Raw genomic sequence first — 46538 nt, 5'->3', positions numbered from 1 at the left:
TTCTCACAGCCGGACATTGACTAGAAAGACCAGCTTGCTTCGTAAGATCGTTCCGATAGCGAGGCGGTCAAGCTTCGCTAAAAGGATCATTTTACAACTCGCGTTCAGCCTCACGGCTGAAAGCGAGCGCCGAAAATGATCCGGAGATAATGAAGGATCCGCGCAACAATCTGCTGCACGACCCAACTCGGATCGATCTCCTCTTTACGATGTCAGAAAACACGCAGTTCACTGTCTATCCAGACTAGTGAATGCGAAGTGATGTTTCGCGGACGACGGTCAGTCGCAGGTGATCAAACCATCTGGTGGAGCCAGACGGGATCGAACCGACGACCTCATGCTTGCAAAGCACGCGCTCTCCCAGCTGAGCTATGGCCCCGTAACCAGAAGACGAATGCTCACTCGATGAAAGTGGTGGGCCTGGGAAGACTTGAACTTCCGACCTCACGCTTATCAAGCGCGCGCTCTAACCAACTGAGCTACAAGCCCCTAACGCACATCCCGTTAAGGACCCTGGATCCTGCCGTTGCAGGCCCAGCGCGTGTTCGTCCGCGAAGAAAGAGAAACGAAGACGGCGAAATCCCGCCAATGCAGCTCAACGATCTGGCGATCTGTTGGCCACTGATGTTTCTAAAACGATCCGATAGTGAGCGTGAGCTCGCTGAAGGATCATCCTTAGAAAGGAGGTGATCCAGCCGCAGGTTCCCCTACGGCTACCTTGTTACGACTTCACCCCAGTCGCTGACCCTACCGTGGCCGGCTGCCTCCCTTGCGGGTTAGCGCACCGTCTTCAGGTAAAGCCAACTCCCATGGTGTGACGGGCGGTGTGTACAAGGCCCGGGAACGTATTCACCGTGGCGTGCTGATCCACGATTACTAGCGATTCCAACTTCATGGGCTCGAGTTGCAGAGCCCAATCCGAACTGAGACGGCTTTTTGAGATTTGCTAGGACTTGCGTCTTCGCATCCCATTGTCACCGCCATTGTAGCACGTGTGTAGCCCAGCCCGTAAGGGCCATGAGGACTTGACGTCATCCCCACCTTCCTCGCGGCTTATCACCGGCAGTCTCCTTAGAGTGCTCAACTAAATGGTAGCAACTAAGGACGGGGGTTGCGCTCGTTGCGGGACTTAACCCAACATCTCACGACACGAGCTGACGACAGCCATGCAGCACCTGTGTTCCAGGCTCCGAAGAGAAGGTCACGTCTCTGCGACCGGTCCTGGACATGTCAAGGGCTGGTAAGGTTCTGCGCGTTGCGTCGAATTAAACCACATGCTCCACCGCTTGTGCGGGCCCCCGTCAATTCCTTTGAGTTTTAATCTTGCGACCGTACTCCCCAGGCGGAATGCTTAAAGCGTTAGCTGCGCCACTAGTGAGTAAACCCACTAACGGCTGGCATTCATCGTTTACGGCGTGGACTACCAGGGTATCTAATCCTGTTTGCTCCCCACGCTTTCGTGCCTCAGCGTCAGTACCGGGCCAGTGAGCCGCCTTCGCCACTGGTGTTCTTGCGAATATCTACGAATTTCACCTCTACACTCGCAGTTCCACTCACCTCTCCCGGACTCAAGATCTTCAGTATCAAAGGCAGTTCTGGAGTTGAGCTCCAGGATTTCACCCCTGACTTAAAGACCCGCCTACGCACCCTTTACGCCCAGTGATTCCGAGCAACGCTAGCCCCCTTCGTATTACCGCGGCTGCTGGCACGAAGTTAGCCGGGGCTTATTCTTGCGGTACCGTCATTATCTTCCCGCACAAAAGAGCTTTACAACCCTAGGGCCTTCATCACTCACGCGGCATGGCTGGATCAGGGTTGCCCCCATTGTCCAATATTCCCCACTGCTGCCTCCCGTAGGAGTTTGGGCCGTGTCTCAGTCCCAATGTGGCTGATCATCCTCTCAGACCAGCTACTGATCGTCGCCTTGGTAGGCCATTACCCTACCAACTAGCTAATCAGACGCGGGCCGATCTTTCGGCGATAAATCTTTCCCCGTAAGGGCTTATCCGGTATTAGCACAAGTTTCCCTGTGTTGTTCCGAACCAAAAGGTACGTTCCCACGCGTTACTCACCCGTCTGCCGCTGACGTATTGCTACGCCCGCTCGACTTGCATGTGTTAAGCCTGCCGCCAGCGTTCGCTCTGAGCCAGGATCAAACTCTCAAGTTGGACTTGAACTTTGAACCGGCTGATCACAACGTTTGACGAGGTCCCACCATACTCGCGAAGCGATTCACATCGCTTGCGAACTGACCTCAATGAAGAGGCCATGGTGTTACCTTTGAAACGTGTACCGCCGAAGTCTTTCGTCCGGTCTCGATCAGAAAAGCCGAAGCTTTTCAGAAGCGAGACCCGCAAGGACTCCGCCGTCCACGTTTCTCTTTCTTCATCTTCACTTGTCAAACAGCCCGGGACCGGAGAGGCCCCAACCTTCCTGAGAGGAAGGGTTCCGACACCCTTACCGACGATGGATGAACTCCAACCGACTGGTGTCGGCTGTTGTGTCACTCAACAAGGTGAGGAGCATCAGTGGCGCGTTCGCTCGCCTTGGTCAGTGACCCGGCGGCGCCGCGCTCAGTGGTTGGGGTTATAGGCCCCGCCTTCCGGGCTGTCAACGCCAATCGTCAACAAATCGTCGCACAGTGGATCACGGAAAAAAGTCAAGCGATTCCAGTCGATTAGGCGGCCAGGGGGCGATCGGATCGAAGCTGCAGGGCAAAAAATCTGAAAAAAAGTTTGCGCCCCTGGGGGCTCCTGAGGGGCTCCGAAGGGGGTCCTGGGCGGCCTGCCGGGTGGCCTCCCGCGCCCGCCCGTTCAGGAAACTTTTTCCATATTAGGCGCCGTACTTGAGCCACAATCCCGCGGCGTTCTGATAAGAGACAAGCTTGAATCGCGGGATGCCAGTGGGGGCTGCCGCGATTTTCGTGGGGTCAGAGGAAGGCAATCATACGATGAGGCGGCCTTCTTCCGACATTCGAGAGACTTCGAGAGACCTTCACCCGTCCAGCTGTTCGTAATTTCGGCCGGCCCTATCGCGGGGCTTTCTGAGCGCGGGCGCCTGTGCGGCTTGCCTTTTCCGGCGATCCCCCTGCAAGAGGGCAACCGGAACGGGGTTCGGAAACGGGCATCTTGGGTCGTTGATTGGGGGACTTGGGTTGAACCACAGGACGTCACGCGGCGCTTACGGGCGTGAGACCGGGATCATCGATCTCGGCCACGAGCCGCCGCTGTCCGTCGATGGTTCGGAAGCCGCCGTCATCGATCGTCGCCGCGTCTCGGTGCAGTGGTTCAGCGGCACAATTCTGACCGGACTCTGCGGCGCGGCCCTGATCGGCGGCGCCGTTTTCGCATCTCTCGACGGCGAGATGACCTTCGCCAAGGTGCCCGAACGCGTCGAAGGCGCGCTGCGCGGCGCCTTTGGCGCAGCCGATCGTGCCGCCACGCTGCACAAGAGCGACCGCCTGCCGCCGCCGAACGAATCCACGGCCTCGCGCAACATCGTGCGCGTCTCGACTGTGGCCCGTGTCGGCAACCGCGACGTGATGCGGGTGCGCCCCTTCGTCCGGATCGCCGGCAACCTGTCGATGACGACCAGCGAGCTGTCGGCGAAGATCCCGCCGTTCAACGCCCAGCGTCTGCTCACAGATGTCGGCTCCGATCCGAAGACCGCCTCCGACGATCCCAACAATCCCGAAGCCGTCGAGCCCGACGCCGAGGTCTCCTTCGTGACCAAGGACCTGTCGCCGGTGCTGCCGAAGGCGAAGATTTCCGCAGTGGTGGCGCTCGACGACATCCTGATGCGGGTGCGCGATGCCGCCAACTGGCGCGGCAATGGCGGCGTCCGCTACGCCTCGCTGGCCAATGCCACGGCCGATGTCTCCGGCGCGACCGGATCGTCCGACATCCGCAGCGCCTACGCGCCGGAAACCTCATCGTCCGATCCCTATGCCGGCTTCGAGACGCGCGTGGTGCCGGAAAACGTCACGCTGCTGCCGAAGACCAAGGAGCAGATCACCGGCGGCAATCCGAGCGGCGAACGCATCTACCTGGTCAAGAAGGGCGACAGCGTCGGCTCCGTGCTGCGCGATCTCGGCGCCAGCGCCGAGGAGATCAAGGCGATCACCGCAACGCTCGGCCCCCGCGGCCGCGACGGCGGCCTGAAGGAAGGCGAGAAGCTCCGCATCCTGATGGCGCCCGCAAGCCCCGGCGCCCGCCTCCAGCCCTATCGCGTCGTGGTTGCAAACGACACTATGGTCGAGGCGATCGCGGCGCTGTCCGATCTCGGCAAATATGTCGCTGTCGACGTCTCCAGCATGAACACCGTCGCCGACGCCACGGCCAACGCCAGCAGCGACGACGATGACGACGATGACGGCACCGGGGTGCGGCTCTACCAGAGCATCTACGAGACCGCGATGCGCAACAAGGTCCCGATGCCGGTCATCGAGGACATGATCAAGATCTACTCCTACGACGTCGATTTCCAGCGCAAGGTGCAGCCGGGCGATTCCTTCGACGTGTTCTACGCCGGCGAGGACGAGGGCGTGACGTCGAGCGAAAAGAACGACGTGCTGTTCGCCTCGCTCACGGTCGGCGGCGAGACCAAGAAATACTACCGCTATCAGAGCCCCGACGATGGTGTCGTCGACTACTACGACGAGACCGGCAAGAGCGCGAAGAAGTTCCTGGTCAGGAAACCCGTCAACAACGCCATCATGCGCTCCGGCTTCGGCGGCCGCCGCCATCCGATCCTCGGCTATGTGAAGATGCACACCGGCGTCGATTGGGCCACCGCCTACGGCACGCCGATCTTCGCCTCCGGCAACGGCGCGATCGAGAAGATCGGCCCCGAGGGCGGTTACGGCAAATATATCCGCATCAAGCACAATAACGGCTACGAAACCGCCTACGGCCACATGTCGGCTTTCGCCAAGGGCATGGAAGTCGGCAAGAAGGTGCGGCAGGGCCAGGTCATCGGCTTCGTCGGCTCGACTGGCGCGTCGACCGGCCCGCACGTCCACTACGAAATCCTGGTCAACGGCCGCTTCGTCGACCCGCTGCGCGTAAAACTGCCGCGCGGCCGTTCGCTGGAAGGCCCGATGCTGGCCGGCTTCGAGAAGGAGCGCGACCGGCTTGACGGCATGATGAGCGGCCGCGGCGGCGCCATCGCCCGCATGTCGGACGCGACCGGCGGTCCGCTCCAGGTCACCAACCGGTAGTAGAAACCGGTAACAGGCCGATATCGGCCGGACATTTTCAAACACGATCGGATTTCGACGTTGACCGCGTGAGACGGCCTCGCGGCGTCACAACGCCAAGTTTCGTTTGCCAAAGCAGCGCCAGGAGCGAATACTTTCCAAAAAACGGGAGGTCTCGCCATGAACAACAGGCTCGCCTGCGCAGCGCTCGTCGCTGCGCTTTTCGTCACCACGGGCGCATCCGCCGACGGCTGGGAGGTGACAAAGCTCGTGCCGGGCTCCGCATTCCATGGCGTGCACGGGCTCGGCATCGACAAGGCCGGCCACCTGTTCGCCGGCAGCGTCGCCGGCGCGGCGCTCTACGAAGTGGACATCGCCGGCGGTACCGCCAAGGTTGCAATTCCGTCTCCCGTCGGCATGGCCGACGACATCGCGTTCGCGCCCGATGGCACCATGGCCTGGACCGGATTCCTCGCCGGCGATCTCTATGCGCGCAAGGGCGACGGCCCCATCAAGAAGCTCGCATCCGGCCTTCCCGGCATCAACTCACTCGCCTTTCGCAAGGACGGCAGGCTCTATGCCACCACCGTTTTCCTCGGCGACACGCTCTATGAGATCGACGTCGAGGGCGTGAAGCCGCCGCGCCAGATCATGGAGAAAATGGGCGGCCTCAACGGCTTCGAGTTCGGTCCGGACGACAAGCTCTACGGTCCGCTCTGGTTCAAGGGCCAGGTCGTAAAGGTCGATGTCGACAAGGCCGAGCTCACCGTCGTCGCCGACGGTTTCAAGGTCCCGGCCGCGGTGAACTTCGATTCCAAGGGCAATCTCTTCGTGGTCGATACCGCGCTCGGCCAGCTCGTCCGGGTCGATCCCAAAACGGGCACCAAGACCACGGTCGCGCAATTGAAGCCGTCACTGGACAACCTCGCCATCGACGACAAGGACCGCATCTACGTCTCGAACATGGCCGACAACGGCATTCAGGAGGTCGATCCGGCGACCGGCCAGGCCAAGCAGATCATCATCGGCAAGCTGGCTTTGCCGGGCGGCATCGGCGTCACCTCGGAGAACGGAAAGGACACAATCCACGTCGCCGACGTGTTCGCCTATCGCACGGTGGACGGCACGACTGGCGAGGTCACCGAGAGGGCGCGCATGCACGCCGCCGGCACGACGCTCGAATATCCCATGAGCGCGACCGCGCAGGGCAACGATGTGGTGCTGTCGAGCTGGTTCACCGGCACGGTGCAGGTGATCGACGCCAAGACCGGCGCAACGCGCGACATGCTGCACGGCTTCAAGGCGCCGCACGATGCGATCGTACTCGCCGACGGCAGCATCCTGGTCGCCGAGCTCGGCACCAAGTCACTGGTCAAGGTGAGCGGCGAGCATGGCAAGGACCGCACCACGTTGATCGGCGGCCTCGAAGGCCCGGTGGGGCTCGTTCGCGGGAGGGCTGACGAGATCTACGTCACCGAAGCCTTTGCAGGCACCGTCTCACGGATCGATAGCAACGGCGAAAAGACCGTACTCGCCAGGGAGCTGAAAATGCCGGAAGGCATCGCGCGCGGTGGCGATGGTCAGCTGATCGTGGCGGAAGTCGGCGCCAAGCGCCTGATCGCGATCGAACCGGAGAGCGGCAAGGTCACCGAGATCGCGGCCAATCTTCCGATCGGCCTCGTGGGCGCGCCGGGAGGCCTGCCGACCCACATTCCGACCGGCGTCGCGGTGGGCGCGAGCGGGGTCATCTATGTCTCCTCCGACCTCGAGAACGCGATCTACAAGCTCGCGAAAAAGTAACCTCCGCCAGACCGGCCTCGACCGCGGAACCCACACGCTGGTTCCCGGTTAGACGCTGGCGGAAATTGATCAGCAGGAGGATCGCCCATGACGCGCCTCTCACGCGACGATGTCGTCAAGGCCGTGGATCGGGCCGACGACGTCACTATCGCCCAGATCATCGGGACGGGCGCAACCGTCGAGGAACTCGCCGAAGCTCAGGCCTGGCTCGCCAATGACGAGCCGATGATCAACGATTTGCGGCCGCTGGCACAGGGCCGCGTGCGCGAGCTGGTGGATATTCTCTCGGAACTCGACGAGGACGACGACGAGCAAGGTCCAGCCGATCCCGGCTCCGCATCTGCACTCGGCTAATTAACGAACTAACCGACAAAGCTAACGCCCCGGAGAGGCTGAACCCTCCGGGGCGGTTCGTCGTTTCAGCCGGCAGTGCCCGCACTCAATTCAGCTTGCGCTTCGACACTGGCGCCTCGAACTGGGCGATCTCCGCAGTCTGCGCTGCCCTGCCGTTGAAGGTCAGCACATTGCCTGCGGACGAGATCACAACGGTATCGCCGTCCCTGACGTCGCCGGCCAGGATCATCTCGGCGAGCGGATCCTGGAGGTAGCGCTGGATCACCCGCTTCAGCGGCCGGGCGCCGTAGGCGGGATCCCAACCCTTGGCGGCCAGCCAGTCGCGGCCGGCAGCATCGAGCGTCAGCACGATCTTGCGATCGGTCAGCAGCTTCTGCAGCCGCGCGAACTGGATCTCGACGATCCGGCCCATCTCGCTCCGCTGCAGGCGGTGGAACAGGATGATCTCGTCGACGCGGTTGAGGAATTCGGGGCGGAAATGCGCCCGCACCGTTCCCATCACCTGCTCACGCACGGCCGAGCTGTCTTCGCCCTCGGGTTGATTCACCAGAAATTCCGAACCGAGGTTCGAGGTCATGATGATCAGCGTATTGCGGAAATCGACGGTACGGCCCTGGCCATCGGTCAGGCGACCATCGTCGAGCACCTGCAACAGGACGTTGAAGACGTCGGGATGCGCTTTCTCGATCTCGTCGAACAGCACCACCTGATAAGGCCGGCGCCGCACCGCTTCGGTGAGCGCGCCGCCCTCGTCATAGCCGACATAGCCCGGAGGCGCGCCGATCAGCCGCGAGACCGAGTGCTTCTCCATGTACTCGGACATGTCGAGGCGGATCATCGCGGTCTCGTCGTTAAACAGGTACTCGGCGAGCGCCTTGGTCAGCTCGGTCTTGCCAACGCCGGTCGGCCCCAGGAACATGAACGAGCCGGTGGGCCGGTTCGGGTCCTGGAGGCCCGCACGCGAACGGCGCACGGCAGTGGCGACCGCACGCACGGCCTCGGCCTGGCCGACCACGCGCTGTCCGAGCTGCTCCTCCATCTTGAGGAGCTTCTCCTTCTCGCCTTCCAGCATCTTGTCGACGGGCACGCCAGTCCAGCGCGAAACCACCTGCGCGATGTGGTTGGCGGTGACCGCCTCCTCCATCATCTCGCCGGGGTTCTCCTTCGCCTCGATATCGGCGAGCTTCTTCTCCAGCTCCGGGATCCTTCCATAGGCTAGCTCGCCGGCCTTCTGGAATTCGCCGCGCCGCTGCGCGTTGGCGAGCTCGACGCGCAAGCCGTCGAGCTCCGCCTTCAGCTTCTGGGCGTTGGAGAGCTTGTTCTTCTCCGCGCTCCAGCGCGCGGTGAGCGCTGCCGACTTCTCCTCGAGCTCGACCAGCTCCTTCTCGAGCGCTTCGAGACGGGTCTTGGAGCCGGGATCACTTTCCTTCTTCAGGGCTTCCTGCTCGATCTTGAGCCGGATGATCTCGCGGTCCAGCGAATCCAGCTCCTCCGGCTTGGAATCGACCTGCATCTTCAGCCGCGCCGCGGCCTCGTCCATCAGGTCGATCGCCTTGTCGGGCAGGAAACGATCAGTGATGTAGCGGTTGGACAGCGTCGCAGAGGCGACAAGCGCGGAATCGGCGATCCGCACGCCATGGTGCTGCTCATACTTGTCCTTCAGCCCGCGCAGGATCGAGATGGTGTCCTCGACCGAGGGCTCGCTGACGAAGATCGGCTGGAACCGCCGCGCCAGCGCCGCGTCCTTCTCGACGTGCTTCTGGTACTCGTCGAGCGTGGTCGCGCCGATGCAGTGCAGCTCGCCACGGGCGAGTGCAGGCTTGAGCAGGTTGGAGGCGTCCATCGCGCCGTCACCCTTGCCGGCGCCGATCAGCGTGTGCATCTCGTCGATGAACAGGATGAAGGTGCCTTCGCTCCCGGTCACCTCCTGGAGCACCGCCTTCAGCCGCTCCTCGAACTCGCCGCGGTATTTTGCGCCTGCGATCAGCGCGCCCAGATCGAGCGCCAGCAGCTTCTTGTCCTTCAGGCTCTCCGGCACGTCGCCATTGACGATGCGCAGCGCGAGCCCTTCCGCGATCGCGGTCTTGCCGACGCCGGGTTCACCAATCAGGACAGGATTGTTCTTGGTCCGGCGCGACAGCACCTGGATGGTGCGGCGGATCTCCTCGTCGCGGCCGATGACCGGGTCGAGCTTGCCGTCGCGCGCAGCCTGGGTCAGGTCGCGGGCATATTTCTTCAGCGCGTCATAGGCGTTCTCGGCAGTCGCGGAGTCCGCGGTGCGGCCCTTGCGCAGTGCCTCGATCGCGGCGTTGAGATTTTGCGGGGTGACGCCACCCTTGGCGAGGATCGCTCCTGCCTCGCTGGTCTTCTCCACCGTGAGACCGAGCAGAAGCCGCTCGACGGTGACGAAGCTGTCGCCGGCCTTCTCGCCGGCCTTTTCGGCGGCATCAAAAGTGCGAGCGAGCTCGGGCGCGAGATAGATCTGGCCGGCGCCGCCGCCACTGACCTTCGGCACCTTGTTCAGGGCCTCCTCGGTCGCCTTCAGGATTGCACGGGAATTGCCGCCGGCACGGTCGATCAGACCGGCAGCGAGCCCCTCATTGTCGTCCAGCAGGACTTTCAGCACATGCAGGGTGGAAAACTGCTGGTGCCCCTCGCGCATCGCGAGCGACTGCGCGGACTGGATGAAGCCCCTGGAGCGTTCAGTATACTTCTCGACGTTCATTTCTTTTCTGTCCCTCGGCCTGCCCTTGGGGCCCGCTAAGGCACCCCAAACGGCATCTTCACTGGGTTTCCGCTGCCTGCGTTGACGTTCCTCAACCGGGCATCGGTCGTATCAGCCGGCGCTGGCGCCGGCCTGACCCAGATGTGGGAAGCGCGTCCCCGGATCGAAAGAGGCGAGTTCACAATTTCGTGCGCCGATCCGCCGGCTTGGCGGGACGCGGTCGAATCCCTTAAGTAGCGGCATGACAGCCAGCCAGACCGCCGAAATCACCGGCCTCTACCGCTATCCGATCAAGGGCCTGACGCCGGAGTCCCTGCCCCGCGTGCCCTTGCGGGTCGGCCAGACCTTGCCCGCCGACCGCCGCTACGCCATCGAGAACGGCCCAAGCGGGTTCGACCCTGAAGCCCCCGAATGGAAGCCGAAGATCCAGTTCCTGATGCTGGCGCGCCATGAGCGGCTGGCCTCCCTCGACAGTCGTTTCGAGGACGCAACCAACCGCCTGACCATCCGCAAGGACGGCCAGATCGTCGCCAGCGGCGATCTCGAGACCGCCGCCGGCCGCGCTGCCATCGAGAGCTACTTCACCGAGAATTTCCAGCCGGAGCTGAAGGGCCCGCCAAAGGTTCTGTCCGGACGCGACCACAGCTTTTCCGACGTCGCCCGCAAGGTCGTGTCCATCATCAATCTCGACAGCGTCCGCGCCATCGAGATCATGCTCGGCGGCATCGCCGTGCACCCGCTGCGCTTCCGCGCCAATCTCTACGTGAAGGGCTGGCCGGCATGGTCCGAGCTCGACCTCGTCGGCCAGACGCTCGCGATCGGGCCCGCCCGGCTGAAGGTGGTCAAACGCATCGTCCGCTGCCCGGCGACCAATGTCGACCCGGTGACCGCCGCGCGCGACCTCGAAATCCCGCCGACGCTCTCGCGCCATCTCGGCCATATGGATTGCGGCATCTATGCCGAGGTGATCGAAGGTGGCGAGATCGGCGTTGGGGATGCGGTCGCGGTGGAAGAGCCGAAGCTGGTGTGAGTTAGCACCGCTGCCGGAGGGTGGGCAAAGGCGCTCTGGCGCCGTGCCCACCATTTTATTGAACGGACGGAGGTGGTGGGCTCGCTTCGCTTTGCCCATCCTACGGCCCGTGGCTCCGTTAATTCGGCATCACATACGCATAGATCCGGCCGCGCGAGACCGGGGCCTCGCGGACGCGGTTGCCGTTGTTGCCGGAAATCATGATCGGATTGCCCTGCGCGTCGATGCCGGTGATGATGCCGACATGGCCGCCGCGGCGGCCGCGCGACATCACCGCGATGGCGCCGACCTGCGGACCGGAGACGCGGGTGCCGTAACGCGCGAACGAGCTCGCCATGTCGGAGCCGGTGCCGCGATGGCCGGTATGCTCCAGCACCATGTTCATGAAGCGCGCGCACCATAGGCTGCCGCGTCCCGTCGGATTGCCGCCGAGATAGCGGCGCGCCTCGGACACGAGGCCCGATCCGCCGCCCAAGCTGCCACCGCTCATGGCGTTGCTGGCCATGCCGCCGCCGTTGGCGTTCGGATCATAGCTGGCCTGGGTGTCAGCAAAGCCGCTCGCCTGCAACTGCGCCGCGCTGCGCTCGAAGCGCGAGCCACGGGCATGATGGCGATCATGATGATGTCTGGCATGGTGCACGTAAGCGTGCCGCTCTGCGCTATGACGATGATGCGGCCGCGCTGAGGCCGGAGAAACGAACGCGGCAGCCGCCGCGAAGAAGAACGCCAGCGCGACAATACAACGCGACAGGCGGTACGCAAACAACTCAACCATTCTTCATCCTTAGTTACACCCCCACTTCCCGTCGGCAAGTGCCGTGGCCGACATCCGCCGGGGCGTAAAGCGTCCGGATGTGGCGAGAAAAAGACTGCCATGTCGGCGAATGGCTGCGATGATTTTGCATTGGAGCTGGCCTGATGCTGCCGCATTGCGGACAACACCTTTAACTGCGATCCTCCGTTTGCGGCCTGAACAGAGGGAAACGGTTAATGCCCCATGCCACGACCAGGGACGGCGTCCGCATCTATTTCGAAGAGGCGGGCCAGGGAACGCCAATTATTTTCCTGCACGAGTTCGCGGCTGACTACACCAATTGGGAGCCGCAGATGCGCTACTTCTCGCGCGGCCACCGCTGCATCACCTATTCCGCGCGCGGCTACACGCCATCGGACGTGCCCGATGGCGAGGTCTACACCTACACGCATTTCTACACCGACGCGCTCGCGGTGCTCGATCATCTCGGAATCGAGCGCGCACATCTCGTGGGGCTCTCGATGGGCGCCTATTCGTCGCTCCAGATCGGATTGAACGCGCCGCATCGCGCGCTGTCGATGACGCTCGCCGGCGTCGGCTCCGGCTCCGAGCTCGAAAATCTCGACGCCTGGCGCAAGCAGTGCCGCGCCAATGCCGAACAGTTCGAGACGCTGGGCTCTGCCGAAGTCGCAAAGGTCACGCGCGAGGCGCCGAGCCGGATTCCCTTCCTGGTGAAGGACCCGCGCGGCCACGCCGATTTCTACGCCGCGCTCGCGCGTCACGATGCCAAGGGATCAGCCCGCACGATGCGCGGCTTTCAGGGCGGCCGCCCCTCGATCTACGCCATGACGGATGCGATCAGAGCCGTGGCAACGCCGGCGCTGATCATCTGCGGCGACGAGGACGATCCGTGCGTCGGTGCGAGTCTCTTTCTGAAGAAGCATCTGCCGGCTGCGGGCCTGGCGATGTTTCCCTAGTCCGGCCACGTGCTCAATCTCGAGGAGCCCGCGCTGTTCAACGAGAGCGTGGAGCGGTTCGTAACACTGGTGGAAGCGGGACGCTGGCCGGCGCGGGACCCGAGGTCGCTGGCGGCAGGTTAGCATGGCAGTCGTTCCGGGGCGCGCGAAGAGCGAACCCGGAACCTCGAGATTCCGGGCTCGATGCTATCGCATCGCCCCGGAATGACGGAGAACCTACTTCCCCCCGCCGCGGCTCAGCAGGAACACGCCCTGCTCGCCGAACATGTTCCATACCCACCACGGCAATCGCAGCCGGAGCGGACGACCGTAGAGGTCGAGCGCCTCGGCGCGCTCCATCTTGACGCCGATCGCGTCGCAGAGCTCGACGAAATCTTTGATGGTGCAGAAATGGATGTTGGCGGTGTCGTACCAGGTCGCCGGCAGGTTCTCCGTGCGCGGCATGTGGCCGCCGATCAGGAGCTGGAGCCGCATCTTCCAGAAGCCGAAATTCGGGAACGACACGATGGCGCGGCGGCCGATGCGCAGCAAGTTCTCCAGCACCACGCGCGGCTGCCGCGTCGCCTGCAGCGTCTGCGACAGGATCACATAGTCAAAGGCGTCGTCGGGATAGTTGACGAGGTCGGTGTCGGCGTCGCCCTGCACCACGGCAAGACCCTTGGCGACGCAGCGGTTGACGCCCTCGCGCGACAACTCGATGCCGCGGCCGTCGATGCCGCGCGTCTCCAGCAGCTGAAGCAGATCGCCGTCGCCGCAGCCGACGTCGAGCACCTTGGAGCCCGGCTTGACCATCTCGGCGACCAGCAGATGGTCGGCGCGGAAATGAGCGGACTGCTCCACGGTGAGACCGTTCAGCGGCAGCACTTCCTGTACAGACATCGCGAGCGGTCCTTGTCAGTCATTCTTGCCGGTGAGGCCGCGCGCCTTGCCCGCCGATTGCAGGAAGGCGCGGGAGATGTCGAAGAATTCGGGCACGTCGAGCAGGAAGGCGTCGTGGCCGCGATCGGTCTCGATCTCGGCGAACGACACCCGTGCGCTCGACGCGTTCAGCGCATGCACCAGCGCGCGCGATTCCGAGGTCGGAAACAGCCAGTCGCTGGTGAAGGACACCACGCAGAAGCGGGTCTGGATGCCCGCAAACGCCTTCGCCAGTACGCCGCCGTGATCGGCCGCGATGTCGAAATAGTCCATCGCGCGGGTGAGATAGAGATAGGAGTTGGCGTCGAAGCGCTCGACGAAGGAGGAGCCCTGGTAGCGCAGATAGGACTCGACCTGGAAGTCGGCGTCGAACGAGAAGGTCGGCAGCTCGCGATCCTGCATGCGCCGGCCGAATTTCCGGTGCAGAGCAGCGTCTGACAAATAAGTGATATGCGCGGCCATGCGCGCGACCGCGAGGCCGCGATGCGGATGAAGGCCGCGATCGGCATAGCCGCCATTGTGCCAGTCGGGATCGGCCATCACGGCCTGGCGGCCAAGCTCGTGGAAGGCAATGTTCTGCGCCGAGTGCCGCGTCGCGCAGGCGACCGCGAGCGCAGAGAACACGCGGGCAGGATAGGCCGCGGTCCATTGCAGCACCTGCATGCCGCCCATCGAGCCGCCGACGACAGCGAACAGCGTGTCGATGCCGAGCCGGTCGATCAGCATCGCCTGCGCGCGCACCATGTCGGGAATGGTGATGACGGGGAAATCGAGGCCCCACACCTTGCCGGTCGCGGGATTGATCGAGGCCGGCCCCGTCGAGCCCATGCAGCCGCCGATCACGTTGGAGCAGATGATGAAGTAGCGGCTCGGATCAATCGGGCGGCCCGGGCCGACCAACGTGTCCCACCAGCCGGGCTTGCCGGTGACGGGGTGCAGATTGGCGACGTGCTGGTCGCCGGTCAGCGCATGGCAGATCAGAATGGCGTTGGAGCGATCGGCATTGAGCTCGCCATAGGTCTGGTAGGCGATCTGGAACGGCGCCAGATCGATGCCGCAATCGAGCCGCAACGGCTGATCGGCGCCGAAACGCGCGACCTGCGAACTTGGGTGATCGACCTCGTGCGAGCGCTCATCAGCGCTGATCGCAGGACTCGGAATCGCCTTGACGCTACCCATCTGACCATCGACCTCGTTTGCGATCGGACTTCAGACCGCTACTTGCATCAGGCCATGAAAAACCCGGCCTAAACGATAGGTTCGGCCGGGATCGGAAGCGTCCCCGGCCTGTTTAGCGAGTTTTTTAACGTGGCTGCAAGCCGGCCGGCTCAAATGACCACGGAACGGGCAAAAGCTACTGTCTTGGGCGGTTTTCGTCAAGTCGCGGCCCGGATTAACCAAAATCGTCCTTGAAACGCCCGCCGAAAAGGCCGTCATTTCTCTTTGCTTTCGCCGCCCTGACTGCCTAATCAGGACATCGACCGCAGCGGAATCCGGTCGACTGGCTTGCCCGACCCGCATTGGAACGCCTCTCAACAGCACTTCGCAGAACGCATCTGGCAGATATGTCCCAACGTCCGCCCGCGCCACCATCGCTCCAGGAATTGCGCAAGGAGATCGACGCGATCGATGCGGACATGCATCGCCTGCTGATGCAGCGCGGCGACATCATCGACCGCCTGATCCAGGTCAAGCAGACCCAGGAGGTCGGCTCCGCGTTCCGGCCTGCGCGCGAGGCCGCGATGATGCGCGACCTCGTTCAGCGCCATCGCGGCATCCTGCCGCTCGACACGGTCGAGAGCATCTGGCGGGTGATCATCTCGACGTTCACTTACGTGCAGGCGCCGTTCTCCGTGCATGCCGACATCTCGGTGAGCGAGCCGGCGATGCGCGATTCCGCGCGATTCCATTTCGGCTTCACGGTGCCCTACGTCGCGCATTTCAGCGCGCAGGCTGCGGTCGAGGCGGTGGCCAAATCCAAGGGCGACCTGGCGCTGGTCTCGGCGACGTCGAGCCGCACGCCATGGTGGCTGGAGCTGGAAGCGGAAGGCGCGCCAAAAATCATCGCGCGGCTGCCCTTCGTCGAGCGCGCGGACCATCCGGCGGCACTGCCAGTGTTTGCGGTCTCGCGCGTCGCCGACAGCGCCCTGGTGACCGAGGTCGAGACCTTCAGCGTGCGCGTTTCCGGGTGGAACGCCGAGGTCGCGCGCGCCCTGTCGCCGCTTGCCGAGATCGTGGCGGTGCCCGATACCGCCTTCGACGGCGCGGCGCTGCTGGTGTCGGTCACGAGCGCAACCAGCATCGACAAGATCAAGGCTGCCCTGATCGAGGCGGGGGCCTCGGTGCGCTCCACGGCCCTCGTCGGCAGCCACGCAACGCGCTATACGGTGGCCCCGACCGGGCCGAAATCGTAAGCCACGCGCCCAGTCACTTTCGGAGTTGAAGATGTCCCGCCCCGTGCCGAATCCCGGCATTCTCGATATCGCGCCCTACACGCCCGGTAAGAGCCCGGTGCCGGAGCCGGGCCGCAAGGTGTTCAAGCTCTCGGCCAACGAGACGCCGTTCGGACCCTCGCCGAAGGCGATCGAGGCGTTCAAGCGCGTGGCGGATCATCTGGAGGATTATCCGGAAGGCACCTCGCGCGTGCTGCGCGAGGCGATCGGCCGCTCGTTCGGGCTCGATCCGAACCGCATCATCTGCGGTGCCGGCTCGGACGAGATCTTGAACCTGCTCGCCCACACCTATCTCGGCCAGGGCGACGAGGCGATCTCCACCACCCACGGCTTCCTGGTCTACCCGATCGCGACCATGGCGGTCGGCGCCAAGAACGTCATTGCACAGGAGACCAACCTCACCTGCAACGTCGACGCCATCCTCAACGCGGTGACTCCGAAGACGAAGCTGGTCTGGCTCGCCAATCCCAACAACCCGACCGGCACCTATGTGCCGTTCGACGAGGTCAAGCGCCTGCGCGCCGGCCTGCCCTCGCATGTGCTGCTGGTGCTGGATGCCGCCTATTCCGACTACGTTTCCCGCAACGACTATGAAATGGGAATCGAGCTGGTCGCCACCACCGAGAACACGGTCGTGACGCACACCTTCTCCAAGATCCACGGGCTTGCCGCGCTGCGCGTCGGATGGATGTTCGGCCCCGAGCACATCGTCGATGCCGTCAACCGCATCCGCGGTCCCTTCAACGTGTCGACGCCGGCGATGTACGCCGCGGTCGCCGCCATTGAAGACACCGCGCACCAGGCGATGTCGAAGCAGTTCACCGAGACCTGGCGCAACTGGCTGACCGAGGAGATCGGCAAGCTCGGACTGAAGGTGACGCCGAGCGTCGCCAATTTCGTGCTGATCCATTTCCCGACCGAGGGCAAGACCTCGGAGGCGGCCGATGCCTACCTCACCAAGCGCGGCCTCGTGCTGCGCGCGCTGAAGAATTACGGCCTGCCGCATTCACTGCGCATGACCATCGGCACCGAGGAGGCCAACCGCCTCGTGGTCGACGCCTTGCGCGACTTCATGGCCGGCAAATGAGCGGCGAGGCGCACTTCCAGCGCGTCGCCCTGATCGGCTTCGGCCTGATCGGCGGCTCGATCGCGCGCGCTGCGAAGCTCCAGGGCTTGGCGGGCGAGATCGTCGCCACCGCGCGCTCGGAGAAGACGCGCGCGCGGGTGATGGAGCTCGGCATCGTCGACCACGTGGTGGCGACCAATGCGGAGGCCGTGAAGGACGCCGATCTCGTCATTCTCTGCATCCCTGTCGGCGCCTGCGGCGAGGTGGCGAAGGAGATCGCTGATCATCTGAAGCCCGGCGCTGTCGTCTCCGACGTCGGCTCGGTCAAGGGCGCGGTGGTCAGGGACATGACGCCGCATTTGCCGAAGACCGTTCACTTCGTGCCGGCGCATCCGGTGGCGGGCACCGAGCATTCGGGCCCGGATTCCGGCTTCGCCGAGCTGTTCATCAACCGCTGGTGCATTTTGACGCCGCCGGACGGTGTCGATGCGGCAGCGACCGATCGGCTGCGCGCCTTCTGGGCAGCGATGGGCGCCAAGGTCGAGGTGATGACACCGGATCATCATGATCTCGTGCTCGCGATCACCAGCCATCTGCCGCATCTGATCGCCTATACCATTGTCGGCACCGCCGACGAGCTGGCGCAGGTGACGGAATCGGAGGTGATCAAATTCTCGGCCGGGGGCTTCCGCGATTTCACCCGCATCGCGGCGTCCGATCCGACGATGTGGCGCGACGTGTTCCTTGCCAACAAGGAAGCCGTGCTGGAGATGCTCGGCACCTTCACCGAGGATCTCGCCAAGCTGACCCGCGCCATTCGCCGCGGCGACGGCGAGGCGCTGTTCGACCATTTCACCCGCACCCGCGCCATCCGCCGCGGCATCGTCGAGATCGGCCAGGATTCGGCGGCGCCCGATTTCGGCCGGCCGCATGCAGCGCTGAAGAAGCCGTAGCTTTCTTTCAGCCATGGCCGGGCTTGACCTGGCTTGACCCGGCCATCCACGCGCATCCGCGATTGAATAGATACGTGGATGCCCGGGACAAGCGGGCATGACGACGGAGCGTTTGGCGGCCGTTGCGCAGCGCTCAATACAGCGACGGGATCTGGCCAACCTTGATCGGGCCGAGCAGCACCGCGCCATCGACGAATTTCAGCGGGAAGCTGCGCGCCTTCTTGCCTTCCAGCGTGCTCTCGGTGCCGATCGAATTGATGCCGGCGGCAACGCCGGCATTGGCGTTCTGCTTGATCACCTTGCCGAGACCGGGCACGGCGCGGTCGAGCGCGCCAAAGAGATTGTTGAGGTCCTGCGACTTCACGCCGGGCGCGACGCGGTCGAGGGTCGCCTGCGGCACGCCCTCCTCCAGCATCTTTTCGATGCCGAGCGCGGGGATGACGCGCTCGAGGCCCGTCACCGTCATCTGCAACTCGCCGTCGAGCCGGCCGTTGGCGGAGAGGCCGAGCGTTCCGGCCGCGACCGCGATCATCTCGCCCTGCTGGATGCGCGACTGCACGATTTCGATGTGACCGCCGGCGGCCTGGATCTCGCGAAAGCGCTGCGGCCAGGGCTTTGGCGTAAGGTCGGAAAGGCCGGTGATCTTCGCGCGCGTGTCCGCCTCGAACGGCTCGGCGAGCAGCGGATGAACGCCCTGGATGCTGCCTTGCGCGACGTGGAGCACGGTCTCGATGACAGGGTGATCGGAGGTCGATCCCTCGGCCAGGCGCCCGTGCAGCTCGACCTGCTTGGCGCGCGCGAGCGGCACCTGCACGCTGCCGTCGAGGCGGTTGAGGCTGGGATCGTCGAACACGAGCGAGGCACGATCCGGCACCGCCGGCAAGCCGACCACGCTGCTGTGGCCCTTGCTCCAGTTCGCCACGAAGGTGTTTTGCGTGATGCCATCGGTCAGCGTCGCCGGCGCGGAGAATTCGGCGATGACGTGTCTGGGATCGTAAACCTGGGCGACCACCAGGATGTTGTCGAGCCGCGCCGTGAACGGCGTCTTGCTGGCGTTCTGCGACACCAGGACGACGCTGGCGCCGGAGCACTGCACCTCGAAGCGGAATGGGAAGCCGGCGATGGAGCGCTTGGCGCAATCATAGATGCGGCCGGCCTTGGCCTCCTGCGCGCGCCAGGCGTCGGCGGCCACTTCGGCCTGCGAGGCCGCAAAGAACCAGAAACCGCTCCACGCGAGGGCGAGGATCAGGAGGAGAACGGGTGCGATGAAGAGGCGCCAACGAGAGCGCCGGCCTGCGGCAACGGTCATATCGGACATGCGGCGACCCTTTGGCCCCAGATTTTGGCAAATGTAAGCGGATCCGGCCTCCGACGAAAGTCCGAGAATTCGCTTCGCCTGGGGCCTTCATTCTGGTAGCCGTGCCCGAAATGTCGGAAATCACCCTCCCCTCCGTCACAACTGCCAAAGGCGACCTCTGGGTGTTCGGCTATGGCTCGCTGATGTGGCGGCCGGGCTTCGAATTCGAGGAGCGCGTCCCGGCGCGGCTGGTCGGCGAGCATCGCGCGCTTTGCGTCTATTCCTTCGTACATCGCGGCACGCCGGAGAAGCCGGGCCTGGTGCTCGGGCTCGACCGCGGCGGCGCCTGCCGCGGCATCGCTTTCCGCGTCGCCGAGAAGAACCGCACCGAGGTCGTCGCTTATCTGCGCGCGCGCGAGCAGGTCACCTCAGTCTATCGCGAGGTGATGCGCTCGGTGTGGCTCGAGAACGATGCGCGCCAGCGCGTTTCCGCGCTCGCGTATGTCGTCGACCGCGGCCATGTCCAATATGCCGGCCGGCTCTCGCTCGCCGAGCAGCATCGGCACGTGATCCAGGGCCACGGCCAGTCCGGCGCCAACCGCGACTACGTCACGGCGACGGTGAAGGCGATCGAGGCCGAGGGCTTTCGCGATACCCAGCTGCATCAGCTCGCGACGATGCTGCATGGTGATACGCATGCGCTGCACGCGCCGGCTCCGGACGAAGACAGCGAAAGCCGCTAGCTCGCCGACGGCGCGTAGCTCGGCGCGGAGCCGATCAGCTGCTCCTGCTCTTTCCGGCCCGCTTCGACGAGACGGCCGGTCGCGTCTTCGATCGCGGTTTGCACCCGGGAGAGAAACTCGTCCTTCGGCAGGCCCGCCGGCAGTGGATCGAGGAACTCCACCACCAGCGTGCCGGGATAGCGCATGAAGGTGCGGCGCGGCCAGAACAGGCCGGAATTGAGCGCGATCGGAAGGCAGGCGACGCCGCAGGACGAATAGATCTGCGCAAAACCGGTCTTGTAGTCCGGCGGCGCGCCCGGCGCACGACGCGTGCCTTCCGGAAAGATCACGAGCTGGCGGCCGCTGCGCACCGCCTCGCGCGCGCGCCGCGTCATGTCCAGCAGCGCCTTCACGCCGGCATTGCGATCGATCGCGATCATGCCGGTTTTGGCCAGGAACTGGCCAAATACGGGAATCTGCATCAGCTGGCGCTTGAGGATGAAGATCGGGCGGTTGAAGAAGCCCGGCAGCACGAACGTCTCCCAGAACGACTGGTGCTTCGCCACGATCAAGAGCGGCCCGGCCGGGATCTTCTCCGTACCCCGGAATTCCACCTTGATGTTGCAGACGACGCGCATCAGGACCAGCGTCGCCTTCGCCCACCATTCCGCGACCGTCAGCATGGCGCGCGGCGGCAATGCGAAGGTCGGCAGCGCCACGATCGCGAGACACACCAGCACGGCGTAGAACAGCACGTTGAATACGAGCGAGCGCAAGAAAATCAGGAACATCGAGGGTCCGATCAATTGGCCTGTGCGGTGGCGGGCCGCTTCGGCTGCTGGCCTGGAGGCTGCTCCGACATCTCGGGCGAAAGGTCAATCCCGAAATCCTCCAGACGGACCCTGATCTCGGCCGCGACATATTTGACATATTCGGACAGGAGCAGCCGCAAGGTCGAGGCCGAGGTCCACCACGGCTCCTCGCGCCATTTCTCGCCGACCACCGCGAACGGGATCAGCGTCGTTTTCGGCATTGCATGCGAGAACTCCACGAGCGCGCGCGGCATGTGGTAGTTCGAGGTGACCACGATGAGCGACTTGAAGCCGCGCCCTTCGGTCCAGCGCCGCGCCTCCGCCGCGTTGCCGCGGGTGGAGACCGCGGTGCGGTCGAGATCGACGCAGCAATGCATGAAGGACTGGTTCTCCGGCAGGGTCCGGGAGATGTCGCTCGCGGTCGAGGTCGGATGCACGCCGGAGATCAGCAGCCGCTGGCCGTAGCCGGCAGCCAGCAGCTCCATCGCGTCCGACACCCGCGAGGCGCCGCCGGTCAGGACAACGATGCCGTCGGCCTTGCGCCCAGGAGCGATCTCGGCGCCCCGTAGTTGCGACAGGAACGCGAGGAAGCCCGCCACCGCGCCGACGAAGGCGAACGCGATCGTCGAGACCAATGCCGCGCGCAGCCAGCCGCGCGGCAGTTTCGGCGATCGATCGTCGGCCTTTGAGGTCATGTGATGTCGATGATCCCTTCCCGGGATGATTTTAGGACGTTTTGAGGCGAAGTGGAGTCTGGTTTGTTGGGCTCGATGAATGCAACGGACCACAACTCCATCGTCCTCAGTGCTGCACTCCCTCGAGCCCCGCTTGCGCGGAGAGGCGAAGAAATCTCAATCAATGTCATTCAATGTCGCGAACAGGGTCTGGCGCGAGGCAACCGCCGTGATGGCGCCGATCAACACCGCCTGCACCGCGAGCACGACATAGCCCGAGGGCCGCAGCGAGAAAGTGCCGAGCAGTGCCGCGAACTGGTCGCCGACGGGCGTGCCGGAAAACCAGCCGGCGATCGACTCGGAGAAGCCGAACAGCAGCATGGCGACGCCGCCGCCGATCACGCCGCCCTCCAGCCCCAGGCGGAGGAAATGGCGCAGGAAGTGGTTGGCGATATAGCGGTCGCCGGCGCCGACGAAATGCAGAACCTCGACGATCGGGCGGTTCGCCGCCATGGCGCCGCGGGTCGCGAACGACACCGAGATGATGGTCGCGATAATGACGAGCGCGAGAATGCCGATGCCGGCGAGCACGGTGGCGTTGGTCATCGAGCGCATGCGCTCGATCCAGGCGCGGTGATCGTCGACGCTGGCGCTTGGCGCCACCTGCGTCACGCGCGCGCGCAAGGCAGCGAGATCGAGCTGTGTGCCCGGCTGCACCCGCGCGATGATCATGCGCGGCACCGGCAGATCGTCCATCGACAGGCCCGTGCCGAGCCAGGGCTCGAGCAGCTTGCCGCTCTCGTCCTTGCTGAACGGCTTGACCTCGACGATGCCGGGCTGCGCGCGCACCGCCTCGGTCACGGCCGCGGTGTCGCGGTCGAGATCGCGTCCCGCTTGGGGACGGACCTGGATGGTGATTTCGCTTGCGACATCCGACTGCCATTCCGCGGCGGAGGCGCTGACGAGGAGCACCGTGCCCGTCGTCATCGAGGCGAGGAAGGTCATGATGGCAACGACGGCGACCAGCGCGCGGCCATGGATCGAGGCACGCGGCACGATCGGCGACATGTTGCGCGCCTTGGCCGGAAGCTGCGGACGCTCCTGTCCGAGGTCGACCAGCACGCCGCGCTCGTCGGTCCTACTCATAGACGTGCAACCGTCCCTGATGCAGCACCAGCCGCCGCGCCTCGTACTGGTCCATCAGACCGATGTCGTGGGTGGCGATAATGACGGCGGTGCCCGACTTGTTGAGCTCGATGAACAGCCGCAGCAGGCGGCGGCCGAGCGTCGGATCGACGCTGCCGGTCGGCTCGTCCGCGAGCAGCAGCTGCGGCCGCGAGATCACGGCGCGGGCAATCGCGGCGCGCTGCTTCTCGCCGCCCGACAGGATCGGCGGCAGCGCGTCCATGCGGTCGCCGAGCCCGACCCAGCGCAAGAGGTCGATCACCTCCTTGCGGTAGCTCGACTCGTTGCGGCCCATGACGCGGAACGGCAGCGCGACGTTCTCGTAGGTGGTCATGTGGTCGAGCAGGCGGAAATCCTGGAGCACGATGCCGATACGCTTGCGCAGATCGGCGATCTCGTCCTTGCCGAGCTGCGAGATGTCGTGGCCGAACAGATTGACGAGGCCGCGCGTCGGCCGGTGCGACAGGAACAACAGGCGCAGCAGCGACGTCTTGCCGGCGCCGGACGGGCCGGTGAGGAATTGAAAAGAATGCGCCGGAATCTGGAAGCTGAGGTCGCGCAGAATCTCCGGCCCCAGTCCGTAACGCAATCCGACATTTTCGAACCGAACCAAGTTCAGCTCCGTTCGAGAGGGGGCCGCGCCGCGGCACCCCGCCACACGCGATCAAGGGGTTGTGCGACCGTTATGGTTTCCGGTTCGTTAACGGTCGCCTTGTAGCATTTGGAGTGCCCGGCTCTCGGCGCCCGCGGCATTTTCAAGACCAGTCCGTGCATCAAGGCCCGTGTCCATGCATATCGTCTGCCCTCATTGTACGACATCCTACGCTATCAAGCTCGCGAGCCTTGGGACGAACGGACGGACCGTTCGTTGCTCCCGCTGCAAGGAGACCTGGGTCGCCTATGCCGATGATGCCATCGAGGAGGCATCCGTTCCGGCCTTGGCCGCGGCCAGCCAGTCCGAAGACCAGTCCGACCTCGCCGAGCAGTGGAACTCCTACGCCAAGGACGATAGCGCCGCGGATACGCCGGTCGTCGACAGTCCATCCATCGCCAGTGACTGGCCGGCCGACGAGGCCAAGGAGATGGAAGATGAGTGGTCGGCGGCCGCTCGCGCGGCCGAAGAGGACGCCCTCGGCGCGCAGCACCAGTCCTGGTTCCGCGGCCTGTTCAGTCGCCGCGGCGCGCGGGTGAGCCGCCCGGTCCCCGCCGCGAGGCCGCGCAAATCCCATTTCGGCCTGCCCGTCGCCTGCGCTGCCATGGGCGCGCTGGTGCTGGCCCTGATCATCTGGCGCGGCGACATGGTGCGACTGCTGCCGCAGACCGCCGCGTTCTACAAACTGGTCGGGTTCGACGTAAATCTGCGCGGGCTTGCCTTCAAGGACGTCAAGCTCTCCAGCGAGACCGTTGACGGTAAGCAGGTGCTGGTGATCGAGGGTGTGATCGTCGGCCAGGGCAAGAAGCCGCTCGATATCCCGCGGCTGCGCTTTGCCGTGCGAGACGCGCAAGGCGCGGAGATCTATGCCTGGAACACCGTGCTGGAACAGACCGTGCTGCAACCGGGCGAGCGCGCCTTCTTCCGCTCGCGCCTGGCCTCGCCGCCGCCCGAGGGCCGCAACATCGACGTTCGCTTCTTCAACCGGCGCGACATCGCCGGCGGCAGCGTGTAATTGATCTCGCGTATCCTCCACGGGAGGCTGGTCCCAAGGTTGATCTCATGTCGAAAATCCTGATCGCCGACGACGAGGATTCGATGCGCCAGCTGGTGGCGCGCGCCATCGCCATGGACGGCCACGAGATCGTCACCGCGCAGGACGGCGCCGAGGCATTGGAGATCCTGACCCGCGAGGACGGCGCGTTCGACCTGCTGCTCACCGACATTCAGATGCCGGTGATGGACGGCATCGCGCTGGCGCTCGCCGCCGCGCGCGACTTCCCTGGCCTCACCATCCTGCTGATGACCGGCTTTGCCGACCAGCGCGAGCGCGCCTCGAACCTCAACGCGCTGGTGCATGACGTCGTGACCAAGCCGTTCTCGGTGGCCGACATCCGCACCGCGGTGGCGGATGCGCTGGCGGCGAACAAGGGCTAGCGGGCCACACCAGCCACACACACCGGTGTCATGCCCCGGCTGCGCCGGCGATGACAGCGCGCTTATGGCAACTTTTCCGTCAAAAATCCTTCAGCAGCCGCTCGAGATAATCCAGCTCGATCTGCGGGCGCGAGGGATCGCCTAGGCGGCGGCGGAGCTCTTCGAGGATGCGGCGGACGCGCTGCGCGTCGATCTCGCCGGGGATCTTCACCGTGTAGTCGTCGCTGAGATCGCGGCCATGGAGCGGGCGGCCGAGCGGGTCGGTCTGGTTGCTGCCGCTCTGCTGACGACCGGCGCGGTTGCCGGGACCATCGCCCTGGCCCTCGCCGTCGCCCTGCTGCATCGCCTCGGCCATCTTCTGAGCGCCCTTGCGCAAGGCCTCGAGGGCCTTGCCTTGGGAGTCCACGGCGCCGTCGGCATTGCCCTCGCCGAGCTTGGAGCCGGCATCGCCCATGGCGCCGTCGGCGGCGTCCAGACCGCCGTCGTCATCACCATCGCCGTCCTGATCGCCATTCTGGCCGGGCTGACCCTGGTCGCCCTGCTGCCCCTGCTGGCCTTTTTGATTCTGACCCTTTTGCCCCTTCTGCATGAGGCCGCGCTTGGCGAGCTGATCCTGAAGCTTCTTCAAGCGGTCGCGCAGCGCCTGCTGATCCTGCTGCAGGTCCGACATCGACTGATCGCCCTGCTTGCCACGCGAACGATCGCGCCGGGAGTCCTGGCCCTGCTTGAAGGTCTTGTCGCGCAATTGCTGCTGCTTGCGGATCATGTCGCTGAGCTCGTTCAGCGCCTGCTCCATCTCGCTGTCGCCGGATTGCCCGGGCTGCGCCATCTGGAGGTTTTCCATGATCTGCGCCAGCTGCTCGAGCAGACGCTGGGCCGCCTCGCGATTGCCTTCCTTCGCCGCCTTCTCGATCTGCTTCAAGAGATCGTCGAGATCACGCTGCGTGATGACGGAACGATCGCGATTTGAGGACTGACTCCGTTCCGTCGCGCGCTTGTATTCCTCGAGCTTCTGGATCGCATCGGACTGGTTGTTCAGGCTCTTGCCGGATTCCTTCTGGCGCAGGCTGTCGCCGGAATCCTGCATCGCCTTTTCCGCGCTGTCGAGCAGCGCGTCAGGATCCTGATCGAGCTGGGCAGCGGCAGGCACGACGCTTCCCAACAGGACGGCGAGGCAGGCGATCGAGATCGCCTTCAAGACTGGCACGCGCGCTAGCTTCCGCATTTCCGGTCCCGCGTAAACTGGTTGGCCCCGTCCTCGCCCTTGTTGGCCCGGCTGTTCGCCGACTTCCGATAGGCCTGAAGCTGCTGACGCAACGCGTCCTGCTGCTGCGCCAGCTCTTCGAGCTGCTCTGGCGTGGCATGCTGGGTCTTCTGTCGCAGCTCGATTGCCTTGTCGAGGATGAGCTGGACCTCCGCGGGGAACGGCTGCCTGGCTCCGAGCGGATTCTGCTCGGCGCGCCGGGCGAGATCGCGCACCTTGCCGGCCATGGCCTCGCGCAGCTTCTGCGTCAGCACCCGGATCTCGTCCTCGCTGGCGCCGCGTTCCAGCGCGTGCTTGAGGGCGTCCTGCGCCGCGCGCAGCGCGGCGTTGACGCTGCCGGCGACACCGTCGTCCTCGATGGTCGTCGCGAACGCCCACATGCTCGCCACCACCTCGCGCAGCGCATCGTCGGTGCGAGCCGCCTCGAGCTGCGACGCCAGGCTGCGTAGGCCGAGATAGCAGCCGGCATCCGGCGTGAACAATTCGGGCGCGATCATCAGCGCGTCCAGCGCCGCATAGACCTCGGAATTCTTGTTGGCGTCGAGCGCGAGGATGCGGCGCTGCTCGATGAGCGCGCGAGAGAGCGAATTGGTGAACAGACGCTCGGGCAGGCGCATGTTGAAGGGCTCGCTCTTGGCCTCGTTGCCGGCCTCGTCCTTCGCGGTGAGCGTCAGCGTGACGTCGGCGCCGGCATAGGGATCCTCGCTGAGATCCTTCACCGTCTGGCCGACGCCGTTGCGTGTGCGTGCATTCGGCAGCACCAGGGGGAATTTCGGCGGCTGGAACAGCGGCCGCGCGGCCACTTTGGTGTCGGCGTCCTTGCCGCCATTCTTGCTGGCGTCCTTGGCATCGGCGAGGCGCAAGCCGATTTGCGCTTCGGCGCCGGTGACGCCGTAATCATCCTCGATCTTATAGGAGAGTTGGAGTCCGCCGCGGGCCTGGCGCTCCGGGTCCTTGGCGAGCGCGATGGTCGGCGGGTGGTCCGGCGTCGCGGCGAAGGCCCATTGCGGCTGGCCCGAGGGCGCGCGCACATGCGCGGTGCCGTCACCGGTGATGGCAAAATGCTTTTCGTTGGTGCCCTTGGGCGTCGCCTCGGTCGGAGCGACCTCCTTGAGGCCGCCAGAGACGGTGACATCGAGGCTGCCGCCCGAGGAACGCACGATCAGGGTCGAGCCGGCGGGAACGGCGAGCGGGCCAGTGGCCGGCAGCGCCGCGGCCTCCTTGTTAGCGGCCGACAGGATCACCGGCGGCCTGCCGGTGTAGAGCGGCGGGGTGACCCAGGCATCGACGCGGACATTCGTCGGCGCCAGCACGCCGTTCCAGTCGAAAGCGGCCCCAAGCCGCATCGCGCGCTCGTCGCCGGCGGCGAAGAAGGTCGCCACCAGCAACACCATCACCAGCGCGCGCAGCGCCCAGGGATCATGGATGGCGATGCGCGGATGCGGCAGTCCGGCGCGGATGCGCTTGAGCGAGGCCAGTGTGCGCTCGCGCTGGGCTCGCCACAGCGCCTGCGCGACCGGATCCTGCGAGCTCAGCGTATCGGTCAGCGTGGTGGCCGGGCGGTGACGAATGCCGGAACCACGGTCGAGCCGGGCGAGCGCCTCCTCGCGGCTCGGCCAGCGGAAACGAACCAGCGGCAATAAGGCGGCAATCGCAATGCCGGCGAAAATGACGAGGCCGATGGCGCGCGCCACGAACGGCAACGCCAGCCAGAGCCCGGCCCAGGACAAGGCCAGAAACAGGCCGACGACGGTCAGAAGTCGCGCCAGATTTGGCCAGGCACGCTCCCACGCGATGGCATAAATGGCCCGATCGAGGGCCTGCGCCAGCTTCAGCCGCGACAGAGCGCCACTGTTGCGGATCGGGTCTGACGGGTCGGGGGTGACGCCGTTCAATCAACTCTCCAGGTTGCCCGGTAGAGAAGCCTACCACAACGGCAGCACTGAGGCATCCGTTCCTGTACGGGAGAGACCCCTTTTCCCGCATAACACGAGGACGTGACTGGCTCGCTGCAACCCCGTAGTTTCCGCGCCGCCCCTGAGGGAGAGATGAGGAAACGACATGGACAAGAAGATGCACGACAAGGGCCTGGAAGTCCGCAAAGCGGTGCTGGGCGAGGCCTATGTCAACAATGCCCTGAAGAACGTCGACGATTTCAACCGGCCGTTCCAGGAGATGCTCAACGAATATTGCTGGGGCACGGTGTGGGGCCGCGAGGAGTTGCCGCGCAAGACCCGCAGCATGCTCAACATCGCCATGATCGCGATCCTCAACCGCCAGCACGAGTTTCGCGCGCATCTGAAGGGCGCGCTGACCAACGGCGTCACCCGCGACGAGATCCGCGAGATCCTGATGCAGGTCGCGATCTATGGCGGCATGCCCGCGGCCGTCGACAGTTTCCGCATCGCGCGAGAGGTGTTCGCGGAGATCGACGGGAAGGCGTGAGGGCGCGAGGTCAGGGACGCAACATCCTCACCTCCGTCGTCCCGGACAAGCGAAGCTCCCGACAAGGCGTAGCGTTGTCTGGAGCGCAGCGGCGATCCGGGACGACAGCGAGGATGGAACGAGCATCTTTCACAACAACCAAGAAGAAATAAGGAAACACCATGGATATCGGATTCATCGGCCTCGGAAACATGGGTTTTCCGATGGCGCGGCGGCTGATCGAGGCTGGGCACAAGCTCGTCGTGTTCGACACGCGCAAGGAGGGCACGGACAGGCTGGTGGCGCGCGGCGCAACTGCTGCGGCATCGCCAAAGGACGTTGCCGACCACGTCGAGACCGTGATGGCCAGCCTGCCGTCGCTGCAGGCTTCGCTCGAGGTCGCGACGGGCGCAAACGGCGTGATCGAAGGCAAACGCGCAAAGCGCTTCGTCGATCTCTCCACCGTCGGCTCGGCGATGGCCGCGAAGATTCACGGCTTGCTCGCCAAGCGCAACATCGTGCAGATCGACTGCCCGGTGTCGGGCGGCGTCGGCGGCGCCGAGAGGGGCACGCTGGCGGTGATGGTGTCGGGGCCGAAGGTCGAGTACGAGTTGCTGAAGCCGGCGCTCGACGTCATCGGAAAAGTGTTCTTCATCGGCGAGAAGCCCGGCGCGGCGCAGACGATGAAGCTCGCCAACAATCTCCTCTCGGCCACTGCGATCGTGGCGACGTCGGAAGCGGTGGTGATGGGCGTCAAAGCCGGGCTTGATCCCGCCGTGATGATCGACGTCATCAATGCCGGCTCGGGCATGAACACCGCGAGCCGCGACAAGTTTCCGCGCTCGGTCCTGCCGCGGACATTCGACTTCGGCTTCGCCACGGGATTGATGGTGAAGGACGTGCGGCTCGCGCTGGAGGAGATGAAGCAGCTCGGCCTGTCGATGGAGGTTGCGGACGCGGTCGGACGATTGTGGGAGACCGTGATAGCTGCGGAAGGTGCCGAGTCCGATTTCACGGCGGCGATCAAGCCGATCGAGAAGAAGGCGGGCGTCGTGGTCGGCGCGAAGACGGGTGGCGTGACGGGGAAATAGTCGTCCCACATTCTCCTCGTCGTCCCGGACAAGCGAAGCGCGGATTCCTCCGTGCCGCCACCACTGCCTGGGAGTATGGGTCCCCGCGTTTCGCGGGGACGACACCGAGGTTGTTGAGCCGACGTCGCCAACTCACAGCCACGGTGCCGGCTTGTCCATCGCGATGAGTTGCTCGACCTCGACGCGCGAGCGCACCACGGCGTATTGGTCGTCCTTCACCAGCACCTCGGGCACCAGCGGCCGCGTGTTGTAGGTGCCGGCCTGCACCGCGCCATAGGCACCCGCGGTCATGATGGCGAGGAGATCGCCGGCCTTCGGCGTCGGCAGCGTGCGGTCGAGCGCGAGATAGTCGCCGGTCTCGCAGACAGGGCCGACGACATCGGCCACGATTGTGGCGGCGCCCTTGGCGGGCTGCATCACCGGCAGGATGTCGTGATGGGCCTCGTACAGCGTGGGGCGGATCAGATCGTTCATCGCGGCGTCGATGATGACGAAGTTCTTGCCATCGCCGTGCTTCACATAGATGACCTTGGCGACGAGGATGCCGGCATTGCCGACGATCATGCGGCCGGGCTCGAACATCAGCGTGCAGCCGAGATTGTGGCTGACGCGCTTGACCATGGCGGCATAGGCGTCGGGTGCAGGCGGCGCTTCGCGGTCCATGTAATAGGGAATGCCGAGCCCGCCGCCGAAATCGACATGAGAGATGTTGTGGCCGTCGCTGCGCAGCGTCTGCACGAATTCGGAGAGGATGCGGAACGCGGTCTCCATCTTGGAGAGGTCGGTGATCTGGCTGCCGATATGCACGTCGGTGCCTGTCACCTCGATGCCCGGCAGCTTTGCGGCGCGGGCATAGACCTCGCGGGCATGGGCGATCGGAATGCCGAATTTGTTCTCGGACTTGCCGGTCGAGATCTTGGCGTGCGTGCCGGCGTCGACATCGGGATTGACGCGCACGGAGATGCGCGCGGTCTTGCCCATCTCGGTCGCAAGCCGCGAGAGGAGCTCCAGTTCGGGCTCGGATTCGACGTTGAGACAGAGGATGTCGGCAGCCAGCGCAGCACGCAGCTCTGCTTCCGTCTTGCCGACGCCGGAGAACACGATCTTGCTGCCGGGAATGCCGGCCGCCAGCGCGCGTTTGAGCTCGCCGCCGGAGACGACATCGGCGCCGGCGCCCAGCTTGGCCAGTGTGCGCAGCACGGACTGGTTGGAGTTCGCCTTCATGGCGTAGCAGACCAGCACCTTCTCACCGGCGAAAGCGTCGGTGAAGACGCGGTAGTGCCGCTCCAGCGTCGCGGTCGAATAGCAGTAGAACGGCGTGCCGATCGTTGCGGCCAGCTCGGACAGGTTCACCGCCTCGGCGTGCAGCACGCCGTTGCGATAGTCGAAATGGTTCATGGCGTTGGCTCGGTTGCGCCAGCCTACCGGCTGGGTCTTTCGTCCAGGAGCGGGTCGAGAATAAACGATTTCTTGCTGCCCTTCGGCGCCGCCGGCGCAGCATCCGCACCATAGGTGGGGTTGAACACGCTCGGCGTCTTCTGGGCTTCGATCTCGGTATCGGTCGGCGCTGCGATATTGGCCGTGGACGCGCTGGAGGCGGTCGGCGGCAGATCCAGCGGGCCCTTGCGGCCGCAGCCGGCCAGCGCGAGCGCCGTCAGGCTCAAGACAATGATGGCCCACCCCGAGCCGGCCGGGCGAAACTTTGACGTCACGACGAAATCCCCACTACGCGGCGCGCACCATACAGAGATTGGCGCGCTCTGGCGAGAGCCGGATGACCATGAAACATCAGCGAAATTTTGCCCTCAGCCCAATTTTTGCTCTTTTTCCAGCCGCTTCGCCCAGCTCTTTGCCTGCGACGTCACGTTCTTCGGCGCGGTGCCGCCGAAGCTGGTCCGGCTCTTCACCGACGATTCGACCGAGAGCACGCCGAGCACGTCCTTGGTGATTTTCGGCTCGATCGCCTGCATGTCCTTGAGCGGCAGCTCGTGCAGCGCCACGCCGCCCTCGGCGGCCTCGGCGACGATGCGGCCGGTGACGTGGTGCGCGTCGCGGAACGGCATCTTCAGCGTCCGCACCAGCCAGTCGGCAAGGTCCGTCGCGGTGGCATAGCCCTCGCCGGCGGCAGCCTTCATCCTGGCCTTATCGGGCACGAGGTCGCGGACCATGCCGGTCATGGCGCGGATCGCCAGCGACAGTGCAGCAAAGCCTTCCATGGCACCCTGCTTGTCCTCCTGCATGTCCTTTTGATAGGCGAGCGGCAGGCCCTTCATCACGATCAGCAGGCCGTTGAGCGCACCGATGACGCGCCCAGTCTTGGCGCGCACCAGCTCGGCGGCATCCGGGTTGCGCTTCTGCGGCATGATCGAGGAGCCCGTGGTGAACTTGTCACTGAGGCGGATCAGGCCCACGAGCGGCGAGGTCCAGATGACGATCTCCTCGGCAAAGCGCGACATGTGCACGGCGCAGATCGAAGCCGCCGACAGCGTTTCCAGCACGAAGTCGCGGTCGGAGACCGCATCGAGCGAGTTCGCCATCGGACGGTCGAAGCCGAGCGCCTTCGCCGTCGCGTGGCGGTCGATCGGGAACGAGGTGCCGGCGAGCGCGGCGGCGCCGAGCGGGGATTCATTGAGCCGCTTGCGCGCATCCTGGAAACGGCCGCGATCGCGCGCGGTCATCTCGACATAGGCGAGCAGATGGTGGCCGAAGGTCACGGGCTGCGCGGTCTGCAGATGCGTGAAGCCGGGCATCACGGTGCCGGCATGCTCGAGCGCACGCTCCACCAGCGCCTGCTGGAACTCCGCGAGCGCCGCGTCGGTGTCGTCGATGACGTCGCGGACATAGAGACGAAAGTCGGTCGCGACCTGGTCGTTGCGCGAGCGCGCGGTGTGCAGCCGGCCGGCGGCGGGGCCGATCAGTTCGGACAGGCGGCTCTCGACGTTCATATGGATATCTTCGAGCGCGCGCTTGAACGTGAAGTCGCCCTTGCCGATCTCTGACAAAATCGTGTCTAGACCCTTGCCGATATTTTTCGCATCAGAGGCCGTGATGATGCCTTGGCTGGCGAGCATCGCGGCGTGGGCCTTGGACGCGGCAATGTCCTGGGCAAACAGGTGACGATCGACGTCGATGGAGACGTTGATCTCTTCCATGATCTCATCGGGACGTTCCGAGAACCGGCCGCCCCACATCTTGTTGCTCATGATCCCCTGCTCACGCCTTGCTTTGCCGCATGTTTGCTGGCCGAGGCCAGCCGTATTAAGAGGCCACTGATAGCCATATCTGCGACCGGATGACAAACGATATGCTCGACCCAAAGCCTTCCGCCACGCGGAGGATCCCTATCGTGATCGCCACCGTGGTGGTCGGGGGCCTTGCCGGCTTCGCCGCGCTGTACGGGCTGGGCCTGAGCCGGGCGCCTTCAGGCGACCCGACCTGCAAGCCGGCGATGGCCACGGCCCAAAAGATCGCCCCGCTCGCCCACGGCGAGGTGGCCGCGCTGACCATGGCGAGCGCGCCGTTGAAGCTGCCCGACCTCACCTTTGAGGATGCCGACGGCAAGCCGAAAAAGCTCTCGGATTTCCGCGGCAAGACGCTGCTGGTGAACCTCTGGGCCACCTGGTGCGTGCCGTGCCGGAAGGAGATGCCGGCGCTCGATGAGCTCCAGGGCAAGCTGTCGGGCCCGAATTTCGAGGTGGTGGCGATCAATATCGACACCCGCGACCCAGAGAAGCCGAAAACCTTCCTGAAGGAGGCCAATCTGACCCGGCTCGGCTATTTCAACGACCAGAAAGCCAAGGTTTTTCAGGATCTTAAGGTCATAGGCCGGGCGCTGGGCATGCCGACTTCGGTGCTGGTCGACCCGCAAGGATGCGAGATCGCGACGATTGCCGGGCCGGCGGAATGGGCGAGCGAGGATGCGCTCAAGCTGCTTCGTGCCGCGACCGGCAAGGCCGCCGCGTCGCTTTAAATATCTGATCGGAAAACCGGTATCCGCTTTTCCGGATCATGCGCTAGGCCGTGACATTGAGATTGCCGCCAATGCCGGGGCCGACATTGGCAAGCGAGGGCTGACCGGCGCCGAGCAGCGTCAGGACCGTGGATTTCTCCATGTCCATGTTCTGCTTGGTGAGCGTCGCCCCGATATTCGATTGCAGCGCGCCTTGCTGAGCGGCCAGCATGGTGCCGACCATTGCCATCATGTCCATTACGCGAACCCTCGTAGCGGCTGTAACCTAGGCGCGAGGAGTTAACGCGCCATGAATTGTCACGGAGCGGATGGACTCGTGTCCCAGGACAAGGCGCGTCATGAAATGACGCGACGCAAAGCCGGGACCCAGGCTTTGTGCATGCGGCTTCTGGGCCCCGGCTCTGCAGCGCTCCGCGCTGCGTCCGGGGCACGAGAGTGCCTTTACCTAGTCGGAACTGGCTTGGCGCCGCGGTAGTCGTAGAAGCCGCGCTGGGTCTTGCGGCCGAGCCAGCCGGCCTCGACGTATTTCACCAGCAGCGGGCACGGGCGGTATTTGGAGTCGGCGAGGCCCTCGTGCAGCACCTGCATGATCGACAGGCAGGTATCGAGGCCGATGAAATCGGCAAGCTCCAGCGGGCCCATCGGATGATGGGCGCCGAGCTTCATCGCCGCGTCGATCGCCTCGACATTGCCGACGCCTTCATACAGCGTGTAGATCGCCTCGTTGATCATCGGCAGCAGGATGCGGTTGACGATGAAGGCCGGGAAATCCTCGGAGACGGCGACCTGCTTGCCCAGCTTGGCGACGAATTCCTTGGACGCATCGAAGGTCGCATCGTCGGTGGCGATGCCGCGGATCAGCTCCACCAGCTCCATCAGCGGTACCGGATTCATGAAGTGAATGCCGATGAAGCGTTCGGGTCGGTCGGTGGCTGCGGCAAGCCGGGTGATCGAGATCGACGATGTGTCGGAGGCGACGATCGCCTCCGGCTTCAGCACCGCGCAGAGCTCGTGAAAGATCTTGCGCTTGACCTCTTCCTTCTCGACCGCGGTCTCGATCACGAGGTCGCAGTCGGCGAGGTCGTCCAGCCTCTCTGCGAGCTTGATGCGCGCGAGCGCCTTGGCTTTGTCGTCCTCGGTCACAGCCTTCTTGGAGACCTGGCGCGCCAAATTGCCGTTGATGGTGGCCATGCCCGATTTGAGGCGGTCGGCCGAAACGTCATTGAGCACCACGTCGAAGCCGGCCAGCGCCGCGACATGCGCGATGCCATTGCCCATCTGACCCGCGCCGATCACGCCGACCTTCTTGATCACTGCCGCCATAATGTCATCCACCGGAACGGCGCGCATACCGCGCCCTGCCTATCCCCTGAGCCGGGAGGTCTGATTTGACCAGAAACCCGATTTAATCAGAACCCGGGCTCGAAACCTAGATTGGATCGCTTCCAAGGCGTGCCCCACGCCAAAGAAAACGCCTCGAAAAAGAAAAACCGGCCGGAGTTTATGCCTCCGGCCGGTGTTTTTAACGCGTTTTACTTGCCGAGCTTGCCGAGTTCGGCCGTCAGCTCCGGAACCGCCTGGTAGAGGTCGGCGACCAGGCCGTAATCGGCAACCTGGAAGATCGGCGCGTCCTCGTCCTTGTTGATCGCGACGATCACCTTGGAGTCCTTCATGCCGGCCAGATGCTGGATCGCGCCGGAAATGCCGACCGCGACATAGAGCTCGGGGGCCACGACCTTGCCGGTCTGGCCGACCTGCCAATCGTTCGGCGCATAGCCGGCGTCGACCGCCGCACGGGAAGCACCCACGCCGGCGCCGAGCTTGTCGGCCAGCGGCTCGATGTACTTGGCGAAGTTCTCGCGGCTCTGCATGGCTCGGCCGCCGGAGACGATGATCTTGGCCGAGGTCAGCTCCGGGCGGTCGCTCTTGGCGACTTCCTCGCCGATGAAGGTCGACAGGCCGGGGTCGGCCGCCGCCTGGACGCTCTCAACCGGCGCGCTGCCGCCTTCGCCCGCCGCGGCGAAGGTGGAGGTTCGGACCGTGATGACCTTCTTGGTGTCCTTCGACTTCACGGTCTGGATGGCGTTGCCGGCATAGATCGGACGCTCAAAGGTGTCGGGCGCGACCACCTTGATGATCTCCGAGACCTGCATGACGTCGAGCAGGGCTGCGACGCGCGGCATCACATTCTTGAAGCGCGAGGTCGCGGGCGCGACGATCGCGTCATAGGACGGGGCCAGCGAGACGATCAGCGCGGCCAGCGGCTCGGCGAGATCGTGCGCATAGGTCTCGCCATCGGCGAGCAGCACCTTCTTGACGCCGGCCAGCTTGGCAGCGGCGTCCGCGGCCGCCTTGGCGTTCTGGCCAGCCACCAGCACCTCGACATCCGCGCCGAGCGCGGCAGCCGCGGTCAGGGCCTTATTGGTTGCATCCTTCAACGACGCATTGTCGTGTTCGGCAATCAGAAGCGTCGTCATCAGAGCACCCCGGCTTCGTTCTTGAGTTTCGACACCAGCTCGGCGACGTCCTTGACCTTGACGCCCGCCTTGCGGCCTGCCGGTTCAGTCGTCTTGAGAACCTCGAGACGCGCGGTGACGTCGACGCCGTAATCGGCGACGGCCTTCTCCGCGATCGGCTTCTTCTTCGCCTTCATGATGTTGGGCAGCGAGGCATAACGCGGCTCGTTGAGACGAAGGTCGGTTGTGACGATCGCCGGCCCCTTCAACTTCACGGTCTGCAGCCCGCCGTCGACTTCGCGGGTGACCTTGAAATCCGAACCTTCGACCTCGAGCTTCGAGGCGAAGGTCGCCTGCGACCAGCCGAGCAGCGCGGCCAGCATCTGGCCGGTCTGGTTGCTGTCATCGTCGATCGCCTGCTTGCCGAGGATGATCAGGCCCGGCTGCTCTTCTTCAGCAACCTTCTTCAGGATCTTGGCGACGGCGAGCGGCTCGACATTGCCGTCGGCCTTCACCAGGATGCCGCGATCGGCGCCCATGGCAAGACCGGTACGGATCGTCTCGGACGCCTGCGCCGGTCCGATGGAGACCACCACGACCTCGGTCGCCTTACCGCCTTCCTTCAGGCGCAGCGCTTCCTCGACCGCGATCTCGTCGAACGGGTTCATGGACATTTTGACGTTGGCGAGCTCAACGCCCGATCCATCGCCCTTGACGCGGACCTTGACGTTGTAATCGACCACCCGCTTTACCGGCACTAAGACCTTCATCGATCCTCTTTCACTCAATCTGGGAGGGGGATTATTCAACTGGCGCGGAACCTAAAGGCCTGATCCGGCCTGGTCAACGCGCGACAGGGCCAAATTTTAGACCTTGGAAATACCGATCTCAATGGGTCAGCGGTTCTGGCCAGGAATCCAGAGCACGTCGCCCGCGCCGTTATGGTTAGCGGCGCGGCTGGCCACGAACAGGAAGTCCGACAGGCGGTTCATATATTGGATGCCAGCGCGACCAACCGGCTCGCCGGGCTGCGCCGCCAGTTCCACGATGACGCGTTCCGCCCTGCGGCATATCGTGCGGGCGGCGTGGAGGTAAGCCGCCGCGGGCGTGCCGCCCGGCAGCACGAACGAGGTGAGCGGCGCGAGCTTGTCGTTGAGCGCGTCGATGTCGCGCTCGAGCCGCTCGACCTGACTCGCCACAACCCGCAGCCGCTCCGCTTTGCCCTCCTGCTCGGGCACCGCGAGATCGGCGCCGAGATCGAACAGGTCGTTCTGGATGCGACCGAGCATCGCGTCGAACTCGGGCATATCATGAGTGTGCAGCCGTACCACGCCGATCGCGGCGTTGGTCTCGTCGACCGTGCCATAGGCCGCGACGCGCAGATCATATTTCGGACGGCGCTCGCCCGAGCCGAGCGCTGTCGTGCCGTCGTCACCGGTCTTCGTATAAATGCGGTTGAGCAGAACCATGTTCAGTGTCCCATCGCCCAGACTGCGAGCATGGCGATGACGATCGCCACGAACTGAAGCAGCACGCGCCAGCGCATCAGCTTCTGCGAGGTGTTGGGCGAGCCGCCACGCATCATGTTGACGAGGCCGAGCAGCAGCACCAAAGCCACGGCGCCGACCGCGATCGGCAGGATGAAAGTACTCAGGATAGATGCCATCTGAGGGTAGATAACACCGCATGCGGCGGTTCGCTATCTCCCCGGCGGTCATTCCGGGGCGCTTCGCGATCTGGCTTTTAGGCCAATAATATCAGATGCTAGCGGAATGATTTCCGATTTGCGCCAATCGCCTGCTCATCTCATCTCTCTCCGCAAGCGGGCAGAGGAAGGCAACGGTGTAGGTGCCATTTGAAAGCCGTCCGCACCATCTACGTCGTCGTGATAGACGCCTTCTACACGTTCTTGGCCGACGACGGCTGGGCGATCGCCAGCCACATCGCGCTGTCGACGCTGATGGCGCTGTTCCCGTTCCTGATCGTGCTGACCTCGCTCGCCGGTTTCTTCGGCTCCAAGGAACTTGCCGACCAGGCTGCCAGCCTGATGCTCCAGGTCTGGCCCAAGCAGGTCTCCGATTCCATCTCGGGCGAGGTGCACGACGTGCTGACCACGACCCGCTCCGGTGTGCTGACCATCGGCGCGGCGCTGTCGGTCTATTTCGCTTCCAATGGCGTCGAGGCGCTGCGGGTCGCGCTCAACCGCGCCTATGCGGTGGTAGAGATGCGGCGATGGTACTGGCTGCGTCTGGAATCGATCGGCTACACGCTGGTCGCCGCCTTCACCGCGCTCGCCATGGCGTTCCTGATCGTGCTCGGACCACTACTGATCGAGGCGGCGCGGCGCCACATTCCGCTGTTCGTCGAGTCCAACGAGAGCATCCTCACCTGGCTGCGCTATGGCATCACCATCGCCGCGCTGGTGGTGGCGCTGTTCATCCTGCACGCCTGGCTGCCGGCGGGACGGCGCAGCTTCTTCCAGATCCTGCCCGGCATCGTGTTCACGATGGTGGCGTCGCTGATCTCGGGCGTCGTGTTCGGCCAATACCTCGCGCGCTTCGCCAACAACTACGTGACGATGTATGCGGGGCTCGCCTCGGTCATCATCGCGCTGGTGTTCCTGTACTTCATCGCCGCAATCTTCGTTTACGGCGGCGAGCTCAACGCCGCGATCATCAAGTCGCGGCTTCCTCACGGCGTCTCGCTTCAAGCAGCGCAGTCGCTAAAGCCCGAGGCGACACAGGCTTGACCAGGAAGGCATCGGCACCGGCCTCGCGCGAGGCCGCCTCGTCCTCGCCGCGGCCGGACACGCCGATGATGGGAATCCGGGCCAGCGGCGCCGGCATGGTGCGGATGCGCCTGATAGCCTCGACACCGTCGATGCCCGGCAGCACCATATCCATCAGCACCGCGTCGAATGCGCCCTGCGCCAGCCGCTCGATCGCGTCCTCGCCGCGCCCGACGAACTCGGCATGATGGCCTAGCTCGGTCAGGATGGTGTTGAGCACGACGCGGCCGAACGGATTGTCCTCGACGCTGAGCACGCGCAGCGCAGCCATCGCATCCGCTTCACTGCCGTTCTTCGATTTGCGGGACCTGGCCGGCCCCACCGCCTCCAGCGACACGGTCAGCGTGAAGGTGGCGCCGCCGCCGCGGCGCGGCCCCACGGTAATGTCGCCGCCCATCGCGCGCGCCAGTTGCTTCACCGATGACAGGCCGAGCCCGGCGCCGCCGAAGCGCGTGGCGATGGTGACATTCGCCTGGGTGAACGGGCGGAACAGCCGCTTGATCTCGGCCATCGTGAGACCGATGCCGCTGTCGGAGACCGAGAAGGCAACCCCGATCCTGCCCTTTGCCTTGTCGCGCTTCCTGCCCTTGGGGGGACGCCAGGGCGACACCGCGAGCGCGACAGCGCCGTGCTCGGTGAACTTGACAGCATTGTCGATCAGATTCTCCAGCGCAGCGCGCAGCCGGACGGGGTCGCCGACCACGAGGCCCGGCAGCTTTCCGGAAATCTCGACCTGGGCTTGAAGGCCCTTGGCCGCGGCACGACCCGCCAGCGAATCGCCGGCGCTGCGGGCGAGCGTCCTGAGGTCGAACAGGTCCTGGCGCAGCGTGCTGCCGCCCTTCCCTGTTTTGGCGGCATCCACGAACAGCGTGGCGAGGCTCGCCAGATGCTCGGCGCCGGCCTTGATCGTGTCGGCCCAGCGCCGCTCCCGCTCGCCGAGATCGGAGGTCGCGAGCAGGTCGCTGATCGCGAGAATGCCGGTCAGGGGGGTGCGGACCTCATGGGCAAAGGCGGCGAGCGCGGCCTGGACCACGTCCGGCGCGTCCGCCTTGGGACTGCGCTGACGCACCCGGCCGGCCGTCCCGGACTGCTTCCGAGGCGGACGCCTGGACATCCGCGTGGTGCGCGCTGGGCGCGTTTTCGCCGCCATAACTCCCCTTCGAAGAACGTCCTTCGAACCCCGGGCTCAACCGCAAGAATGGCACGTCGGAACACCTAGAGTCACGGCGGCGTTTGGCTAAACCCCAGAGAAACTTAACCTAATCCCACCAGCTGGCGGATACCGGCGGACGTCATGCCGGCCGCGCGCAACTCGCGCAGTCCGGTCGAGCGGTCCGACTTCGACAGCTTCCGTCCCGCAGCATCGCGAATCAGGCTGTGGTGGCGATAGGCGGGTTCCGGCAGATCAAGCAGGAGCTGGAGCAGGCGGTGGACCGAGGTGGCGTGAAACAGGTCCCGGCCGCGCACGACCTCGCTGACGCCCTGGAGGGCGTCGTCGACGACCACGGACAGGTGGTAGCTCGTCGGGGTCTCCTTGCGGGCCAGGATCACGTCGCCCCAGGTCTCCGGCCGTGCCGGGACGGTGCCGCGCTCGCCACCGGGACCCTCGCCGAGTTCGTTCCAGCTCAGGCCGGAGGCGTGGCGGCAGGCGGCCGCCATGTCGAGCCGCAGCGCATAAGGCGTACCTGACGCGATCAGCCACACCCGCTCGTCGGCAGGGAGCGACTTCGCATCGCGCGGGTAAAGCGGCGCCCCATCGGGATCGCGCGGCCATGGCCCATCGGCCTCGCGTTCGGCGACGAGCTTGGCGATCTCGCCGCGGCTCTCGAAGGCGGGATAGACCAGCCCGAGCGCGGTGAGCTTGTCCAGCGCGGCGCGATAGTCGGCGAGATGCTCGGACTGCCGGCGCACCGGCGTCTCCCATGATATGCCGAGCCAGGCGAGGTCCTCGTAGATCGCAGCCTCGAACTCCGGCCGGCAACGCGTCGCATCGATGTCCTCGATCCGCAGCAGCAGCCGTCCGCCCGCCTCGCGCGCGCGGTCGAAATTGAGCAGCGCGGAATAGGCGTGGCCGAGATGCAGCAGGCCGTTAGGGCTGGGGGCAAATCGGAAAACGGGTGGCATGAGTTCTCAGCTATTCGTCATTGCCGGGCTTGACCCGGCAATCCATCCTCCATGACTCTGTTACGATAGGAGATGGATGGCCGGGTCAAGCCCGGCCATGACGCCGGAAAGAGTTTGCCGAACTGCGATGACCATCCACCTCGAAACCCAATCCGATCTCGAACAGGCCGTCCACGCGCTGGTCAAGCGCGATCCGCGCCTCAAGCCCGTGTTCGAGATCGCGGGCATGCCGGCGTTACGGCGGCGCGAGCCGGGCTTTACTGGACTGGCCCATATCGTCTGCGGGCAGCAGCTTTCGACCGCGAGCGCGGCGGCGATCTGGGGACGACTGTCGGCCGCGTTCGATCCGTTCGACCATGAGGCGGTGCGCCGCGCCCGCACCGATCGGCTGGGGCGGCTCGGCCTGTCCGCCGCCAAGATCAAGACGTTGAAGCATCTGGCACGCGAGATCAATGCGCAGCGGCTGAACCTCGACGTGCTCGCGGAGGAAGACGCCGACGCCGCGCATCACACGCTGATCTCGCTGCCCGGCATCGGACCGTGGACCGCGGACGTCTATCTCCTGTTTTGCCTCGGCCACGGCGATGCCTGGCCGGCCGGCGATCTCGCCGTGCAGGAAGGCATCCGCATCGGGCTCGGCCTGAAGGCGCGGCCGACCGAGAAGCAGATGGCGCCGCTCGCCGAACCCTGGCGTCCCCTGCGCGGCGCGGCGGCGCATCTGTGGTGGAGCTACTACCGCGCGGTGAAGAAGCGCGAAGGCGTGCTCATGGGCTCGGGCTAACCCCGCAGCCGCGCGCGGTCGGTCCGGGCGCATTCGGCGACGAATTCGATCACGGCGCGCACTGCCGGGAGCTCGACGAGGTCGGGATGGGCCAGCAGCCAGAGGTCCGCGACGCTGGCGAGCTTCTGCGGAGCGACGCGCACGAGATCGGGATAGCTTTCGGCGACGAAGCACGACAGCGCGGAGATTCCGATGCCGGCGCGGACCGCCGCCAGCATGTCTCCCTGCGACGAGCAGCGCATCACCACCCTCGCCTGCCGCGTGACGACGTCGCTCCAGCGCGCAAGTTGCGCATTGGACGTCTGGTCGGCGAAGCCGATGACGCTGTGCTCCTTCCAATCGCCGCGCCGTTCGGGCAGGGGCCGCCCGGCGGCATAGTCGCGCGAGGCATAGAAGCCCGTGCCGAGACGGCCGATCTTGCGGCCGACCAGGTTCTCCTCGCCGCTGTCGAAGGGGCGGAGCACCACGTCCGCCTCACGCCGGCGCACGCTCGCCGGAAACGGATGAGTGATGATTTCGAGCTGGATATGACCGTGCGCGCGCAGGAAGGCAGGCAGACGCGGCATCAGCCAGTGCGAGGCGAGCGTCGCGCCGATTGACAGCTTGACGATGCCGCGCGCCTTGTGTCCACCCGCCGCGACTGCGGTCTCGGCCCGCAGCGCTGCGACCGCCATCGCCTCGGCGTGCTCGCGCAAAGTCCGTCCATCCGCGGTCAGCGCCAGACCGTCGGCGGCGCGCGCCACCAATCGGGTGCCGAGCTGAGCTTCCAGCGCCGCGATCTTGCGGCTGACGGTGGGATGGCTGGTGTGCAGCCGGCGGGCGGCGGCCGTCAAGCTGCCGGTATCGGCGACCGCGACGAAGGTCTTGCAAAGGTCCCAGTCCATTCGGCGGCCCTGTTCATTCCTGAATGATCCTCCGTTCATTATTGAACGGCCGGGCCGGGCCGTCCAATCCTATAATGGGATCAAATCCGCGCCACGGCGGCCCATTTGCCCGCGCGACAATCAAAACGGAAACGCCTCGTCATCCGCCCGCCGGCGGGGCCCCGTTTCGGGAGGACATGATGGCACTGCCCACTCTCTTGAAGAATTCGCTAGAGCTGCCCGTGGTCGGCTCGCCGCTGTTCATCGTCTCCGGGCCGGAACTGGTGATCGCCCAGTGCAAGGCGGGAATCGTCGGCTCCTTTCCCGCGCTCAATGCCCGGCCGGTCGAGAAGCTCGGCGAATGGCTGAGCCGGATCGAGGACGAGCTCGGCGAATACAAATCGCGCAATCCCGGCAAGAAGGTCGCACCCTACGCCGTCAACCAGATCTGCCATGCCTCCAACGACCGGCTGATGAAGGACATGGAGACCTGCGTAAGGCACAAGGCGCCCATCATCATCACCTCGCTGCGGCCGCCGGCGGAGATCGTCGAAGCCGCGCATTCCTATGGCGCGCTGGTGTTCCACGACGTCATCAACGTCAAGCACGCGCGCAAAGCGGCCGAGCAGGGCGTCGACGGCCTGATCCTGGTCTGCGCGGGCGCGGGCGGACACGCCGGCATGCTGTCGCCCTTCGCATTGGTGCGCGAGGTCAAGCAATGGTTCGACGGCGCCGTCCTGCTGTCGGGCGCGATCAGCGACGGCTATGGCATTGCCTCGGCGCTGACGCTGGGCGCCGACCTCGCCTATATGGGCACGCGTTTCATCGCGACCCAGGAAGCCAATGCCGACGAGGCCTACAAGTCGGCGCTGACACAGCACGCCGCGCACGACATCGTCTACACCAACCTGTTCACCGGCGTGCACGGCAATTATCTCGGTCCGTCGATCGCCGCCGCCGGCCTCGATCCGGACAATCTCCCCGCCGCAGACAAATCGAAGATGAATTTCGGCTCGGGCGGCAACATGAAATCCAAGGCGTGGCGCGACATCTGGGGATCGGGCCAGGGCATCGGCCAGATCACCGACGTGCCCCCCGTCGCGGAGCTCGTCGACGGCATGAAGCGCGAATTCGATCAGGCGAGGCAAGAGTTCCTGATGCACGTCAGCGCCTGACGTCTCGGACTGGCAACAAAAACAGGAGGACATCATGAAGCTGACAGCCGCATTGATCGGCCTGTCCCTGCTGGCCCTTGCCGGCGGCGGCGCCCACGCCGAAGGCAGCGACGAGATCCGCATCGGACAGACCCTGCCCTATAGCGGCCCGGCCTCCGGCTTCGGCGCGATCGGCCGGACGCAGGAAGCGTTCTTCGAGAAGATCAATGCCGAAGGCGGCATCAACGGCCGCAAGGTCAAGTTCATCACCCTGGACGACGCCTATTCGCCGCCGAAGACGGTCGAGCAGACCCGCAAGCTGGTCGAGCAGGACGAGGTGCTGATGATGTTCGGCTCGCTCGGCACCGCCACCAACAGCGCCGTGCAGCGCTACCTCAACGGCAAGAAGGTGCCGCAGCTGTTCGTGCTCTCGGGCGCGACCAAATGGGCCGATCCGCAGAAATATCCGTGGACCATGCCTGGAATGGCCGCCTATGAATCCGAAGGCGTAGTCTATGCCAAGCACGTGCTGCGCACCAAGCCGGGCGCGAAGATCGCGATCCTCTCCCAGAACGACGATTTCGGCCGCGACTATGTCGCGGGCTTCAAGCGCGCGCTCGGCGACAAGGCCGCCGGCATGATCGTTGCCGAAGCGACCTACGAGACCAGCGCACCGACGATCAGCTCGCAGCTCTCGACCCTGAAGGCATCGGGCGCCGACGTGCTGTTCGGCGTCGTGCTCGGCAAGTTCACCTCGCAGATGATCAAGGGCGTCGCCGAGATCGGCTGGAAACCCGAGCTGTTCTTCGTGCCGACCTCGGCCTCGTCGATCTCGTTCCTGGAGCCGGCCGGGCTCGACAACGCGGTCGGCCTGATCTCGTCGAGCAACCAGAAGGACACGATGGATCCGCAATGGGCCAGCGATCCCGGCGTGAAGGAGTATTTCGCCTTCATGAAGCAGTACCTGCCGAATGCGGACCTCTCCAACTCCAACTACGCGGCCGGCTACCATTACGCGACGCTGCTGATGACGGTGCTGAAGGCGTGCAAGGATGATTTCAGCCGCGACAACATCATGCGCCAGGCGGCCTCGCTGAAAGAGGTGAAGCTGCCGCTGCTGCTGCCCGGCATGTCCGTCACCACCGGCCCCGACGACTATCTGCCGTTCCAGCAGCTTCAGCTCCGGCGCTTCAACGGCAAGAGCTGGGTCGGCTTCGGCGACGTGCTGGACGATCGCTAGCCTCGAACGGAACAGGACAGACCATGATCATCAGCGGCGAGCGCCGGATCGGCTACGACGAGGTCCAGGCCCGCATCAAACGCGCGGCGCGCGGACTGCGCACCCTCGGCCTTGCCGAAGGCGCGCCGGTTGCCATGATGCTGCGCAACGACTTTGCCTTGTTCGAGGTGGTCGCGGCCTCGGCCGCCCTGGGCAGCCCCGTCGTGCCGATCAACTGGCACCTGAAGGCCGAGGAGGTCCGCTACATCCTGACCGATAGCGGCGCGAAGATCCTGATCTGCCACGCCGACCTGCTGCCGCAAATTCGCGGCGGCATTCCGGAGGATGTCCACCTGCTCGTGGTCGCGACCCCGCCCGAGTTGGCCACGACCTTCGCCATTCCCCATGAGCTGACCGAGGTCCCGGCGGGCCTCGCCGATTGGGACCGCTGGCGCGACGGCCACACGGAAATGCAGGAGCCGCCACGCCGCGCCGCGCCGATGATCTACACGTCGGGGACCACGGGCATGCCGAAGGGCGTGCGGCGCATGCCGATGCAGCCGGAGCAGGCCGCCGCCTCCGAGCGCGTCGGCGCGATCGCCTATGGCATCAAGCCGCGCGAGGGCCAGGTGGTGCTGATCAACGGGCCGATGTATCACTCGGCGCCGCATTCCTACAGCATGATGGCGTTCCGCAACGGCTGCACCATCGTCCTCCAGCCGCGCTTCGACGCCGAGGAGCTGCTGGCGCTGATCGAGCGCCATCGAGTGACGCATATCCATATGGTGCCGACCATGTTCGTCCGTCTGCTGCGCCTGCCCGATGCGGTCAGGCAGCGCTACGATCTGTCGTCGCTGCGCTTCGTGGTGCACGGCGCGGCGCCCTGCCCGCCCGAGGTGAAGCGGGCCATGATCGAATGGTGGGGACCGGTCATCAACGAATATTTCGGCTCGACCGAGACCGGCATCCCGGTCTGGCACTCGGCGGAAGAGGCGCTGAAGAAGCCCGGCACGGTCGGCCGCGCCATCGAAGGCGGCATCGTCAAGATATTTCGCGACGACGGCAGCCTCTGCGACGTGAATGAGGTCGGCGAGATCTACATGCGCCAGACCGCGGTGCCCGATTTCGACTATCACGGCAAGACGCAGGCGCGCGCCGAGGCCGGGCGCGACGGTCTCGTCAGCGTCGGCGACGTCGGCTATCTCGACGAGGACGGCTATCTGTTCCTGTGCGACCGCAAGCGCGACATGGTGATCTCGGGCGGCGTGAACATCTACCCCGCCGAAATCGAGAACGTGCTGATCGCGATGCGAGGAGTGCGCGATTGCGCCGTGTTCGGCATCCCCGACGCGGAATTTGGCGAGCGGCTGTGCGCCTGCATCGAGCCCGATGGGGCCG

At 65.0% G+C, this 46538-nt stretch carries 41 protein-coding genes, 2 tRNA genes, 1 rRNA gene, 1 pseudogene and 1 riboswitch (1 of these 46 only partly in view); of the genes and pseudogenes, 19 read left to right on the top strand and 26 right to left on the bottom strand.

All coding sequences use genetic code 11. The annotated features are described in order from the left end of the window. Positions 1–303: 303 nt before the first annotated feature. From ACVWY3_RS34105 to ACVWY3_RS34095, 3 genes are all read right to left on the bottom strand, one after another. Positions 304–379 (bottom strand) — tRNA-Ala (locus tag ACVWY3_RS34105). A 33-nt stretch (positions 380–412) separates the two neighbouring features. Continuing rightward, positions 413–489 (bottom strand) — tRNA-Ile (locus ACVWY3_RS34100). A gap of 190 nt (positions 490–679) precedes the next feature. Next, a 16S ribosomal RNA gene (locus tag ACVWY3_RS34095) occupies positions 680–2168 on the bottom strand. A gap of 986 nt (positions 2169–3154) precedes the next feature. Between ACVWY3_RS34095 and ACVWY3_RS34090 the strand changes: the two genes are divergently transcribed. The 3 genes from ACVWY3_RS34090 to ACVWY3_RS34080 all read left to right on the top strand — a co-directional run bounded on the left by ACVWY3_RS34090 (position 3155) and on the right by ACVWY3_RS34080 (position 7351). Continuing rightward, complete coding sequence (locus ACVWY3_RS34090; protein WP_456842375.1) at positions 3155–5218, top strand: M23 family metallopeptidase; 2064 nt, start codon at positions 3155–3157, stop codon at positions 5216–5218. A 159-nt stretch (positions 5219–5377) separates the two neighbouring features. Continuing rightward, on the top strand, positions 5378–6997 hold the full coding sequence (locus ACVWY3_RS34085; RefSeq protein WP_456842374.1) for a hypothetical protein: 1620 nt from the start codon (positions 5378–5380) through the stop codon (positions 6995–6997). Positions 6998–7084: 87 nt separating this feature from the next. Further along, a complete protein-coding gene (locus tag ACVWY3_RS34080) occupies positions 7085–7351 on the top strand; it encodes a hypothetical protein (protein WP_456842373.1) in 267 nt (88 codons plus the stop codon). A gap of 85 nt (positions 7352–7436) precedes the next feature. Here the strand turns inward: ACVWY3_RS34080 and clpB are convergent, their stop codons facing one another. Further along, positions 7437–10076 carry an ATP-dependent chaperone ClpB gene (gene clpB / locus ACVWY3_RS34075; protein WP_456842372.1) on the bottom strand — a complete coding sequence of 880 codons (2640 nt, stop codon included), beginning with the start codon at positions 10074–10076 and terminating at the stop codon, positions 7437–7439. 241 nt (positions 10077–10317) lie between these two features. Between clpB and ACVWY3_RS34070 the strand changes: the two genes are divergently transcribed. Then, a complete protein-coding gene (locus ACVWY3_RS34070; protein WP_456842371.1) occupies positions 10318–11106 on the top strand; it encodes an MOSC domain-containing protein in 789 nt (262 codons plus the stop codon). Between the two features lie 118 nt (positions 11107–11224). Here the strand turns inward: ACVWY3_RS34070 and ACVWY3_RS34065 are convergent, their stop codons facing one another. Then, a complete protein-coding gene (locus tag ACVWY3_RS34065) occupies positions 11225–11881 on the bottom strand; it encodes a TIGR02594 family protein (protein ID WP_456842370.1) in 657 nt (218 codons plus the stop codon). A 215-nt stretch (positions 11882–12096) separates the two neighbouring features. Between ACVWY3_RS34065 and ACVWY3_RS34060 the strand changes: the two are divergent. Next, positions 12097–12960, top strand: a pseudogene (locus tag ACVWY3_RS34060) (alpha/beta fold hydrolase). Between the two features lie 93 nt (positions 12961–13053). Here the strand turns inward: ACVWY3_RS34060 and metW are convergent. Both metW and metX read right to left on the bottom strand, forming a co-directional pair. Continuing rightward, positions 13054–13716: a methionine biosynthesis protein MetW gene (gene metW / locus ACVWY3_RS34055; RefSeq protein ID WP_456842369.1), complete on the bottom strand. Its 663-nt coding sequence runs from the start codon at positions 13714–13716 to the stop codon at positions 13054–13056. Between the two features lie 15 nt (positions 13717–13731). Continuing rightward, on the bottom strand, positions 13732–14934 hold the full coding sequence (gene metX / locus ACVWY3_RS34050; RefSeq protein ID WP_456842368.1) for a homoserine O-acetyltransferase MetX: 1203 nt from the start codon (positions 14932–14934) through the stop codon (positions 13732–13734). Positions 14935–15025: 91 nt separating this feature from the next. Next, positions 15026–15105: riboswitch (SAM riboswitch) on the bottom strand. Positions 15106–15320: 215 nt separating this feature from the next. On the opposite strand from metX, the gene ACVWY3_RS34045 reads away from it, so the two are divergent. Genes ACVWY3_RS34045 through ACVWY3_RS34035 form a run of 3 tightly spaced genes read left to right on the top strand, consistent with a single transcriptional unit; the run spans position 15321 to position 18227 of the window. After that, complete coding sequence (locus ACVWY3_RS34045) at positions 15321–16169, top strand: chorismate mutase (protein ID WP_456842367.1); 849 nt, start codon at positions 15321–15323, stop codon at positions 16167–16169. 31 nt (positions 16170–16200) lie between these two features. After that, positions 16201–17295: a histidinol-phosphate transaminase gene (gene hisC / locus ACVWY3_RS34040; RefSeq protein WP_456842366.1), complete on the top strand. Its 1095-nt coding sequence runs from the start codon at positions 16201–16203 to the stop codon at positions 17293–17295. Next, positions 17292–18227, top strand: coding sequence for a prephenate/arogenate dehydrogenase family protein (locus ACVWY3_RS34035; RefSeq protein WP_456842365.1), 936 nt, complete (start codon positions 17292–17294; stop codon positions 18225–18227). Before hisC ends, ACVWY3_RS34035 begins: the two co-directional genes overlap by 4 nt. A 133-nt stretch (positions 18228–18360) precedes the next feature. On the opposite strand, the gene ACVWY3_RS34030 is transcribed toward ACVWY3_RS34035, so the two are convergent. Beyond that, complete coding sequence (locus ACVWY3_RS34030) at positions 18361–19545, bottom strand: DUF2125 domain-containing protein (RefSeq protein ID WP_456842364.1); 1185 nt, start codon at positions 19543–19545, stop codon at positions 18361–18363. Between the two features lie 110 nt (positions 19546–19655). On the opposite strand from ACVWY3_RS34030, the gene ACVWY3_RS34025 reads away from it, so the two are divergent. After that, positions 19656–20267, top strand: a complete 612-nt coding sequence (locus ACVWY3_RS34025; protein ID WP_456842363.1) for a gamma-glutamylcyclotransferase — start codon at positions 19656–19658, stop codon at positions 20265–20267. Here ACVWY3_RS34025 and ACVWY3_RS34020 read toward each other — a convergent pair. From ACVWY3_RS34020 to ftsE, 4 genes are all read right to left on the bottom strand, one after another. Further along, positions 20264–21037 carry a lysophospholipid acyltransferase family protein gene (locus tag ACVWY3_RS34020; RefSeq protein WP_456842362.1) on the bottom strand — a complete coding sequence of 258 codons (774 nt, stop codon included), beginning with the start codon at positions 21035–21037 and terminating at the stop codon, positions 20264–20266. The two genes, ACVWY3_RS34025 and ACVWY3_RS34020, sit on opposite strands and share 4 nt — an antisense overlap. Positions 21038–21048: 11 nt before the next feature. Further along, positions 21049–21753 carry a YdcF family protein gene (locus ACVWY3_RS34015; RefSeq protein WP_456842361.1) on the bottom strand — a complete coding sequence of 235 codons (705 nt, stop codon included), beginning with the start codon at positions 21751–21753 and terminating at the stop codon, positions 21049–21051. A gap of 156 nt (positions 21754–21909) precedes the next feature. Next, entirely contained in the window at positions 21910–22878 is a 969-nt protein-coding gene (locus tag ACVWY3_RS34010; RefSeq protein WP_456842360.1) for a cell division protein FtsX, read from the bottom strand. Then, complete coding sequence (gene ftsE, locus ACVWY3_RS34005) at positions 22871–23530, bottom strand: cell division ATP-binding protein FtsE (protein WP_158669248.1); 660 nt, start codon at positions 23528–23530, stop codon at positions 22871–22873. Before ftsE ends, ACVWY3_RS34010 begins: the two co-directional genes overlap by 8 nt. A 175-nt stretch (positions 23531–23705) precedes the next feature. On the opposite strand from ftsE, the gene ACVWY3_RS34000 reads away from it, so the two are divergent. Then, on the top strand, positions 23706–24584 hold the full coding sequence (locus tag ACVWY3_RS34000) for an MJ0042-type zinc finger domain-containing protein (RefSeq protein ID WP_456843524.1): 879 nt from the start codon (positions 23706–23708) through the stop codon (positions 24582–24584). A gap of 47 nt (positions 24585–24631) precedes the next feature. Next, entirely contained in the window at positions 24632–25006 is a 375-nt protein-coding gene (locus ACVWY3_RS33995) for a response regulator (protein ID WP_456842359.1), read from the top strand. Between the two features lie 79 nt (positions 25007–25085). Here ACVWY3_RS33995 and ACVWY3_RS33990 read toward each other — a convergent pair whose 3' ends face one another. Together ACVWY3_RS33990 and ACVWY3_RS33985 are read right to left on the bottom strand one after the other, a co-directional pair. Beyond that, entirely contained in the window at positions 25086–26231 is a 1146-nt protein-coding gene (locus tag ACVWY3_RS33990; protein ID WP_456842358.1) for a DUF4175 family protein, read from the bottom strand. After that, positions 26219–28165 (bottom strand): TIGR02302 family protein, encoded by a 1947-nt coding sequence (locus tag ACVWY3_RS33985; protein WP_456842357.1) that lies wholly within the window; start codon positions 28163–28165, stop codon positions 26219–26221. Before ACVWY3_RS33985 ends, ACVWY3_RS33990 begins: the two co-directional genes overlap by 13 nt. 166 nt (positions 28166–28331) lie before the next feature. Between ACVWY3_RS33985 and ACVWY3_RS33980 the strand changes: the two genes are divergently transcribed. Together ACVWY3_RS33980 and ACVWY3_RS33975 are read left to right on the top strand one after the other, a co-directional pair. Continuing rightward, positions 28332–28715 (top strand): carboxymuconolactone decarboxylase family protein, encoded by a 384-nt coding sequence (locus tag ACVWY3_RS33980; protein WP_008567285.1) that lies wholly within the window; start codon positions 28332–28334, stop codon positions 28713–28715. Positions 28716–28876: 161 nt separating this feature from the next. After that, positions 28877–29785 (top strand): NAD(P)-dependent oxidoreductase, encoded by a 909-nt coding sequence (locus ACVWY3_RS33975; protein ID WP_456842356.1) that lies wholly within the window; start codon positions 28877–28879, stop codon positions 29783–29785. A 132-nt stretch (positions 29786–29917) separates the two neighbouring features. Here ACVWY3_RS33975 and lysA read toward each other — a convergent pair whose 3' ends face one another. From lysA to argH, 3 genes are all read right to left on the bottom strand, one after another. Continuing rightward, the gene (lysA, locus tag ACVWY3_RS33970) at positions 29918–31183 is read right to left on the bottom strand and encodes a diaminopimelate decarboxylase (RefSeq protein WP_456842355.1); all 1266 of its coding nucleotides are present in this window, start codon (positions 31181–31183) and stop codon (positions 29918–29920) included. Between the two features lie 23 nt (positions 31184–31206). Continuing rightward, a complete protein-coding gene (gene lptM, locus ACVWY3_RS33965) occupies positions 31207–31497 on the bottom strand; it encodes an LPS translocon maturation chaperone LptM (RefSeq protein WP_092215557.1) in 291 nt (96 codons plus the stop codon). Between the two features lie 93 nt (positions 31498–31590). Beyond that, positions 31591–32988 carry an argininosuccinate lyase gene (gene argH / locus ACVWY3_RS33960; RefSeq protein WP_456842354.1) on the bottom strand — a complete coding sequence of 466 codons (1398 nt, stop codon included), beginning with the start codon at positions 32986–32988 and terminating at the stop codon, positions 31591–31593. 101 nt (positions 32989–33089) lie between these two features. On the opposite strand from argH, the gene tlpA reads away from it, so the two are divergent. After that, positions 33090–33755, top strand: coding sequence for a thiol:disulfide interchange protein TlpA (gene tlpA / locus ACVWY3_RS33955; protein WP_456842353.1), 666 nt, complete (start codon positions 33090–33092; stop codon positions 33753–33755). Between the two features lie 43 nt (positions 33756–33798). Here tlpA and ACVWY3_RS33950 read toward each other — a convergent pair whose 3' ends face one another. From ACVWY3_RS33950 to ACVWY3_RS33925, 6 genes are all read right to left on the bottom strand, one after another. After that, complete coding sequence (locus ACVWY3_RS33950; protein ID WP_456842352.1) at positions 33799–33993, bottom strand: putative motility protein; 195 nt, start codon at positions 33991–33993, stop codon at positions 33799–33801. Between the two features lie 203 nt (positions 33994–34196). Beyond that, positions 34197–35078 (bottom strand): 3-hydroxybutyryl-CoA dehydrogenase, encoded by an 882-nt coding sequence (locus tag ACVWY3_RS33945; protein ID WP_456842351.1) that lies wholly within the window; start codon positions 35076–35078, stop codon positions 34197–34199. Positions 35079–35287: 209 nt separating this feature from the next. After that, positions 35288–36232, bottom strand: coding sequence for an electron transfer flavoprotein subunit alpha/FixB family protein (locus tag ACVWY3_RS33940; protein WP_456842350.1), 945 nt, complete (start codon positions 36230–36232; stop codon positions 35288–35290). After that, positions 36232–36981, bottom strand: a complete 750-nt coding sequence (locus ACVWY3_RS33935) for an electron transfer flavoprotein subunit beta/FixA family protein (RefSeq protein WP_456842349.1) — start codon at positions 36979–36981, stop codon at positions 36232–36234. Before ACVWY3_RS33935 ends, ACVWY3_RS33940 begins: the two co-directional genes overlap by 1 nt. Positions 36982–37107: 126 nt before the next feature. Beyond that, positions 37108–37680: a cob(I)yrinic acid a,c-diamide adenosyltransferase gene (locus ACVWY3_RS33930; RefSeq protein ID WP_456842348.1), complete on the bottom strand. Its 573-nt coding sequence runs from the start codon at positions 37678–37680 to the stop codon at positions 37108–37110. 2 nt (positions 37681–37682) lie between these two features. Next, on the bottom strand, positions 37683–37877 hold the full coding sequence (locus ACVWY3_RS33925) for a twin transmembrane helix small protein (RefSeq protein ID WP_456842347.1): 195 nt from the start codon (positions 37875–37877) through the stop codon (positions 37683–37685). 189 nt (positions 37878–38066) lie between these two features. Between ACVWY3_RS33925 and ACVWY3_RS33920 the strand changes: the two genes are divergently transcribed. Then, positions 38067–38960: a YihY/virulence factor BrkB family protein gene (locus ACVWY3_RS33920; RefSeq protein WP_456842346.1), complete on the top strand. Its 894-nt coding sequence runs from the start codon at positions 38067–38069 to the stop codon at positions 38958–38960. Here ACVWY3_RS33920 and ACVWY3_RS33915 read toward each other — a convergent pair. Next, on the bottom strand, positions 38887–40149 hold the full coding sequence (locus tag ACVWY3_RS33915; RefSeq protein ID WP_456842345.1) for an ATP-binding protein: 1263 nt from the start codon (positions 40147–40149) through the stop codon (positions 38887–38889). The two genes, ACVWY3_RS33920 and ACVWY3_RS33915, sit on opposite strands and share 74 nt — an antisense overlap. Positions 40150–40253: 104 nt before the next feature. Next, entirely contained in the window at positions 40254–41123 is an 870-nt protein-coding gene (gene gluQRS, locus ACVWY3_RS33910) for a tRNA glutamyl-Q(34) synthetase GluQRS (RefSeq protein ID WP_456842344.1), read from the bottom strand. 127 nt (positions 41124–41250) lie between these two features. On the opposite strand from gluQRS, the gene ACVWY3_RS33905 reads away from it, so the two are divergent. Continuing rightward, the gene (locus tag ACVWY3_RS33905) at positions 41251–41904 is read left to right on the top strand and encodes a DNA-3-methyladenine glycosylase family protein (protein WP_456842343.1); all 654 of its coding nucleotides are present in this window, start codon (positions 41251–41253) and stop codon (positions 41902–41904) included. On the opposite strand, the gene ACVWY3_RS33900 is transcribed toward ACVWY3_RS33905, so the two are convergent. Beyond that, on the bottom strand, positions 41901–42788 hold the full coding sequence (locus tag ACVWY3_RS33900; RefSeq protein ID WP_456842342.1) for a LysR family transcriptional regulator: 888 nt from the start codon (positions 42786–42788) through the stop codon (positions 41901–41903). The genes ACVWY3_RS33905 and ACVWY3_RS33900 overlap by 4 nt on opposite strands. 179 nt (positions 42789–42967) lie before the next feature. Here ACVWY3_RS33900 and ACVWY3_RS33895 point away from each other — a divergent pair, with 179 nt between their 5' ends. The 3 genes in view from ACVWY3_RS33895 to ACVWY3_RS33885 are tightly spaced (at most 34 nt apart) and all read left to right on the top strand, a layout consistent with a single transcriptional unit that may run on beyond the window. Then, positions 42968–43942 carry an NAD(P)H-dependent flavin oxidoreductase gene (locus ACVWY3_RS33895; protein ID WP_456842341.1) on the top strand — a complete coding sequence of 325 codons (975 nt, stop codon included), beginning with the start codon at positions 42968–42970 and terminating at the stop codon, positions 43940–43942. A gap of 34 nt (positions 43943–43976) precedes the next feature. Beyond that, positions 43977–45161 (top strand): ABC transporter substrate-binding protein, encoded by a 1185-nt coding sequence (locus ACVWY3_RS33890; protein WP_456842340.1) that lies wholly within the window; start codon positions 43977–43979, stop codon positions 45159–45161. Positions 45162–45184: 23 nt separating this feature from the next. Further along, on the top strand, positions 45185–46538 hold the 5' portion of the coding sequence (locus ACVWY3_RS33885; protein ID WP_456842339.1) for an acyl-CoA synthetase. Its footprint extends 173 nt past the window's final position; the window shows 1354 of its 1527 coding nt (coding positions 1–1354); the start codon lies at positions 45185–45187; the stop codon falls past the right edge of the window.

This window comes from Bradyrhizobium sp. USDA 4486 (genome assembly GCF_054057995.1).
Note: the sequence above shows the minus strand (reverse complement) of the source record. Positions and strands in the feature narration are given on the sequence as shown.

Coding starts and splice junctions, on each gene's coding strand:
- ACVWY3_RS34085 (WP_456842374.1), top strand. CDS start 5,378: ATGAACAACAGGCTCGCCTGCGCAGCGCTCGTCGCTGCGCTTTTCGTC.
- ACVWY3_RS34080 (WP_456842373.1), top strand. CDS start 7,085: ATGACGCGCCTCTCACGCGACGATGTCGTCAAGGCCGTGGATCGGGCC.
- clpB (WP_456842372.1), bottom strand. CDS start 10,076: ATGAACGTCGAGAAGTATACTGAACGCTCCAGGGGCTTCATCCAGTCC.
- ACVWY3_RS34070 (WP_456842371.1), top strand. CDS start 10,318: ATGACAGCCAGCCAGACCGCCGAAATCACCGGCCTCTACCGCTATCCG.
- ACVWY3_RS34065 (WP_456842370.1), bottom strand. CDS start 11,881: ATGGTTGAGTTGTTTGCGTACCGCCTGTCGCGTTGTATTGTCGCGCTG.
- metW (WP_456842369.1), bottom strand. CDS start 13,716: ATGTCTGTACAGGAAGTGCTGCCGCTGAACGGTCTCACCGTGGAGCAG.
- metX (WP_456842368.1), bottom strand. CDS start 14,934: ATGGGTAGCGTCAAGGCGATTCCGAGTCCTGCGATCAGCGCTGATGAG.
- ACVWY3_RS34045 (WP_456842367.1), top strand. CDS start 15,321: ATGTCCCAACGTCCGCCCGCGCCACCATCGCTCCAGGAATTGCGCAAG.
- hisC (WP_456842366.1), top strand. CDS start 16,201: ATGTCCCGCCCCGTGCCGAATCCCGGCATTCTCGATATCGCGCCCTAC.
- ACVWY3_RS34035 (WP_456842365.1), top strand. CDS start 17,292: ATGAGCGGCGAGGCGCACTTCCAGCGCGTCGCCCTGATCGGCTTCGGC.
- ACVWY3_RS34030 (WP_456842364.1), bottom strand. CDS start 19,545: ATGTCCGATATGACCGTTGCCGCAGGCCGGCGCTCTCGTTGGCGCCTC.
- ACVWY3_RS34025 (WP_456842363.1), top strand. CDS start 19,656: ATGTCGGAAATCACCCTCCCCTCCGTCACAACTGCCAAAGGCGACCTC.
- ACVWY3_RS34020 (WP_456842362.1), bottom strand. CDS start 21,037: ATGTTCCTGATTTTCTTGCGCTCGCTCGTATTCAACGTGCTGTTCTAC.
- ACVWY3_RS34015 (WP_456842361.1), bottom strand. CDS start 21,753: ATGACCTCAAAGGCCGACGATCGATCGCCGAAACTGCCGCGCGGCTGG.
- ACVWY3_RS34010 (WP_456842360.1), bottom strand. CDS start 22,878: ATGAGTAGGACCGACGAGCGCGGCGTGCTGGTCGACCTCGGACAGGAG.
- ACVWY3_RS34000 (WP_456843524.1), top strand. CDS start 23,706: ATGCATATCGTCTGCCCTCATTGTACGACATCCTACGCTATCAAGCTC.
- ACVWY3_RS33995 (WP_456842359.1), top strand. CDS start 24,632: ATGTCGAAAATCCTGATCGCCGACGACGAGGATTCGATGCGCCAGCTG.
- ACVWY3_RS33990 (WP_456842358.1), bottom strand. CDS start 26,231: ATGCGGAAGCTAGCGCGCGTGCCAGTCTTGAAGGCGATCTCGATCGCC.
- ACVWY3_RS33980 (WP_008567285.1), top strand. CDS start 28,332: ATGGACAAGAAGATGCACGACAAGGGCCTGGAAGTCCGCAAAGCGGTG.
- ACVWY3_RS33975 (WP_456842356.1), top strand. CDS start 28,877: ATGGATATCGGATTCATCGGCCTCGGAAACATGGGTTTTCCGATGGCG.
- lysA (WP_456842355.1), bottom strand. CDS start 31,183: ATGAACCATTTCGACTATCGCAACGGCGTGCTGCACGCCGAGGCGGTG.
- argH (WP_456842354.1), bottom strand. CDS start 32,988: ATGAGCAACAAGATGTGGGGCGGCCGGTTCTCGGAACGTCCCGATGAG.
- tlpA (WP_456842353.1), top strand. CDS start 33,090: ATGCTCGACCCAAAGCCTTCCGCCACGCGGAGGATCCCTATCGTGATC.
- ACVWY3_RS33950 (WP_456842352.1), bottom strand. CDS start 33,993: ATGGACATGATGGCAATGGTCGGCACCATGCTGGCCGCTCAGCAAGGC.
- ACVWY3_RS33945 (WP_456842351.1), bottom strand. CDS start 35,078: ATGGCGGCAGTGATCAAGAAGGTCGGCGTGATCGGCGCGGGTCAGATG.
- ACVWY3_RS33940 (WP_456842350.1), bottom strand. CDS start 36,232: ATGACGACGCTTCTGATTGCCGAACACGACAATGCGTCGTTGAAGGAT.
- ACVWY3_RS33935 (WP_456842349.1), bottom strand. CDS start 36,981: ATGAAGGTCTTAGTGCCGGTAAAGCGGGTGGTCGATTACAACGTCAAG.
- ACVWY3_RS33930 (WP_456842348.1), bottom strand. CDS start 37,680: ATGGTTCTGCTCAACCGCATTTATACGAAGACCGGTGACGACGGCACG.
- ACVWY3_RS33925 (WP_456842347.1), bottom strand. CDS start 37,877: ATGGCATCTATCCTGAGTACTTTCATCCTGCCGATCGCGGTCGGCGCC.
- ACVWY3_RS33915 (WP_456842345.1), bottom strand. CDS start 40,149: ATGGCGGCGAAAACGCGCCCAGCGCGCACCACGCGGATGTCCAGGCGT.
- gluQRS (WP_456842344.1), bottom strand. CDS start 41,123: ATGCCACCCGTTTTCCGATTTGCCCCCAGCCCTAACGGCCTGCTGCAT.
- ACVWY3_RS33905 (WP_456842343.1), top strand. CDS start 41,251: ATGACCATCCACCTCGAAACCCAATCCGATCTCGAACAGGCCGTCCAC.
- ACVWY3_RS33900 (WP_456842342.1), bottom strand. CDS start 42,788: ATGGACTGGGACCTTTGCAAGACCTTCGTCGCGGTCGCCGATACCGGC.
- ACVWY3_RS33895 (WP_456842341.1), top strand. CDS start 42,968: ATGGCACTGCCCACTCTCTTGAAGAATTCGCTAGAGCTGCCCGTGGTC.
- ACVWY3_RS33890 (WP_456842340.1), top strand. CDS start 43,977: ATGAAGCTGACAGCCGCATTGATCGGCCTGTCCCTGCTGGCCCTTGCC.